General features: G+C 70.8%; 49 protein-coding genes (1 of these 49 running past the window's edge). 24 read left to right on the top strand and 25 right to left on the bottom strand.

Features of this window, described 5'->3' with window-relative positions; all coding sequences use genetic code 11:
• Window positions 1–1479, top strand: the 3' portion of a protein-coding gene (locus tag DEJ21_RS11795; RefSeq protein ID WP_111224689.1) for a mannitol dehydrogenase family protein. 3 nt of this gene lie to the left of the window's left edge; the window shows 1479 of its 1482 coding nt (coding positions 4–1482); the start codon falls outside the window, past its left edge; its stop codon occupies window positions 1477–1479.
• A 160-nt stretch (window positions 1480–1639) separates the two neighbouring features.
• On the opposite strand, the gene DEJ21_RS11790 is transcribed toward DEJ21_RS11795, so the two are convergent.
• Window positions 1640–2197: a GNAT family N-acetyltransferase gene (locus tag DEJ21_RS11790; protein WP_111224688.1), complete on the bottom strand. Its 558-nt coding sequence runs from the start codon at window positions 2195–2197 to the stop codon at window positions 1640–1642.
• 117 nt (window positions 2198–2314) lie between these two features.
• On the opposite strand from DEJ21_RS11790, the gene bla reads away from it, so the two are divergent.
• A complete protein-coding gene (bla, locus tag DEJ21_RS11785; RefSeq protein WP_375342401.1) occupies window positions 2315–3202 on the top strand; it encodes a class A beta-lactamase in 888 nt (295 codons plus the stop codon).
• A 32-nt stretch (window positions 3203–3234) separates the two neighbouring features.
• On the opposite strand, the gene DEJ21_RS11780 is transcribed toward bla, so the two are convergent.
• From DEJ21_RS11780 to DEJ21_RS11765, 4 genes are all read right to left on the bottom strand, one after another.
• A complete protein-coding gene (locus tag DEJ21_RS11780) occupies window positions 3235–4224 on the bottom strand; it encodes an alpha/beta hydrolase (RefSeq protein ID WP_111224686.1) in 990 nt (329 codons plus the stop codon).
• A 91-nt stretch (window positions 4225–4315) separates the two neighbouring features.
• The gene (locus DEJ21_RS11775) at window positions 4316–4507 is read right to left on the bottom strand and encodes a hypothetical protein (protein ID WP_111023553.1); all 192 of its coding nucleotides are present in this window, start codon (window positions 4505–4507) and stop codon (window positions 4316–4318) included.
• A gap of 55 nt (window positions 4508–4562) precedes the next feature.
• The gene (locus tag DEJ21_RS11770; protein ID WP_209131409.1) at window positions 4563–5132 is read right to left on the bottom strand and encodes a GNAT family N-acetyltransferase; all 570 of its coding nucleotides are present in this window, start codon (window positions 5130–5132) and stop codon (window positions 4563–4565) included.
• Window positions 5133–5208: 76 nt separating this feature from the next.
• Window positions 5209–5445: a hypothetical protein gene (locus tag DEJ21_RS11765; RefSeq protein WP_071414700.1), complete on the bottom strand. Its 237-nt coding sequence runs from the start codon at window positions 5443–5445 to the stop codon at window positions 5209–5211.
• 158 nt (window positions 5446–5603) lie between these two features.
• On the opposite strand from DEJ21_RS11765, the gene DEJ21_RS11760 reads away from it, so the two are divergent.
• Window positions 5604–7658 carry a transglycosylase domain-containing protein gene (locus DEJ21_RS11760; protein ID WP_258375029.1) on the top strand — a complete coding sequence of 685 codons (2055 nt, stop codon included), beginning with the start codon at window positions 5604–5606 and terminating at the stop codon, window positions 7656–7658.
• 81 nt (window positions 7659–7739) lie between these two features.
• Here DEJ21_RS11760 and DEJ21_RS11755 read toward each other — a convergent pair whose 3' ends face one another.
• From DEJ21_RS11755 to DEJ21_RS11740, 4 genes are read right to left on the bottom strand one after another with little or no spacing between them, the layout of a single operon-like run.
• Complete coding sequence (locus tag DEJ21_RS11755; protein ID WP_111032867.1) at window positions 7740–8759, bottom strand: ABC transporter substrate-binding protein; 1020 nt, start codon at window positions 8757–8759, stop codon at window positions 7740–7742.
• Between the two features lie 11 nt (window positions 8760–8770).
• Window positions 8771–9700, bottom strand: a complete 930-nt coding sequence (locus tag DEJ21_RS11750; RefSeq protein ID WP_111224685.1) for an ABC transporter ATP-binding protein — start codon at window positions 9698–9700, stop codon at window positions 8771–8773.
• Window positions 9697–10854 (bottom strand): iron ABC transporter permease, encoded by a 1158-nt coding sequence (locus DEJ21_RS11745; protein WP_258375028.1) that lies wholly within the window; start codon window positions 10852–10854, stop codon window positions 9697–9699. Before DEJ21_RS11745 ends, DEJ21_RS11750 begins: the two co-directional genes overlap by 4 nt.
• A complete protein-coding gene (locus DEJ21_RS11740) occupies window positions 10851–11954 on the bottom strand; it encodes an iron ABC transporter permease (protein ID WP_258375027.1) in 1104 nt (367 codons plus the stop codon). The genes DEJ21_RS11745 and DEJ21_RS11740 overlap by 4 nt, the downstream gene beginning before the upstream one ends.
• Window positions 11955–11982: 28 nt before the next feature.
• On the opposite strand from DEJ21_RS11740, the gene DEJ21_RS11735 reads away from it, so the two are divergent.
• Window positions 11983–12813 (top strand): siderophore-interacting protein, encoded by an 831-nt coding sequence (locus DEJ21_RS11735; protein WP_111224683.1) that lies wholly within the window; start codon window positions 11983–11985, stop codon window positions 12811–12813.
• Window positions 12814–13442: 629 nt separating this feature from the next.
• Here the strand turns inward: DEJ21_RS11735 and DEJ21_RS11730 are convergent.
• From DEJ21_RS11730 to DEJ21_RS11720, 3 genes are all read right to left on the bottom strand, one after another.
• Complete coding sequence (locus tag DEJ21_RS11730) at window positions 13443–14354, bottom strand: carbohydrate ABC transporter permease (protein ID WP_027466145.1); 912 nt, start codon at window positions 14352–14354, stop codon at window positions 13443–13445.
• A 1-nt stretch (window position 14355) separates the two neighbouring features.
• Window positions 14356–15327, bottom strand: coding sequence for a carbohydrate ABC transporter permease (locus DEJ21_RS11725; RefSeq protein ID WP_111023538.1), 972 nt, complete (start codon window positions 15325–15327; stop codon window positions 14356–14358).
• An 84-nt stretch (window positions 15328–15411) separates the two neighbouring features.
• Window positions 15412–16767: an extracellular solute-binding protein gene (locus tag DEJ21_RS11720; RefSeq protein WP_111023535.1), complete on the bottom strand. Its 1356-nt coding sequence runs from the start codon at window positions 16765–16767 to the stop codon at window positions 15412–15414.
• A gap of 295 nt (window positions 16768–17062) precedes the next feature.
• On the opposite strand from DEJ21_RS11720, the gene DEJ21_RS11715 reads away from it, so the two are divergent.
• Window positions 17063–18568, top strand: coding sequence for an alpha-N-arabinofuranosidase (locus DEJ21_RS11715; RefSeq protein WP_111224682.1), 1506 nt, complete (start codon window positions 17063–17065; stop codon window positions 18566–18568).
• Window positions 18569–18878: 310 nt separating this feature from the next.
• Here the strand turns inward: DEJ21_RS11715 and DEJ21_RS11710 are convergent, their stop codons facing one another.
• Complete coding sequence (locus tag DEJ21_RS11710) at window positions 18879–19904, bottom strand: LacI family DNA-binding transcriptional regulator (RefSeq protein ID WP_035808788.1); 1026 nt, start codon at window positions 19902–19904, stop codon at window positions 18879–18881.
• 195 nt (window positions 19905–20099) lie between these two features.
• On the opposite strand from DEJ21_RS11710, the gene DEJ21_RS11705 reads away from it, so the two are divergent.
• The 4 genes from DEJ21_RS11705 to DEJ21_RS11690 all read left to right on the top strand — a co-directional run bounded on the left by DEJ21_RS11705 (window position 20100) and on the right by DEJ21_RS11690 (window position 25378).
• Window positions 20100–21044 carry a carbohydrate ABC transporter permease gene (locus tag DEJ21_RS11705; RefSeq protein ID WP_027466150.1) on the top strand — a complete coding sequence of 315 codons (945 nt, stop codon included), beginning with the start codon at window positions 20100–20102 and terminating at the stop codon, window positions 21042–21044.
• Window positions 21041–22012 carry a carbohydrate ABC transporter permease gene (locus tag DEJ21_RS11700; RefSeq protein WP_220036573.1) on the top strand — a complete coding sequence of 324 codons (972 nt, stop codon included), beginning with the start codon at window positions 21041–21043 and terminating at the stop codon, window positions 22010–22012. The genes DEJ21_RS11705 and DEJ21_RS11700 overlap by 4 nt, the downstream gene beginning before the upstream one ends.
• A gap of 97 nt (window positions 22013–22109) precedes the next feature.
• Window positions 22110–23444 carry a sugar ABC transporter substrate-binding protein gene (locus DEJ21_RS11695; protein WP_181242986.1) on the top strand — a complete coding sequence of 445 codons (1335 nt, stop codon included), beginning with the start codon at window positions 22110–22112 and terminating at the stop codon, window positions 23442–23444.
• A gap of 104 nt (window positions 23445–23548) precedes the next feature.
• Window positions 23549–25378 (top strand): beta-galactosidase family protein, encoded by a 1830-nt coding sequence (locus DEJ21_RS11690; RefSeq protein ID WP_111224681.1) that lies wholly within the window; start codon window positions 23549–23551, stop codon window positions 25376–25378.
• Window positions 25379–25477: 99 nt separating this feature from the next.
• On the opposite strand, the gene DEJ21_RS11685 is transcribed toward DEJ21_RS11690, so the two are convergent.
• Together DEJ21_RS11685 and DEJ21_RS11680 are read right to left on the bottom strand one after the other, a co-directional pair.
• Window positions 25478–25942, bottom strand: coding sequence for a hypothetical protein (locus tag DEJ21_RS11685; RefSeq protein WP_111224680.1), 465 nt, complete (start codon window positions 25940–25942; stop codon window positions 25478–25480).
• Window positions 25939–26238, bottom strand: coding sequence for a biopolymer transporter Tol (locus tag DEJ21_RS11680; RefSeq protein ID WP_111224679.1), 300 nt, complete (start codon window positions 26236–26238; stop codon window positions 25939–25941). The genes DEJ21_RS11685 and DEJ21_RS11680 overlap by 4 nt, the downstream gene beginning before the upstream one ends.
• Window positions 26239–26282: 44 nt before the next feature.
• Between DEJ21_RS11680 and DEJ21_RS11675 the strand changes: the two genes are divergently transcribed.
• A complete protein-coding gene (locus DEJ21_RS11675) occupies window positions 26283–27356 on the top strand; it encodes a spore photoproduct lyase family protein (RefSeq protein ID WP_111224678.1) in 1074 nt (357 codons plus the stop codon).
• A gap of 15 nt (window positions 27357–27371) precedes the next feature.
• On the opposite strand, the gene DEJ21_RS11670 is transcribed toward DEJ21_RS11675, so the two are convergent.
• On the bottom strand, window positions 27372–28472 hold the full coding sequence (locus DEJ21_RS11670) for an SDR family oxidoreductase (RefSeq protein ID WP_111224677.1): 1101 nt from the start codon (window positions 28470–28472) through the stop codon (window positions 27372–27374).
• Window positions 28473–28594: 122 nt separating this feature from the next.
• Between DEJ21_RS11670 and DEJ21_RS11665 the strand changes: the two genes are divergently transcribed.
• The gene (locus DEJ21_RS11665; RefSeq protein WP_111092967.1) at window positions 28595–29188 is read left to right on the top strand and encodes a nucleotidyltransferase domain-containing protein; all 594 of its coding nucleotides are present in this window, start codon (window positions 28595–28597) and stop codon (window positions 29186–29188) included.
• A gap of 41 nt (window positions 29189–29229) precedes the next feature.
• Window positions 29230–29586 carry a hypothetical protein gene (locus DEJ21_RS11660; RefSeq protein ID WP_181435857.1) on the top strand — a complete coding sequence of 119 codons (357 nt, stop codon included), beginning with the start codon at window positions 29230–29232 and terminating at the stop codon, window positions 29584–29586.
• A gap of 23 nt (window positions 29587–29609) precedes the next feature.
• On the opposite strand, the gene DEJ21_RS11655 is transcribed toward DEJ21_RS11660, so the two are convergent.
• The gene (locus DEJ21_RS11655) at window positions 29610–30008 is read right to left on the bottom strand and encodes a DUF3253 domain-containing protein (protein WP_017888385.1); all 399 of its coding nucleotides are present in this window, start codon (window positions 30006–30008) and stop codon (window positions 29610–29612) included.
• Window positions 30009–30089: 81 nt separating this feature from the next.
• On the opposite strand from DEJ21_RS11655, the gene DEJ21_RS11650 reads away from it, so the two are divergent.
• Complete coding sequence (locus tag DEJ21_RS11650; RefSeq protein ID WP_258375026.1) at window positions 30090–31430, top strand: alpha-amylase family protein; 1341 nt, start codon at window positions 30090–30092, stop codon at window positions 31428–31430.
• Between the two features lie 103 nt (window positions 31431–31533).
• Here the strand turns inward: DEJ21_RS11650 and mmsB are convergent, their stop codons facing one another.
• From mmsB to chvE, 3 genes are all read right to left on the bottom strand, one after another.
• Window positions 31534–32715, bottom strand: coding sequence for a multiple monosaccharide ABC transporter permease (mmsB, locus tag DEJ21_RS11645; protein WP_027466160.1), 1182 nt, complete (start codon window positions 32713–32715; stop codon window positions 31534–31536).
• On the bottom strand, window positions 32702–34255 hold the full coding sequence (gene mmsA / locus DEJ21_RS11640; protein WP_027466161.1) for a multiple monosaccharide ABC transporter ATP-binding protein: 1554 nt from the start codon (window positions 34253–34255) through the stop codon (window positions 32702–32704). The genes mmsB and mmsA overlap by 14 nt, the downstream gene beginning before the upstream one ends.
• Before the next feature lie 102 nt (window positions 34256–34357).
• Window positions 34358–35485, bottom strand: coding sequence for a multiple monosaccharide ABC transporter substrate-binding protein (chvE, locus tag DEJ21_RS11635; protein ID WP_111224675.1), 1128 nt, complete (start codon window positions 35483–35485; stop codon window positions 34358–34360).
• Window positions 35486–35664: 179 nt separating this feature from the next.
• Here chvE and DEJ21_RS11630 point away from each other — a divergent pair, with 179 nt between their 5' ends.
• Window positions 35665–36714 carry a substrate-binding domain-containing protein gene (locus DEJ21_RS11630; RefSeq protein ID WP_071404246.1) on the top strand — a complete coding sequence of 350 codons (1050 nt, stop codon included), beginning with the start codon at window positions 35665–35667 and terminating at the stop codon, window positions 36712–36714.
• A gap of 199 nt (window positions 36715–36913) precedes the next feature.
• On the opposite strand, the gene DEJ21_RS11625 is transcribed toward DEJ21_RS11630, so the two are convergent.
• From DEJ21_RS11625 to DEJ21_RS11610, 4 genes are all read right to left on the bottom strand, one after another.
• Window positions 36914–37867 (bottom strand): carbohydrate ABC transporter permease, encoded by a 954-nt coding sequence (locus tag DEJ21_RS11625; RefSeq protein WP_027466164.1) that lies wholly within the window; start codon window positions 37865–37867, stop codon window positions 36914–36916.
• A gap of 4 nt (window positions 37868–37871) precedes the next feature.
• Entirely contained in the window at window positions 37872–38840 is a 969-nt protein-coding gene (locus DEJ21_RS11620) for a carbohydrate ABC transporter permease (RefSeq protein ID WP_071247863.1), read from the bottom strand.
• Window positions 38841–38918: 78 nt separating this feature from the next.
• Complete coding sequence (locus tag DEJ21_RS11615) at window positions 38919–40235, bottom strand: sugar ABC transporter substrate-binding protein (protein ID WP_258373745.1); 1317 nt, start codon at window positions 40233–40235, stop codon at window positions 38919–38921.
• Complete coding sequence (locus DEJ21_RS11610) at window positions 40232–42232, bottom strand: glycoside hydrolase family 127 protein (protein WP_111224674.1); 2001 nt, start codon at window positions 42230–42232, stop codon at window positions 40232–40234. Before DEJ21_RS11610 ends, DEJ21_RS11615 begins: the two co-directional genes overlap by 4 nt.
• A gap of 164 nt (window positions 42233–42396) precedes the next feature.
• Here DEJ21_RS11610 and DEJ21_RS11605 point away from each other — a divergent pair, with 164 nt between their 5' ends.
• The 10 genes from DEJ21_RS11605 to DEJ21_RS11560 all read left to right on the top strand — a co-directional run bounded on the left by DEJ21_RS11605 (window position 42397) and on the right by DEJ21_RS11560 (window position 55962).
• Entirely contained in the window at window positions 42397–43395 is a 999-nt protein-coding gene (locus tag DEJ21_RS11605) for a LacI family DNA-binding transcriptional regulator (protein ID WP_111224673.1), read from the top strand.
• Window positions 43396–44078: 683 nt separating this feature from the next.
• The gene (locus tag DEJ21_RS11600; RefSeq protein WP_111224672.1) at window positions 44079–45782 is read left to right on the top strand and encodes a xylulokinase; all 1704 of its coding nucleotides are present in this window, start codon (window positions 44079–44081) and stop codon (window positions 45780–45782) included.
• A complete protein-coding gene (locus DEJ21_RS11595) occupies window positions 45779–46489 on the top strand; it encodes an L-ribulose-5-phosphate 4-epimerase (protein ID WP_071247850.1) in 711 nt (236 codons plus the stop codon). The genes DEJ21_RS11600 and DEJ21_RS11595 overlap by 4 nt, the downstream gene beginning before the upstream one ends.
• The gene (araA, locus tag DEJ21_RS11590; RefSeq protein ID WP_111224671.1) at window positions 46486–48021 is read left to right on the top strand and encodes an L-arabinose isomerase; all 1536 of its coding nucleotides are present in this window, start codon (window positions 46486–46488) and stop codon (window positions 48019–48021) included. Before DEJ21_RS11595 ends, araA begins: the two co-directional genes overlap by 4 nt.
• A 17-nt stretch (window positions 48022–48038) precedes the next feature.
• Entirely contained in the window at window positions 48039–49313 is a 1275-nt protein-coding gene (locus DEJ21_RS11585; RefSeq protein WP_111224670.1) for a D-arabinono-1,4-lactone oxidase, read from the top strand.
• Window positions 49314–49407: 94 nt separating this feature from the next.
• Entirely contained in the window at window positions 49408–50340 is a 933-nt protein-coding gene (locus tag DEJ21_RS11580) for a cation-transporting ATPase (RefSeq protein WP_111224669.1), read from the top strand.
• A gap of 204 nt (window positions 50341–50544) precedes the next feature.
• Window positions 50545–52212, top strand: coding sequence for an ABC transporter substrate-binding protein (locus DEJ21_RS11575; protein ID WP_111224668.1), 1668 nt, complete (start codon window positions 50545–50547; stop codon window positions 52210–52212).
• Window positions 52209–54029, top strand: a complete 1821-nt coding sequence (locus tag DEJ21_RS11570; protein ID WP_111224667.1) for an ABC transporter ATP-binding protein — start codon at window positions 52209–52211, stop codon at window positions 54027–54029. Before DEJ21_RS11575 ends, DEJ21_RS11570 begins: the two co-directional genes overlap by 4 nt.
• The gene (locus DEJ21_RS11565) at window positions 54026–54961 is read left to right on the top strand and encodes an ABC transporter permease (protein ID WP_111224666.1); all 936 of its coding nucleotides are present in this window, start codon (window positions 54026–54028) and stop codon (window positions 54959–54961) included. Before DEJ21_RS11570 ends, DEJ21_RS11565 begins: the two co-directional genes overlap by 4 nt.
• Window positions 54958–55962, top strand: coding sequence for an ABC transporter permease (locus DEJ21_RS11560; protein WP_027466175.1), 1005 nt, complete (start codon window positions 54958–54960; stop codon window positions 55960–55962). The genes DEJ21_RS11565 and DEJ21_RS11560 overlap by 4 nt, the downstream gene beginning before the upstream one ends.
• Before the next feature lie 130 nt (window positions 55963–56092).
• Here the strand turns inward: DEJ21_RS11560 and DEJ21_RS11555 are convergent, their stop codons facing one another.
• On the bottom strand, window positions 56093–57412 hold the full coding sequence (locus DEJ21_RS11555) for a GNAT family N-acetyltransferase (RefSeq protein WP_111224665.1): 1320 nt from the start codon (window positions 57410–57412) through the stop codon (window positions 56093–56095).
• Window positions 57413–57671: the final 259 nt, after the last annotated feature.

The raw sequence follows: 57671 nt of genomic DNA, 5'->3' as shown, positions 1-57671 counted from the left end.
CCCGTCCGCCTGTCCCCGGAGACCCTCGACGAGATCGCCGCGAGCGGTGTCACCGTGCCCACCTACGACCGCGACGGCATCACCGCCGGCATCGTCCACTTCGGCGTCGGCGGGTTCCACCGCGCGCACCAGGCGATGGTGATCGACCGGCTCCTGCAGCGAGGCGAGGCCCGCGAGTACGGCATCTGCGGCGTCGGCGTGCTCGAGCAGGACCGTCGGATGGCGACCGCGATGGCCGAGCAGGGCGGCCTGTACACGCTCGTCCTCAAGCACCCGGACGGCACCCGTGAGTCACGCGTCGTCGGCAGCATCGTCGAGTACCTGCTCGCCGTCGACGATCCGGACGCGGTCGTCGAGAAGATGGCGCACCCGGACACCAGGATCGTCAGCCTGACCATCACCGAGGGCGGCTACAACTTCGACCACGTCACCGGCGAGTTCGTCGCCGACGAGCCCGGCGTCGCGGCCGACCTGCGCGGCGACGGCCCGCCCCGCACGGTGTTCGGCCTGGTGGTCGAGGCACTGCGCCGCCGACGGGACCGCGGCCTCGACCCGTTCACCGTGATGTCCTGCGACAACATCCAGGGCAACGGGCACGTCGCACGGTCGATGTTCACCGCCTACGCCCGGCTGCAGGACCCGGCCTTCGCGGACTGGATGGACGAGCACGTGGCGTTCCCGAACTCGATGGTCGACCGCATCACCCCGGTCACCGCCGACGAGGACCGCGCCTGGGTCCGCGACGAGCTCGGCATCGACGACGCCTGGCCCGTCGTCGCCGAACCATTCTTCCAGTGGGTGCTCGAGGACGCCCACCCCGCCGGCCGCCCGCCCTACGAGGACGCCGACGTCCAGCTCGTCGACGACGTCGAGCCGTACGAACTCATGAAGCTCCGACTCCTCAACGCCAGCCACCAGGGACTCTGCTACTTCGGCTACCTGTCCGGGTACCGCTACGCGCACGAGGCAACGCAGGACCCGGCGATCGCGACCTTCCTGCGCCGCTACATGGACGAAGAGGGCACGCCGACGCTGCACCCGGTGCCCGGCATCGACCTCGATGAGTACAAGTCGACCCTGATCGAGCGCTTCCAGAACCCCGAGGTGCGCGACACCCTCGCCCGGCTCTGCGCCGAGTCGAGCGACCGGATCCCGAAGTGGCTGCTCCCCGTCGTGCGCGAGAACCTGGCCGCCGGCCGACCCGTCACGCTGTCCGCCGGCATCGTCGCGTCCTGGGCCCGCTACGACGAGGGCACCGACGAGTCCGGTGAACCCATCGAGATCGTCGACCGGCTCGCCGAACCCCTGCACCGCATCGCCCTGACCCAGCGCGAGGACCGCCTCGCCTTCATCGCGAACCGCCAGGTCTTCGGCGACCTGGTCGACGACGAACGGTTCGTCGCCGCGTACCGCGACGCCCTGGACGGGCTCATCGCGGACGGCGCGCACGCCACCGTGGAGCGCCTGTCACGGTCCTGAGACGCGACCGACCGAGGGACGGGAGGCCCGTGGCGGCGCCGCCACGGGCCTCCCGTCCGCCTGCTGCCCACGTGACGGGCGCGGGACGGCGGTTCGTGTCCGCGCGATGACGGTTCCGGTTCGCGAACCCCGAGGATCGTGAACCAGAACCGTCAGCCGCTCACCGCGCGACGTCGTCCCACGGCACCGGGGTGGTCTCGCCCGTCTCCCAGTCGCGGCGCAGCACGCCGTAACCGACCGACCCGACGGCCGGTCCGCCGTCGACGGGCCACGCCTCGCGGTAGTGGGCCTCCTGCACCCACCCGGCGCGGACGAAGACCCGGCGCATGGCGGTGTTGTCCTCGCGGGTCTGGCCCTCGAAGCGCGTGATCGCCGGCATCGTCGCGAACACGTGGTCGGTCACCGCACGCAGGGCGGGGACCCCGAGTCCCCGACCCCGGAAGCGACCGGCCAGGCGCAGGTCGAACAGGGGGACGGGGTCCGCCAGGTCCTCGAGGCGGACCAGTCCGATCCGCCCGAGGTCGTCGTGGTCGAGCCAGGATGTGTCGTGCTCGTCGTCGCGGTAGGTGCCGGAGTCGACGGCGCTCGCCGCGTCGGCCGCGCTGATGCGCCGTCGGACGTGGAACGGGAACTCCTCGGACGTCAGGAACGCGAGCAACTCCTGGCGGTCGGCGCCGGTGGGGTCCAGGCGGGTGAGGCGGACGGCGGGGGCTGGCATGCCGCTCAGGGTAGTTGCACGGTCGTCGGGCAGGCTCGGGGCGTGCGAGGTGGGACGAGGACGACGGCCGCGGCCCTGACGGCGCTGGTGCTGGTCGGGCTGGTGGGGTGCTCCGGTGTGCCGGGTGGTGACACGACCGGGCCGACGTCGTCTGCTCCTGCTGCTGCGTCTGGGGCGGCTTCGGGTGCAGCGGCGCCGTCGACCGACCCGGCGACCGACCCCGCCACCGCGCGGGCCTTCGCGGCGCTGGAGCGGCGGTACGACGCACGGCTCGGGATTGCCGCCGTCGACACCGGGAGCGGTCGGACGATCGTGCACCGTGCGGGGGAGCGGTTCGCCTTCGCGTCGACGGTCAAGGTGTTCATCGCGGCGGCGGTCCTCGACGCCTCGTCCGACGCCGACCTGGCGACCGTCGTGCACTACGACCGCGGCGACCTGCTCGAGTACGCGCCCGTGACGAGCGAGCACGTCGACACCGGGATGACGGTGTGCGAGCTCGTCGACGCGGCGCTCCGCTCCAGCGACAACACCGCGGCGAACCTGCTGGTGGAGCGGCTCGGCGGGCCGGACGCCGTCGAGCGGTGGCTGCGCGGCATCGGGGACCGGACGACGCGTGTCGACCGGGTCGAACCCGACCTGAACGAGGCGACCCCGGGCGACCCACGGGACACGACGACGCCGGAGCGGTTCGCGGCGGACCTCCGGACCGTGCTGCTCGGGGACGCCCTCGACGCCGCCGACCGGCGGGTGCTCCGTGAGGCGATGCTCGGCAACACGACCGGGGACGCGACGATCCGTGCCGGGGTGGACCCGTCGTGGCGGGTCGCCGACAAGACCGGCACGGCGTCCTACGGGGTGCGGAACGACATCGCGGTCGTGACGCCGCCGGGGCGCGACCCCGTCGTGCTCGTGGTGATGACGAGCCGCGCTGATCCCGGTGCGGAGCCGTCGGACGCGCTCGTCGCCGCGGCGACCCGCACCGCGGTGGCCGGGCTGTCCGACTGAGTCGCCAGCGTCACGGGACTGTCGCCGCGGGACTAGCGGAGGGTGGTCGCCCAGCGCCCGATGGCGTCGTACGCCCGTTCCCGCACCTCCGGCGCGGACAGCACGACGTCGTGCAGGGCGCCTTCGAGTCGGCGGACCGTGACCTCCTCGCCGAGGGAGAGCGAGCGGTGCGCCACCGTGTCGACGTTCAGGGCGACGTCGGCCCGCGCCATGCCCGGGTCCCACCGCGGCTGGAGCATGCTCTTGTCGCTCAGCATCACCAGGGTCGGGACCCCGATCCCGAGGCCCTTCTCGACCTGTGCCTGGCCGTCGAACACCGCGGCGAGCCACCCGGGGTGCAGGGGGAAGCCACGCTCCGGCCGCCACTTCTGCTCGTAGGTCCACGACCCCTCGCCCTCGGCCGAGACGGTGCGGGTGTAGAAGCCGGGGTCGACGGCGGGCATCGGCGCGAGGGGGTTCCGGCGGGCACCGAGCTTGATGACCGGTGCGACGATGGCCCGGCCGACCGCCGTGGCCTGGAACTCGAGCCACGGGCTGTTCAGCACGAGGCCGTGCACGAGCTCCGGGTGCCGGGCTGCCCAGAGCGACAGGGTCAGGCCGCCGGTGGAGTGGCCCATCGGGACGAGTCGGCGGCGGTCCGAGCCGGGGTGCTCGGCCGAAATCGCGTCGAGCGCCGCGGCGATGTCCTCGTCGTACACCGCCAGGTCGTCGACCATGCCCGGGGTCTGGTACGGGCGCAGGCTCCGACCGTACTTCCGCAGGTCCAGCGCGTGGAACCGGGCACCGAGCCGCTCGAGGCGTTCGGCGAGCTCCACCTGGAAGAAGTAGTCCGACCAGCCGTGCACGTAGAGCACGTCGACCCCGTGCAGGGGCCCGCGACCGTGCAGCAGCAGGTCCGTCGGGGTGTGCCGGCGGCGGACCAGGGTGGCGACGACGGGTCCCTCGGAGTCGGTGCCGAGCGGCATTTCGAGCCGCTCGTACGGTGCTCCGAGCACGTCCTCGTGCCACCCCTGGTCCGTCATGCGCCGAGCGTATCCGGCGCTGCTGCGGGTGGTGCTGGTGCGGGGGTGTCGCGCGGCACGCCAGATCGTCGCGCTGGCCGTGGCTCGCGGCCTAGCTGCGGGGCGCCCGCACCAGGAACAGCGTGATGGCGCCGAGGACGACAGCGGCGACGATGAGCGCCCAGGCGAGCACGATGACCGGCCCGTCCCAGGGGGTGAAGAGCAGGCCGACCCCGATCACCAGGGCCACGGCGGCGCCGATGAGGGCGAGGCGGTGCGGTCGTACCGGAGCGGTGCGTGTCACGGTTCCCACGGTACGCGCGACGGGCTGGAAGTGCGGCGTCGAGCGGGTACGCCGGTCACACCGTCGTGCGCATCACCCACCGCCACTTGGCGATGCGGCGGTCGCGCACGAACCCGAACTGCGTGAACAGTTCTTCCGGCCCGGTGTGCAGGTAGGCACCGCGCTGCGGTTTCCGCTCGACCGTCTGCTCCGGGTAGGCCTCGACGGTCCCGCCGCCGGCCCGCCGGATCTGGTCGAGTGCGGTCGTGACCGCGGCGCGTGCGACCCCCTGACCCCGGTGCCGGGACTCCACGAACACGCAGCCGATCCGCCAGTCCGGCGGCGTCGAGGCGTCGCGGGCGTACGCGCCGGGGTTCAGGATCGTCGGCAGCTCGACCGGCCGCCCGAACTGGCACCAGCCGACCGCCGTGCCGTCGGCGTAGACGAGGACCTGGTGGTTCGTGCCGTTCCGCACGTGGCGGTGCTTCGCCTCCTGGTGGGACGTCGTCGGGTCGGGCGTCCCGCGTGGGCCGTCCGGGTGGAAACCGATGCACCAGCACCCGCCCCACACACCGTTGCTGCGGGTCACGAGCGCGGCGAAGTCGGGCCACGTCTCCTCGGTGAGCATCGCCGTCGAGTACTCCATGGGCCGATGATCCTCCGGTCCTGGCGATCCCGCCACCACCGCGACCGTGGTGCTCCGAACGGCGCGCGACCGGTGGTCAGGCCGCGCTGCGCCGGGCGGCGACGAGGCCGGAGACGAGCGCCGCGACGCCGAGCCCGATGCCGACCACGCCGGCGAGTGCCCCGAAGAACATCAGCGCCCCGGCACCGATGTTCGCGCCGCCCTCGCCGGAGTCGTTCGCGTTCGCGTACCCACCGACGAACGATGCCAGGAACGCCACGACGAGGAACGCCGTGCAGAGGATGTGCAGCACACGTGGCGCGATCGGGGTCATGCCCGGATCGTAGCGCGGCGGCGGGGAGCGGATCGCACCGGCACTTTCCCAGCGGACACGACGGTGTTCCGCGGGGAAGTCACGGCGACCGCCCGAGCAGGACTGCGAGCCTCTCCGGACCGCGCCGATGACGGTGCGACCGAGGGGGAACGGACGACATGACGATGCGACGTGCAGGGGGAGCCGCGCTCGGCTTCGTGGGTGGCAGTGTGCTCGCCGGGTTGCTGGTGAGCGTCGGGGTGACGCCGGTGATCGCGGTCGCCGGCGTCGGCACGACCTCGGCGATCGGGGTGTTCGAGTCGTTGCCGGAGGACATCGAGATCGGGCAGCTGCCGCAGCGGAACCAGATCTGGGCGTACCGCGGCGGCGAGCCGGTGCACCTGGCGAACGTGTGGGACCAGGACCGGCAGGAGCTCACGCTCGAGCAGATCAGCGACCACCTGGAGCACGCAGCGGTGGACGGCGAGGACAAGCGGTTCTACGAGACCGGCGGTGTCGACGCGACGTCCGTCGTCCGGTCACTCGTGAGCGTCGCCACGTCCGGAACCGAGGGCGGGTCGGGTGGTTCGACCCTGACGATGCAGCTCGTGCGGAACATCAAGATCCAGCAGGCGAGCGAACTGCCCACCGCCGAGGAGCGCGAGGCCGCGTACGAGGACGCGACCCGGCGGACACCGCAGCGCAAGCTCGCCGAGATGAAGCTCGCGATCAGCCTGGCGAAGCAGTACACGAAGCAGCAGATCCTGGCGGCGTACCTGAACATCGCCTACTTCGGTGACCAGACCTACGGGGTGCAGTCGGCGGCGCAGCACTACTACGGCAAGTCGGCGACCGACCTGACCCCGGCCGAGGCGGCGTCCCTCATCGCGATCGTGCAGTGGCCGGAGCGACGGGACCTGTCGACGCCGGACCACCACCGCGACAACGCCGCGCGGCGGAACGTGATCCTGCGGTCGATGCACGAGCAGGGGCACCTGTCGACCGAGGAGTACCGCACGGCTCGGCTGTCCCGTGTCGCCGACTCCGTGCACCTGACGGCACCGCAGCAGGGGTGCGAGGCGGTCGAGGTGGGCGCGGAGTTCTTCTGCGACCACGCGGAGACCATCGCCCAGCGGCTCCCGCAGCTCGGCGCGACGAAGCAGCAGCGGGCGGACGCCTGGCGCACCGGCGGGTACCGGATCCAGACCACGCTCGACCTCGACCTGAACGCGGAACAGAAGCGGCTGCTCGACCAGTACGACCCGAAGACCGAGACCCGGCTGGCGCTGGGGGCCACGTTCAACACGGTCGAGGCCGGGACGGGCCGTGTGCTGACGATGGCGCAGAACACCGACCACGACCGGTCGTCCGACGCGCCCCGCACCGCGACCTCGCTGAACTACGCCACCGACCAGGCGGACGGCAGCTCGACGGGCTTCCAGACCGGTTCGACCTACAAGATGTTCACCCTGCTGGCGTGGATCGAGGCCGGCCGCAGCCCGGACACCGTCGTCGACGGCACACCGCACCCGCACAGCGAGTGGACCGCGTGCGGTGGACCCGCCTCGGCGTTCTGGCAGCCGAAGAACGACTCACCCGGGCAGCGTGGTCCGTACTCGGTCCGGTCGGCGACGGCGCAGTCCGTGAACGCGGCGTACCAGTCGATGGCCGAACAGCTCGACCTGTGCGACATCCGCGACGTGGCCGAGCGGCTGGGGGTGCACCTGGCGACCGGTGGCGAGCTGCCCTGGAACCCGGGGTCCCTGCTCGGTACCGAGAGCATCGCCCCGCTGACGATGGCGTCGGCCTACGCGGGCATCGCGAACGGCGGGCGGTTCTGCGCACCCGTGGTGATCGACCAGGTCGTCGCACCCGACGGCGAGGAACTCGGCGGACAACCCCGCACGTGCAGGCAGGCGGTGTCGCCGCAGACCGCGGCCACCGCGTTCGACGTCATGCAGGGCGCGTTCCGCGGCGGCACGGCGAGCGGTGGGCAGACCCCCGACGGCGCGACCCTGTTCGGCAAGACCGGCACCACGGACGCGGCCGACCAGGTGTGGCTGGTGGGCGGGACCTCGCGTGCCGTCACCGCCTACTGGCAGGGCAACACGGACGGCGCGAAGCACAACCTGCGGTCGTTCTCCAACGGTCAGGGCGGCACCTACGCGGGATCGCGCGCGGCCGTCTGGCGCGACGCGCAGACCGCGGTGAACGCGGCGCTGCCGGCCGGCTGACGGCCCGGAACGCAACCACGAACGGACTGGAGGCGCGGTGCCAGCTGGCACCACGCCTCCAGGCCGGTTCTCGGTTGCGTCCTACGACAGCTTCTTGCTGTCCTCGAGCCAGCCCGCGAGCTTGGTCATGTAGTCGGCCTGCGACGCGTAGTCGAGGGCCGGGAACGTCCAGCTGTGGACCTGGCCCGCCTCGAGCGCGGCGTTGTCGGCGAAGGTCGGCTGCTTTTCGAGGTCGGCGACCTGGTAGCCCTGCTGCGACAGCAGCAGCACGTCACCGGTGATCTGGCCGGCGTTCTCCCACGAGTAGATGCCCCAGTAGAAGCCCTCGGGCTTCGGGTTGACGAAGTCGACCCCGTACGACGCGTACATCTGCAGCGACGGCTCGTCGGTCGGGCGGGTGACGTACGCGCCGTCACCGTCGGCGTACATCGAGACGACCGACAGGTCCTTCTCCTTCGAGACCTTCTCGAGCTCGTCGGCCGCGGTGTCGAAGCGCTCCTCGGCGGCGTCGACCGTCGACTCCTTCGCACCGAGGGACTCGGACAGTTCGGCGATCTTCTCGATGACGTCCTCGCCCTTGCCGCCCCACTTCACCTGGACGACCGGCGCGATGGCCTCGATCTGCTTCTCCTGCGCCTTGTCCTTGAAGCCGTAGCCGGGCTGCTTCGTGTCGAGCGTGCCCTTGGCGTCGGTCGGGTAGACCGAGGTGACGACGAGGTCGGGCTTGAGCGCGGCGAGCTGCTCGAGGTCGATGTCGCCGTAGGCGGTGCCGAGCTGCGTGATGCCGTCGGTGTCGAGCCCCTTGAACCGGGCGTCCTTCGCCATCGTCAGCTGCCCGAAGGTGCCGACGGGCTTCAGGCCGTACTCGATGAACGACAGGGCGATGTCGTTCAGCACGACGACGCGCTTCGGCGTGTGGTCGACCTTCACGGTGGCGCCCGTGGCGTCCTCGTACGACCATGCCTTCGACGCGGCGGTGCCGCCGTCGGAGTCGGAGTCGTTCGAGTTGCCGGTGCTCGAGCAGCCGGTCAGGAGGAGTGCCGAGACGGTCACGGAGGTCAGGAGGGCGGCGCGCAGGTGGCCACGTCGGGAGGTCTTCACGTTAGGAGAGGCTAACCTAAGTTCGCGGTACTCGCCAGTACGTCTTCGGTTTTCGTCGGGACCGTGCGCTCGGTCGGGGCACTCGGGACCGTGTGCCCCGTCGTGGCACTCGGGACGGGGTCGTGCTCGTCCGCCTCGGGCACGATCATCGGTGCACCGGTCACCGGGTCGGGGAACACCCGGGCGTGCAGGCCGAACGCGTGCTCGAGCAGTGCCGGGGTGAGGACGTCGTGGGGGGTGCCGTCGGCCACGACCCCGCCGTCGTGCAGCACCACGAGCCGGTCGGAGTACCGCGCCGCGAGCGACAGGTCGTGCAGCACCATGACGATCGTCGACCCCTGCTCACGGTTCAGCCGCCGGACGAGCCGCAGGACCTCGAGCTGGTGCGCGAGGTCGAGGTAGGTGGTCGGCTCGTCGAGCAGGAGCGTCTGGGCCTGCTGCGCGACGACCATGGCGATCCAGGCACGCTGGCGCTGCCCGCCGGACAGGCTCGTGACGTCGCGGTGCGCGACCTCGGTCAGGCCGGTGGCGGCGATGGCCTCTTCGGCGACGGCGGCGTCCTCGGCGGTCCACGGCTTCGCCCACGACTGGTGCGGGTTCCGGCCGCGCATCACCAGGTCGAGCACGCTGGTGCCCGCGGGGGCGACGGGGGACTGCGGCAGGATCGCGAGCTTGCGGGCGACCTGGCGGTTCGGCTCCCTGCGGATCGGGGTGCCGTCGAGCAGAACCTCGCCGGCCTGTGGCTTGAGCACGCGGCCGAACGCCTTGAGCAGGGTCGACTTGCCGCAGCCGTTCGCGCCGAGGAACGTCGTGACGGTGCCGCGTTCGATCCGCAGGTCCAGGTCGCGCAGCACGGGCTGGCGGTCGTAGCCGACGGACAGGGCCGTGGCTTCGAGCACGGGGGTGTCGTGCTCGTGCTCGTGTTGGTGCGATGTTGTCATCGGGACATCTCCTTGCGGTGACGGACGAGGAGCCAGATCAGGTACGGCGCCCCGATCACGGTGGTGATGATGCCGACCGGCACCTGCCACGGGAACGCGGAACGGGAAAGCAGGTCGGCGGCGAGCACGAGCACGGCGCCGAGGGCACCGGCGAGCAGCAGCGGCGGCCGGTTCGTGCCGGCGAGCCGGAGCCCGACCTGCGGGACGACGAACGCGACGAAGCCGACCGGCCCCGCTGCGGCCACGGCGGCGGCGGTGAGCACGACCGCGAGCGCGATGACGAGCAGCCGGTGCCGCTGGACGCCGAGTCCGACGCCCGTCGCGACCTCGTCGCCGAGCTGCCCGATGCCGAGGGCAGCACTCGTCGCGAGCGCGATCGGCACCGCGACGACCGCCACCACGAGCAGCGGCCAGACGCTCTCCCACGAGGTGCTCGACAGGCTGCCGACGAGCCACTGCGACGCCGCGGTGGCGACGGTGATCTTCGCGCGGACGAGCAGGTAGCTCGTCACCGCGTCGAGGGTCGCGCTCACGCCGATGCCGACCAGCACGAGCCGGTAGCTCTGCACGCCGCCGCGCCAGCCCAGGCCGTACACCAGGACCGCAGCGACCAGGGCGCCGATCGTGGCGGCAACCGGGATCCCGCCACCGAGCACCAGGGACGAGACCGAGTACGTCCCGCCGCCGAGCACGATGGCCGCGACCGCACCGACGCTCGCGCCCGCGGTGACACCGATGATGTCCGGGGTGCCGAGGGGGTTGCGGGTGAAGGTCTGGGTGAGTGCGCCGGCCACCCCGAGTGTCAGGCCGACGAGTGCGCCGGTGAGCACGCGGGGCAGGCGCAGGGTGGTGATGATGAAGGCGTCCGGCCCGGACTCCAGGCCGAGCAGGGACCGGATGACGACCCCGGGTGCGATCCACGTCGAGCCGACCGCCGTGCCGAGGACGATGAGCACCAGGACGGTGGCGATCGATCCGACCGTGTACCAGAACACCCGGGGGCGCCAGGCGAGGCCGACGGGGCCGATGCGGATGCCGGTGCGGCCGGGGGTTCGTGCAGCGGGGGCGGGCGTGCCCGGCGTGGTGGTCTCGGGCGTGCTGCTGGGCGCGCTGCCGGGCGTGCTGCCGGTGCTGCGCACCGCTGCCCCGCTCACAGCGACACCAGCGATCGGCGACGGGCGACGGCGACGAACACCGGGCCACCGATGACGGCGAGCACGATGCCGACCTCGACCTCGGAGAACCCGCCGATCAGGCGACCGATGACGTCGGCGAGCAGCACGAGGGCTGCGCCGACCAGACCGGAGACCGGCAGGGTCCAGCGGTGTCCGGTGCCGACGAGCGCGCGGGCGACGTGGGGCACGGTCAGGCCGACGAAGCCGATCGGGCCGGCCGCAGCGGTCGCCCCGGCGGCGAGCAGCGTGATCCCGCCCAGGCCGACGAGCCGGGCGATGAGCACGTTCTCGCCGAGCCCCTTCGCCAGCTCGGACCCGAGCCCGAGGGCGTCGAGGGCGCGGACGTTCAGCACCGCGAGCACGAGCCCGGCGGCCAGGAACGGCCACACCGCCCCGAGGATGTCGAGCTGTCGTGCGGCGAGGGACCCGACGACCCAGAGCCGGTACGCGTCGAGCGAGGCCTGGTCGGTCAGCACGACGAAGGAGGTCAGGGCGGCGAGCAGCGCTGAGACCGCGGCCCCGGCGAGGGCGAGTGGCACCGGACTGGCGGTGCCGCTGCCGGCGATGGTCACCGAGAAGACGACGACGCTCGCGACCAGGGGCCCGACCAGGGCGAACCACACGGTCGCGCTCGTGCTCGTCACCCCGAACACGTAGACGCCGAGCACCACCGCGAGCCCCGCACCCGACGAGACCCCGAACAGGCCGGGGTCGGCGAGCGGGTTGCGGGTGTGTCCCTGCATGAGCAGCCCGGCGATGCCGAGGGCCGCCCCGACCGCAGCACCGATGAGCGTGCGCGGGATGCGGGAGCCCCACACGATCGCCTCGTCGGTGCTCGACCCGGAGCGGGTGAGCCCCGCCCACACCTCGGCGACACCGATGCGGTTGCTGCCGAGCAGCATGCTCGCCACGGCGACGAGCACCAGGGCGACGACGAGCCCGACGATCACCGCGGTCCGCCGCCGCATCGCGGTCCGGTGGACGCCGAGGGCACGGGACGCGTCGCCGTCTCGGGCGCTGGACGCGACGGGTTCGGGGGCCTCCGGACCGGAAGCCAGAACGGGATTGGGGGCTGGCACGGAAGTCATCTTAGGTTAGCCTTGCCTCATGGCGAAGACCCCGCGGCTCCTGCCGACGAACCCCCGGCTCTTCCGCGCCCGTGTCCTCCGGACCCAGCGGGTGACCCCCTCGATGCAGCGCGTCACCGTCACCGGCGACGACCTGCACGAGTTCGGCTACCTCGGTTTCGACCACTGGTTCCGCCTGTTCGTCCGACGCCCCGACCAGGACGCCTTCCGGATGCCCGACCTGGACGGCAAGAAGTGGTGGCCGACGTTCCTCGGCATCCCCGAGGACATCCGCCCGCACTGCGCGAACTACACCGTCGCCGCCTACCGCCTGCTCGCCGACGGCACCGCCGAGCTCGACATCGACTTCGTCGTGCACCTGGACCACCGCGGTCAGCTCGAGGGCCGCGCCGCGATCTGGGCCTGCGCCGCAAGCCCCGGCGAGGAACTCGCGATGCTCGACCAGGGCTGCATCTTCGACGTCCCGGCCGGCACCAGCGAGATCATCGTCGCGGCGGAGGAGACCGGCCTGCCCGGCATCGTCGGCATCGCTGCCTCGTTGCCGCGCGACACCGTCGGCCGCATCATCCAAGAGGTCCCGACCCCCGCCGACATCCGCGACCTCGACGCCCCCACCGGCGTGCAGGTGACCTGGATCGTCCGGCAGCCGGGCGCCGTCCCCGGCAGTGGCGCCCTCGCCGAACTGCAGCGGCACGTGCCGTCCGACGACCAGGGCTACGCGTTCGTCGTCGGGGAGTCGAAGCTCGCCACCGAGGGCCGCCGCCACCTGCACCGTGCGGGCCTGCCGAAGTCGCGCATCACGTTCTCCGGGTTCTGGAAGCACGAGACGAAGGTCTCCGTCCCCGCCTGACCCGCGCGTGCCCGGCAGGCATGCCCGTTCCCGCCAGGTACGCCCGTTCCCGCCAGGTACGCCCGGTTCTTCCCCTGGCGTGCGCGATGCCTGGTCCTTTCGGGCGTACCACCACGGAACTTCCGACCAGGTATGCCCGGTTCCGCCAGGCGCGCCCGTTCCCCCTAGGTACGCCCGGTTCTGCCAGGTACGCCCGATTCTTCCCCTGGCGTGCGCGATGCCTGGTGCTTTCGGGCGTACCGCCACAGAACTTCCGACCGGGTACGCCCGTTCTGACCAGGTGCGCCCGGTTCCGCCAGGCGCGCCCGATTCCCTCTAGCTACGCCCGTTCCCGCCAGGTACGCCCGGTCCTTCCCCTGGCGTGCGCGATGCCTGGTGCTTTCGGGCGTACCGCCACAGAACTTCCGACCAGGTACGCCCGGTTCCGCCAGGTGCGCTCGTCCTGAACAGGTACGCCCGATTCTTCCCCTGGCGCACGCGATGCCTGGTCCTTTCGGGCATACCACCAAGGAACTTCCGACCGGGTACGCCCGGTTCCGCCAGCCGCGCCGCGCACGCGACGCGACCAACGGACGGACGGGAGGCCCGGTGCCAGCTGGCACCGGGCCTCCCGTCCGTGGTGGGTCGCGTCAGCCCTTGAGGCCCGAGCCCGTCACGCCCTCCACGATCTGCCGCTGGAAGATCAGGTAGAGGATGATCAGCGGCAGCGCCGCGAGGATCGCACCGGCCTGGATGTCGGCGTAGCGCTGCCCGAAGCTGCCCTGGACCGTGGCGAGCCCGACCGGGATCGTCATGAGGTCCGGGTTGGACAGCACGAACAGCGGCAGCAGCAGGTTGTTCCACACCCCGACGAAGGTCAGGATCGTCACGGCCGCGATCACGGGACGCGACAGCGGCAGGATGACCGACCAGTAGACCTTCCAGATGCCGGCACCGTCGATGCGCGCGGCCTCTTCGAGCTCCTTCGGGATGCCGTCGAAGAACTGCTTGAAGATGAACACCGCGATCACGGCGGGCACCTGCGGGAAGATCACCGACCAGTAGGTGTTGAGCAGGCCGACCGCGTTGAGCTCCTGGAAGATCGGGATGATCAGCACCTGCGTCGGGATCATGATCCCGAGGATGATGAGCAGGAACGCGATGTTGCGGCCGCGGAACACCAGCCGCGACAGCGCGAACGCCGCCATCGACGCGAACAGCACGGTGAGTGCCGCCGTGACGACGCTCGTGATGGCGCTGGCGAGGTACCAATTCCAGATGTCGCCAGCTTGGAACAGCGACGAGTACGAGTGCAGCGTCGGGTTCCAGTTCGACAGGATCGCGTTCGCGCCGAGGGCGGCGACGCCATTGTCGGACAGCGACGTCTTCAGGGCGAACACGCTCGGGATGAGCCAGATGATCGCGAAGATCGTCAGGACGATCCCCGACGCGATCGTGAAGCCGCGACCGCTGACGCCGATCTTCGCGGCGCTCGTCGGAGCGGCGGACGAGACGCCGGTGCGGAGCTTGCGGCCGGTGGTGATGCTCTCGGTGGCGGTCATGTCAGGCCCCGATCTCTCGCTTGGCGGCAGCGCGCTCGACGAGCTGCCGGATGACCGCGATCGCCACGATCACGATGAACAGGAGGACCGACGCGGCCGATGCGGCACCGAGCCGGTTGTCGGTGAAGCCGACGCCGGTGATGAGCTGCAGGGAGACCTGGGTCGAGATGCCCGGCCCGCCGTTCGTCATCAGGTAGACCTGGTCGAAGATCTTCAGGCTGGCGATGATCTGCAGCAGGACGACCAGCGTCGTCGTGCGGCCGAGCAGGGGGAGCGTGATCGACTTGATCTGCTGCCAGTTCGACGCACCATCGACGGCGGCTGCTTCGTACAGTTCGCGCGGGATCTCCTGCAGACCGGCCAGGTAGAGCACGAAGTTGAAGCCGAGGGTCCACCACACGGTGGCGATCGCGACACCGATCATGGCCGTGTTCGGGCTCGACAGCATGCCGGAGCCGGGCGTCATGCCGATCGCCGACTGCAGGCTCGCCCACAGACCGGTGCTCGGCGTGAAGATGAACACCCAGATCAGCGAGATCGTCGCCGACGGCAGGATGAACGGCAGGAAGAACGCCAGACGGAAGAACCACTGCCCGCGGTTCATCCGGTTCGTCAGCACGGCGAACACGAACGCCAGGATGACGAGCGGCGGGGTCGTGTACAGCGTGAACTGCAGCGTGTGCCAGAGCGACGACCAGAAGTCGCTGCGCCCGAGCATCTCGGCGTAGTTCGCGAACCCGGCGAAGCTGCCGAGCCCGGTGCGGACGGTCGAGGTGTTGAAGAAGCTCGTGACGATCATCCAGACCGTCGGGCCGAGCAGGAAGGCCACGTAGAACAGGCCGAACGGGGCGAGGAACAGCCAGCCGCTGCGGCCCTGGCCGCGGTTCACGCTGGAGCCGTAGGTGCGGTTCCGGCGGAGACGCGGCGCGGTGGCTGCGTCGGTCGGCCGGTCGAGGACAGGTGCTGTGGTCACGTCATCGTGCCTTTCGCGCGGTGTTCACGGCGATCGCGGGGGTCGTCTGCCCGGCGTGGTCCGGCCGGGCTGTTGCGTACCGGGTCACAGGGGGCTCGGGGTGTTGAGGTACGTCGCGAGCTGCGACTTGATGGCGCTGAGGGCTTGCGCGGGGGACGAGCTGCCCTGCTGGACGAGGGCGAGCTGGGCGCCCACCGTGCCCTCGAACGTCGAACCCGAACCGCCGTACCAGGCGGCGTCGTCGAACACGGCGGTCTCGGCTGCGGCCGCGTAGTTCGACTGCGGCGTGAGCTTCTTGTACGCGGCGCTGTCGAACGTCGGGATGTAGGCCGGCACGTGCCCGCCCTCGGCCCACGTCAGGCTCTGCTCGAGCATCTGCTTGATGAAGAGCATGTGCTGCTTGCGCTGCTCCGGCGTCCGGTCCTTCTTGGGCAGGACGAACGTGTGCGAGTCCGCCTGGGTCGCCGGCTTGTCGTAGAGCTGGGGGATCGGCGCCATGCCGAAGTTCAGGCCCTTGATCGACTGCGCGGTGCTGATCTCCCACTCGCCCTGCATGAAGAAGCCGGCCTTGCCGTCGAACATGAGCGACTGCGCGGTGGCGTAGTCGAGGGCCTTGTTCAGCCAGCCCTCCTTCACCCACTTCTGGGTGCGGCTCGTGACCTCGTTGTAGGCGTCCTCGTTGACGGTGAGCTTCGATCCGCCGTCGCTGATGAACGGGGTGGCGTCCTTCAGCTGGTTGTACATGGTCCAGAAGAAGCGCCACGGGGTGGCCGTCTCCGGCACCACGTTCGCGACGTTGAGCGCCGTGCCGCCGGTGACCTTGGCGACCGCGGCGAGGGCCTTCTCGAAGTTGTCCATGCCGTTGAGGTCGACGAGGTTGCCATCGCCGTCGATCAGGCCGGCCTTCTTGCAGACGTCGACGTTGTAGAAGAGGACGAAGGGGTGGGTGTCGAGCGGGACCGCGATGTTGTTGCCGTCGGTCTTCTGCGCCGCCCAGGCCTTCTGGTTGAAGTCGGCGGCGCTCAGGCCGACGCTCGCCAGGTCGTCGGACGTGATCGGGTCGAGCAGGTCACCGTCCCAGAGCGGCTTCGCGCGGGTCAGGTGCGCGACCGCGACGTCCGGCGGCTTGTTGCCGACGGTCGCCAGTGTCAGCTTCGAGTAGTACGGGTTGCCCCACGCGAACGTGGTGCCCTGCAGCGCGCTCGAGCCGCCGTGCTGCTTCGCGTAGCCGTCCTCCATGGCCTGCATGCGGACGCCGTCGCCACCGCCGAACAGGTTCCAGAAGACGAGGGTCTCGGGGTTGAGTGCGCTGCCGGCGAGGCCGGCGGCGAGGGGGCTCGAGCAGGCGGCGAGCGGCAGGACCGTCGCGGCCGCTGCACCGGCGGCGAGGAAGCCCCGGCGCGAGAGGCGCGACGCGGGTGTTGCGGGTGGGATCGGCATGGCATCACTCCATCGGGATGGGCCGGGCTCGGGAACAGGGTCGGTGCTCCCGCCGGAGCATCGCTGCTCCGGACCCGGAGCACTGCTGCTCCGGACACGGAGCGACCTTCCGGTGCTCCGTGAGCGCTCACATTAGCGCTCGCTCCCGGCATCCGCCACCCCTTTCGCGACGGCGTGGAACCCGGTAGCGTTTCCGTCAGGTGAGCGCTCACTTTCGTGACGGCCCGCTTCGGTTCCCGTCCGTGGCCCCACCCGCTCCCCGCACGAACCGCACTGCCACGATCGAAGGAGATCCATGCCCCGCACACACCTCGTCCTCGACGCCGCGTTCACCGTGGGGCCGGTGCGACGTCGCCTGTTCGGCGGGTTCGTCGAGCACCTCGGCCGCCACGTCTACGACGGCATCCACGAGCCCACCCACGAGACCGCCGACGAGCACGGCTTCCGCAAGGACGTCGTCGAACTCGTCAAGGAACTCGGCGTCTCCGCCATCCGCTACCCCGGTGGCAACTTCGTCTCCGGGTACAAGTGGGAGGACGGCGTCGGCCCCGTCGAGCAGCGCCCCCGCCGCCTCGACCTGGCCTGGCACTCGACCGAGACGAACGAGGTCGGACTGCACGAGTTCCAGCACTGGCTCGACCAGGTCGGCTCGGAGCTCATGCTCGCCGTGAACCTCGGCACCCGCGGCACGCAGGAAGCGATCGAGCTCCTCGAGTACGCGAACATCGACGCCGGGACCGCACTGTCCGAATACCGTCGTTCTAACGGTCGCCAGGAACCCTTCGCCATCAAGATGTGGTGCCTCGGCAACGAGATGGACGGCCCGTGGCAGCTCGGCCACAAGAACGCCGACGACTACGGCAAGCTCGCCGCCATGACCGCCAAGGCCATGCGGCAGATCCAGCCCGACCTCGAGCTCGTCGCCTGCGGTTCCTCCGGGGCGTCGATGCCGACGTTCGGCGAGTGGGAGCGCACCGTCCTCGAGCACACCTACGACGACGTCGACTACATCTCCGCGCACGCCTACTACGAGGAAGACGACGACCTGCCGTCGTTCCTCGCCTCGGGCGCCAACATGGACCACTTCATCAAGACGGTCACCACGGCCGCCGACCACGTCCAGGCGCAGAAGAAGTCCGACAAGCGCATCGACATCTCGTTCGACGAGTGGAACGTCTGGTCGATCAAGAAGTGGGAAGCGAAGGCCAAGACCTTCACGCTCGACGAGTGGCCCGTCGCCCCGCGTCTGCTCGAGGACATCTACACCGTCGCCGACGCCGTCGTCGTGGGTGGCCTGCTCATCTCGCTGCTCCGGCACGCCGACCGCGTCGCCTCGGCCTCGCTCGCCCAGCTCGTCAACGTGATCGGCCCGATCATGACCGAGCCCGGTGGCCCGGCCTGGCGCCAGACGACGTTCTTCCCGTTCTCGGTCACCTCGCGCCTGGCGCAGGGCACCTCGCTGCAGGTCAAGGCCTCGGGCGACACGGTCGACGGTGGCAAGCACGGTGAGGTCCCGGTCGTGGACTCCGCCGCCACCGTGTCCGAGGACGGCAAGGCAGCGGTCTTCCTGATCAACCGCCACCCGTCCGAGCCGACCACGGTGACGATCGACCTGGCCGGCATCGGTGCGACGGGTGACGTCCACGCCGAGGGTGTCTGGGACGACGACCTGCACGCCGTGAACGACCTGGAGAACACCTCCCGCGTGGGGCTGCGCACGAACGAGTCGGTCCGCCGCGAGGGCGACACCGTCACGATCGAGCTCCCGCCGGTCTCCTGGACCGCCGTCTCGATCGGCTGACAAGGCGCCTCGGCGCACGCCACGGCGGGCGTCGAGTGAGCACAGAGGACGTCGGGCGCTCGCGCCCGACGTCCTCTGCTCGTTGTGGGGGCGCGGCGGGCGGCGCGAGTTCACGTGCTGGGCGACAGTTCACGGGGTGACGGGCGCGTGGACTGTCGCTGGGCCCGTGACGTGGCCCGCGCGGCGGCCGGGAGGCCCGTGGCGGCCTGGCGCTGGGCCTCCCGTCCGGCGCGTGCGCGATTTCACGGGCTGGGCGACACTTCACGGGAACGCGCGCGCGTGATGTGTCGGTGAGGGCGAAACGCCCGCGTCAGCGCGCCGGCGGCGCCGCCGTGCTCGCCCGCTCGACGAGCCGCACCGGCACCAGGTCGGCCGCGACGCTGACCCGCTCGCCGTCGATCTGGGCGAGCAGGTTCGCGACCGCTCGGCGGCCGACCTCGTCGAAGGACTGGTGCACGGTGGTGAGCGGCGGCCAGAACGAGTCGGACTCGGGGGAGTCGTCGAACCCCACCACGCTGAGCGACGACGGCACCGGGCGTCCGGACTCGTGTGCGGCGCGCAGGACACCGAGGGCGGTCTGGTCGTTCGCGGCGAACACCGCGGTGATCTCCGGGCGTGCGGCGATCTCGAGCCCGGCCTCGTAGCCGTGCTCGGTCGTCCAGCCGCCGCGGAACACCGGTGGGACCGGTCGACCGGCGCGCGTCAGGGTGTCCTGCCACGCGGCGAGGCGACGGGCTGCTGAGTACGACGACTCCGGACCGGCGACGTGCCAGACGGTCTCGTGCCCGAGGTCGAGCAGGTGCTGCGTGGCCTGTCGGGCGCCGTCGGCCTGGTCGGTGTCGATCGCGGGGTGGTCGGTGCTGCCCGTGGAGTCGATGATGACCATCGGCACGCCGTCGGGCAGCACGACCTCGGCGGTGTCGATGATGTGCGACTCGATGATGATCACGACGCCGTCGACGGCCTGTTCGTGCAGGCGCGAGAACGCGGAACGGACGCCCGCTTCGGTGCGCGAGGCCATGGGCAGCAGGGTGATCGTGAAGTCGGCGACCCCCGCGGCGTCGGCGATCGCCTCGAGCGTGCGCATGTTGCCGAAGGACGCGAGCGTGAACATGATCACGCCGATCGTGCGGAAGCGGCCGGAGCGCAGGGCACGGGCGGCACGGTTGGGCCGGTAGCCGAGGGACTCCATCGCGCGCTGGACGCGGTCGCGGGTCTCCGGGCTGACGTTGTCGAAGCCCCGGGCGACGCGCGAGACCGTCTGCATCGACACTCCGGCAGCGTCGGCCACGGCAGCCATCGAGGGGGCGCGGCGGGTGCCGGCGGGGGACTCCATCGTCACGCTGGCGCTCCTTCCGGATCGAGGGGCCGAGCGGTCGGCCTCCCCGGACGCTAGCGCATGTTGACGTTGCCATGCTATCGTCGCGTCGTTCGATGTTGACGTCAACATCGGTGACCGCCCGGACACCCTGATCCGGCCGGGCCGAGCCGCCGACATCGACCACCCGAACGCAGCAGACGAAGGAGTCACATGAGCACGCTCGCAGCGCGCCCCGGTGAGGCAGCACCGCGCCCCACCGCCGAGCGCCCGGCCGGCCGCCGCCCCAAGCCGCGGGGACGGTTCACCGGATGGCTGTTCGTCGGCCCGTTCGTCGTCGTCCTGGTCCTGATGCTCATCGTGCCGATCGGCTACGCGCTCTGGCTCAGCCTGTTCCGCGACCAGCTCATCGGCGGCAACCAGTTCGTCTGGTTCGCCAACTACGTGCAGCTCTTCCAGGACGCCAAGTTCTGGTCCGGGTTCGGCCGGGTCGCGATCTTCCTGGTCGTCCAGGTGCCGATCATGCTCGGGCTCGCGCTCGTCGCCGCCCTCGCTCTGGACAGCGCCCGACTGTGGGGGACGAGCTTCTTCCGCATCGCGGTGTTCCTGCCCTACGCCGTCCCCGGGGTCGTCGCAGCCCTGATCTGGGGCTTCATCTACGGCAACCAGTTCGGTCTGACGGGCGCCGCGAACGACGCGCTCGGCATCGACCTGCTGCAGCCGTTCAGCCCGAGCTGGGTCCTGACGTCGATCGGCAACGTGGTCACGTGGGAGTTCCTGGGCTACAACATGCTGATCTTCTACGCCGCACTCCGCACCGTCCCCGGTGAGCTGTACGAGGCGGCCGAGCTCGACGGTGCCGGCCCGATGCGCACGGTCTTCTCGATCAAGCTCCCGGCGCTGCGCGGCCCGATGGTCATCGCCACGATCTTCTCGATCATCGGCAGCTTCCAGCTCTTCAACGAGCCGAACCTGCTCAAGACGCTCGCCCCGAACGTCATCGGCAGCGCCTTCACCCCGAACATGTACGCCTACTCGCTGTCCTTCAGCGGTCAGCAGTTCAACTACTCCGCCACGGTCGCGATCGTGATGGGCGTGATCACCGCGGTGATCGCCTACGTCGTCCAGGTCCGCGGCACCCGCGAGGAGAACCGATGAGCACCATCCAGCACCCCGCCGGGCCCGCAGCGGCCACGGTGACCGAGGCGACCACGACGCAACGTGCGCCGCGCACCCGCTCGATCCGCGCCTCCAGGCGGCTCCGCTCCGCGGAAGGCGGACGCAAGCCGAAGCGTTCCGGCCTGCTGACCGCGGTCATGGTGGTCTTCGTCGTGTACTCGTTCGCGCCGCTGTTCTACCTGCTCGTGAACAGCACGAAGACGCAGGCGTCGCTGCTCTCCACGTTCGGTCTGTGGTTCGGCGGGGACTTCAACCTCTGGCAGAACATCGTCGACACGGTGACGTACAACGACGGCATCTTCCTGCAGTGGTTCGGCAACACGCTGCTCTACGTGGTCGTCGGCGCCGGCGGGGCCACCCTGCTCGCCACCGTCGCGGGCTACGGCATGGCGAAGTTCCAGTTCCCCGGTCGCCGCGCGGTCTTCGCCGTCGTCCTCGGGGCCATCGCGGTCCCCGGTACGGCCCTGGCGGTCCCGACGTTCCTGCTGTTCTCGCAGGTCGGCCTGACCAACACCCCGTGGGCGATCATCCTGCCCTCGCTGATCAGCCCGTTCGGCATGTACCTGATCTGGACCTACGCGGTCGACGCGATCCCGGCCGAACTGCTCGAGGCCGCCCGCATGGACGGCGCCGGTGAGTTCCGGATCTTCTTCACCATCGCGCTCCGCCTGCTCGCGCCCGGTGTCGTCACCGTCCTGCTGTTCGCGGTCGTCGCCACCTGGAACAACTACTTCCTGCCGCTCATCATGCTGAGCGACCCGAAGTGGTACCCGCTGACGGTCGGCCTGAACCAGTGGAACGCGCAGGCCACCGGGTCGGGCGCGCAGCCGATCTACAACCTCGTCGTCACGGGATCGCTCCTCACGATCATCCCGATCGTGGTCGCGTTCCTCTTCCTCCAGCGCTTCTGGCAGTCCGGCCTCGCGGCCGGGTCGGTCAAGGCCTGACCCCTCGGACACCAGGCGCACGGCGACCCCGCCACGCGCCGCCCGGTCCGGCACACAGCAGCACCACCCCCTCCACGAAGAAGTGAAAGGCACTCCCATGAACAAGCGTCTCCGGCGCGGGCTCAGCGCCCTCGCCATCGGCGTCACCGCCGCGATCGCCCTCGCCGCGTGCGCCTCCGGCGGCTCCGGCTCCGGCGGATCGGCCGACGACATCGACAAGGCCCTGCAGGACGGTGGCACCCTGACCTACTGGTCGTGGACCCCGTCGGCGAAGGCCCAGGTCGCCGCATTCGAGAAGCAGTACCCCAAGGTGAAGGTCAAGCTCGTCAACGCCGGCACCGGTGCCGACCAGTACACGAAGCTGCAGAACACGATCAAGGCCGGCTCGGGCGCCCCCGACGTCGCCCAGGTCGAGTACTACGCCCTGCCGCAGTTCGCCCTGTCCGAGTCGCTGCTCGACCTGTCGAGCTACGGGTTCGACTCGCTCGAGAAGGACTTCGCGAAGAGCACCTGGAGCTCGGTGTCGATCGACGGCAAGGTCTACGGCCTGCCGCAGGACTCCGGCCCCATGGCGCTGTTCTACAACAAGAAGGTCTTCGACAAGCACGACATCGCCGTGCCGAAGACGTGGGACGAGTACGTCACCGCGGCCAAGAAGCTGCACGAGGCGGACCCGAAGGCCTACATCGCGGCGGACTCCGGCGACGCCGGCTTCACCACGAGCATGATCGCGCAGGCCGGTGGCACCCCCTTCACCACCGACGGTGACAAGGTGACCATCAACCTGCAGGACGAGGGCACCAAGAAGTGGACGAGCACCTGGAACGAGCTCGTCGAGCAGGGCCTGCTGTCGAAGACGGTCGGCTGGACCGACGACTGGTACAAGCAGCTCGGCAACGGTGAGATCGCCACGATGATCACCGGCGCCTGGATGCCCGGCAACCTGGAGTCCGGCGTCGCCCAGGCCTCGGGCGACTGGCGCGTCGCCCCGATGCCGACCTACGACGGTGGCACCGCCCAGACCGCGAACAACGGCGGCAGCGCCCAGGTCGTCATGAAGCAGTCGAAGAACCCGGCCCTCGCCGCGGGCTTCCTCAAGTGGCTGAACTCCTCGAAGGAGTCCACGAAGGTCTTCATGGAGTCCGGCGGCTTCCCGTCGACCACCGCTGACCTCGACTCGTCGGCGTTCCTCGACGAGAAGCCGGAGTACTTCGGCGGCCAGCAGATCAACAAGGTGCTCGTCGACGCGTCGAAGTCCTCGGACAACGACTTCACCTACCTGCCGTACCAGGTGTACGCGAACAGCGTCTACGCCGACACCGTCGGCCAGGCGTACGAGAACGGCACCTCGCTCGACGCCGGCCTCGAGGCCTGGCAGAAGGCCCTCGCCAAGTACGGCAAGGACCAGGGCTTCACGGTCTCGTCGAAGTAGTTCGACAGCATCCCCGCGGGGCCGTGCGGACACGTCCGCACGGCCCCGCTCCACGCCCGGCCGGGCTCCACGCCCGGCCCGGCCGGCAACGAGAGAATGACACCATGCGCTTCGCCATCGGCGACACCGACTTCCTGCTCGACGGCGAGCCGCACCGGGTCCTGTCCGGCGCGATCCACTACTTCCGCGTGCACCCCGACCTGTGGGCGGACCGGATCCGCAAGGCGAAGCTGATGGGCCTCAACACCATCGAGACCTACGTCGCCTGGAACGCGCACGCGCCGTCGCCCGGGGTGTTCGACCTGTCGGGTGGCCTGGACCTCGGCCGCTTCCTCGACCTCGTCGCCGCCGAGGGCATGCACGCCATCGTCCGCCCCGGCCCCTACATCTGTGCCGAGTGGACGAACGGCGGCCTGCCGTACTGGTTGTTCGCCGACGGCTCCGTGGGCGTCCGGCGCAACGAGCCCGGGTTCCTCGCAGCGGTCGAGACGTACCTGCAGCAGCTGGCCCCCGTGCTGGTCCCGCGGCAGATCGACCAGGGCGGGCCCATCGTCCTGGTGCAGGTCGAGAACGAGTACGGCGCCTACGGCTCCGACCCCGAGTACCTGCGCGCACTCGAGCAGATGCACCGCGACATCGGGCTGACCGTCCCCTTCACGAGCGTCGACCAGCCGATGGGCACGATGCTCGAGGACGGCTCCCTGCCCTCGCTGCACAAGACCGGTTCGTTCGGCTCACGCTCCGCCGCCCGCCTCGAGCGCCTGCGGCAGGCACAGCCCACCGGGCCCCTGATGTGCTCGGAGTTCTGGGACGGCTGGTTCGACAGCTGGGGCGAGCACCACCACACCACGCCGGCGTCCGCCAGCGCGGAGGACCTGGACGTCCTGCTCGCCGCCGGCGGCTCGGTGAACATCTACATGTTCCACGGCGGCACGAACTTCGGCTTCACGAACGGCGCGAACGACAAGGGCGTCTACCGCCCGATCGCGACGTCGTACGACTACGACGCCCCGCTCGACGAGGCCGGTCGGCCGACGGAGAAGTTCCACGCCTTCCGCGCGGTCATCGCGCGCTACGCGCCCGTCCCGCCGCTGCCCGCAGCGATGGAGCCGGGTGGATCGGGTCGCCTCGGTCCCGTGGTCGCGTCCGGCGACGGCCTGGAGGCCCGGATCACCCCCGCCACGGACCTCGCCGTCCGTCTGGACCGCGTCGCGTCGCTCCGTTCCCTGCTGCCCACGCTCACGACGTGGTCCGCGCACGACGAGCCGCCGACCTTCGACGCCCTCGGAGCCGCGAGCGGCTTCGTCGCCTACCGCGCCGAGGTCGACCTGCCCGCCGGAGGGGTGCTGACCGTCGGCACCGAGGTGCGAGACCGAGCGATCGTGTCGGCCGACGGCGTCGTCGTCGGGGTCCTGGAGCGTGAGCACCACGACCGTGCCATCACCCTGCCGCCGGTGACCGGCACGCTCGAGCTCCTCGTCGAGGACCAGGGCCGCGTCGACTACGGCGTCCGCATCGGCGAGCCGAAGGGCCTGATCGGGGGCGTCTCGATCGACGGCGTCCCGGTGGCCCGGTGGACGGCGTCGCCGCTCGCCCTCGACCCCATCGCACAGGCCGCCGTGACCGCGCTGTCCGAGGTCGCTCCGACCGGCGGCGACGTGCTCGCCGGGCCGACGTTCGCAGCTGGCTCGTTCGACCTGGACACCGTGGACGACCGGTACCTGTCGCTCGACGGGTTCCGGAAGGGTGTCGCCTGGGTCAACGGGTTCTGCCTCGGTCGGTACTGGTCGCGAGGCCCGCAGCAGACCCTGGCGATCCCGGGGCCGGTGCTCCGCCACGGTCGCAACGAGCTCGTCGTGCTCGAGCTGCACGCCGCCGCGTCCCGCACCGCGTGCCTGCTCGTCGAGCCTGATCTGGGTCACACCGAGGCCTAGTCGGGCGGCCTGGTCGAACCGGGCGTCCCTGGTCGAATCGGGCGTACCTGGTCGAAAGTTTCGACCAGGGACGCCCGATTCTGCTTTCCATCGCGAGCGTCATGGGACGTTTCGGACCTCGCGAGCCGCCGCCCACGCTCGAACTTCGAGGAGTGCCTCGCGTCGCCACCGCCAGAGCGGAGCGAACTTCGTGCCGTCGTCCTCCTGTGCCCGGGTCAGCAGCCAGATCTGCCGTCGGTGTTCGGCCCCGTGATCGTCGCGCCACTCGACGAACGCGTCGTCGAGCACCGCGGTGATCCCCGCACGCGGTGCGGTCCACGACACGAAGAAGCCGGAGTACCGGAGGGTGTCGTCGCACAGGTGCACGGCGACGCGTCGGAGCCTGGCCGTGGCCCAGGTCCCGCCGGCGATGAAGGCGACACCGAGGATGAAGACGAACACCCGCGCCGATGCTCCCGGTACGAAGGCCGCGCCCGCGAGTGCGACTCCGGTCCCGATCATCACCGGGCCGAACACGATGCGGTTCAGGATGCGATCCAGGCGCGGTGGACGGATCGTCGTCACGGCAGAGCGTCCAGGTCGGCGAGGGCGCGCTCGGCATCGGCGATCCGGTCGGCCTCGGGGCGGGACCACCACTCGGGGCCGCGTTCGCCCAGGCCGTGCTTGGCCAGGCCGTTCCGGTGTCGCGCCGCCGCCAGGGCCTCGTCGTCGCCCGCGCGCTTCGCGGTCTTCACGGCGTTGCGCCCGCGCCCCAGGTGGGAGCGGAGTGCGGCGGCGAGCTCCTCGGGCAGGGCGGGGTCGGTGCGGCGCCAGCGTCGGCCGTCCACGACGAAGAAGTGGTCGTCGGGTTCGGCGGTCATGGTCCGAGTCTGCACCGTCGGTGGTGCCGGGTAGACAGGAGCCGATGAGCCACGAACGCGTCCGCCCGATGCTCGACGTCCGACGCATCTACGCCGAGCCGGCCGCGCTCGAACTCCAGCGCGGGCAGGAGGTCGTCGGGCGCTGGCCTGACGCCGAGATCGTCCCGGTCGAGTCGCACTGGAACATCCCCGAGGTGCACGGCGACGAACGGAACGTCCAGCGCTGGGTGCGGATCAAGACCGAGGCGCTCGTGCTCGGTGTGAAGAAGTCGCTGGTGACCCGGCCGAACGGTCGCTCCGCCGACTTCATCGCACCGTCCACCGCGAACGGCTGCGCGATGGCGTGCGCCTACTGCTACGTACCGCGGCGCAAGGGCTACAGCAACCCGGTGACGGTGTTCGCGAACATCGATCAGATCACCAAGCACGTGGCTCGGAACATCGCCAAGCAGGGGCCGAAGACCGAACCGAACCAGTGCGACCCGGAGTCCTGGGTCTACGACATCGGCGAGAACAGTGACTGCTCGGTCGACGCGATGATCAGCGACAACGTCCGCGACCTCTGCGACCTGTTCCGGATGACCCCGACGGCCAAGGCCTCGTTCGCCACGAAGTACGTCAACCGCGACCTGCTCGACTGGGACCCGATGGGTCGGACCCGGATCCGTTTCTCGCTGATGCCGCACGAGACCGCGAAGGTCACCGACATCCGTACGAGCCCGATCGCCGAGCGCATCGCCGCGGTGAACGACTTCGTCGACGCCGGGTACGAGGTCCACCTGAACTTCTCGCCGGTCATCCTCACGCCGACGTGGGAGTCGGACTGGGCCGAGCTGTTCCGGCAGGTCGACGACGTGCTGTCCCTGGCCGCCAAGGCGCAGCTCGCGGCCGAGGTGATCTTCCTGACCCACAACCAGCCCCTGCACGAGGTCAACCTCGGGTGGCACCCCAAGGCCGAGGACCTGCTGTGGCGTCCGGACCTGCAGGAGCAGAAGGTGTCCCAGAACGGTGCCGTGAACGTGCGCTACCGGTCCGGCATGAAGGGGCAGCTCGTCGAGCGCTTCCGCGAACTCGTGGCCGAGCACCTGCCGTCCTGCCGGATCCGGTACGCCTTCTGACCGGCCCCCGACGGATCAGGGGATGAGGCGGTCGGCCCGGTACCGGGCGAACAGGTCCGCGAAGGCCTGCTCGGTCCGGCGGAACGCCGTGAACCCGGCGTCGCGGCTCTTCCCCATGTCGGTGACGACCTCCATCGCACGACCGAGGTCGGCGTCGGTGTGCCACCACGAGGCGAGCCGGGTGATGTCTGCCTCGGCGAGACCGTGGCGCTCGGCGATGCCGGCCCACTCGGACTCGTACGGCGCCATCTGCTCCTCGAGCGGTCGCGGAGCGTCCTCGTAGCCCACGACGCGCGCGGGGTCGACACCGAGGTGCGCGGCCAGGCGCGGCCACATCCAGCGCCACCGGAAGACGTCACCGTTGACGATGTTGAACGGCTCGTCCGCACCCTCGGGTGACGTCGAGGCCCACACCATGTGCTCGGCGAGGATGCCGGCGTCGGTCATGTCGGTCAGGCCGTTCCACTGTGCCTCGCTGCCCGGGAACACGAAGTCCAGGTCGAGTTCCTTCGCCAGCGTGGCCTGCACGGCGAGTGTGAGACCCATGTTCATGGCGTTGCCGACCGCGTGCCCGATCACGGTGTGCGAGCGGTGCACGGACCAGGTGAACCCCTGGCGCTCGGCTGCGGCGAAGAGCTCGTCCTCTTGCGCGTAGTAGAAGTTCGGGGTGTCGAGGCGCGGTTCCTCCTCGTGGAAGGGGGTGTCGGGCATCTCGCCCGCGGCGTACGCCTCGAACGGGCCGAGGTAGTGCTTCAGGCCGGTGACCAGGGCGACGTGCTCGAGCGGAGCGTGCGACAGCGCCGCGAGCAGGTCGCGGACCATGCCGCCGTTGACGCGGATGTTCTCCGCCTCGGTGTCCTGCCGCTGCCAGGCGGTGAAGAAGACGTGGGTCGGGTGCTCGTCGCCGAGTGCGGCCGCCAGGCTCTCGGGGTCGCGCAGGTCGGCCGCGACGGTCCGGACGCCCTGTTCAGCGAGCGGTCGGCGGGAGAGCGCCGTCACGTCCCAGCCCAGGTCGAGCAGGTGGCGCACCAGGGCGGAACCGGTGATGCCACTGGCTCCGACGACCAGGGCTTCGCGGCGGGCAGAGGTCTGTTCGGTCGATCCGGTTGCAGTCATCCTTCGGTGCAACCGACGTTGGACGACACGTGTTCCCTCACCGCGTCCCGTCGCGCGCTGAGTGTGCACAAAAACGCACCACATGTACCGCTGATCGGTACACTTCTTGCGGAGGCATCAACATGCAACTCGTGAAACCACTCGCCACACTGCTGGGGGCCACGCAGGCCGACGCGCTCCGCGTCCTCGCCCGGACCGATTCCGGCTTGACCGGACGCCAGGTGGCGCGGGTCGCGGGCGCTGCGCAGCACACCGGCATCAAACGCGCGCTCGACAAGCTCGAGGCAGCAGGGCTCGTGCAGGTCGAGCGTGGTCTCCAGCACTCCGCCTACCGGGTCAACCGGGAACACCTGCTCTGGCCAGCGGTGGAACTCGGCCTCGAAGCAGGCGACGAACTCGAACGTCGGATCGGCGCCTACGTCGAGTCGGCGGAGGCCGGGGTCCTCTCGGTCTCGATCTTCGGGTCAGTCGCCCGGGGCACCGCGACGCCGGCGTCCGACCTGGACCTCCTCGTCGTCTTCGAGCAGACCGTCGACACCGACGTCGTCGTCCGCCTCGGTGACCTCGTCCGGCGGTGGACCGGCAACGAGTGCCAGGTGTTCGACGTGACCCGCGCTGATCTCCGTCGGTTCGTGGCCGAGGGAGACCCGCTCGTCGGGTCGTGGCGAGAAGAAGCCCGAACAGTCTTCGGCGAGGAGATCAGGACGTACATCTGATGGGCACCCGCGTGCGCGCCGTCGACAGGGCCGCAGTCGCGATGTGCCGAGACGAAGCGCAGGCCTACCTCGAGGTCGCGCTCCTCTCCGTCGAGTCCACGAGTCACGCGGACTGGAAGGCCGCCGGTGCGAACGCTGTGCTCGGCGGGATCGCGGCGTCGGACGCGATCTGCGGTGCGATCCTCGGCCACCACCACCTCGGCGACGACCACGCCGCCGCTCGTCGGCTGCTCGACACGGCCTGCGCACCGGACACCCGACCCGGCCTGCACTTCAAGCGCCTGACCGATGAGAAGACGAACTTCCAGTACTCGACGTCGCGTGTGACCCAGGAGAAGACACGGGCGCTGGTGACCGCGCTCGAACGGCTCATCCGCACGGTTCACGAGCGCACCTGAAACAGGCGCGCCGCGACCCGGGATCACCGCGGACGGCGGATGCGGATCGGGCCCTTGGCGGTCGACGGGTCGACGACGGACCCGCCCTGGGTGATCTCGACCTCGCCGCGCGCGACCATGCGCCGGGCGGCTCGACGCGCGGGCTCCATCAGCGGCCGCCAGTCGTCCGGGTCGAGTGATCGTGCAACCTCGGACGGGCAGATGCTCGAGGTCCGTGCCCGTGCCGCGAGCAGTTCGTCGATGCGCTGCTCGAGGGCCCGGTCGGTGTCGTCGAGGCCGTGTCGACGGCAGGCTCCGGAGCACCACTTCGCCTCCGGTGCCGCCGAGGACGGCATCCGTCGCCCGCACGAGGCACAGGTCCGTTCGGCGTGTGCCGACTCCGATGCCGACGCATCGGCTTCCGTCCTGATCGCCCGTCCCATGGCCCCATCCTCGTCCTGACAGGCAGGGCGGTCCACAGCGACCACGCACATGGTCCAGGTGCGCCTGGCAGCATCGGAGCGGTGAACCCCGACACCGTCCCCGCCCCTCCGTCCGAGCCGGCCTGGGTCCAGCACGTGATGTGGTGGCACGTCTACCCGCTCGGCTTCGTCGGCGCCGAGGTCCGCCCCGCGTCACCGGTGGGGGAGCGTCCGCTCGAACACCGCCTCGACCGCCTGATCGGCTGGCTCGACCACGTCGTCGACCTCGGTCTGAACGGCCTGTTGCTCGGCCCGGTGTTCGCGAGCTCGACCCACGGGTACGACACGGTCGACCACTTCCGCATCGACCCGCGCCTGGGCGACGATGCCGACTTCGACGCCCTGGTCGCCGCGGCGCACGAGCGGGGCGTGCGGGTGCTGCTGGACGGGGTGTTCAACCACGTCGGCCGTGAGCACCCGGCGTTCCGTGCGTTGTCGGACCAGGGCCCGGAGGCGCCCACCGCCGACCTGTTCGCCATCGACTGGTCCGGGTGGCAGCCGGGGCAGTCCGTGCCCGTCGGACTGTTCGAGGGCCACGACATCCTCGTCGCGCTCGACCACGACAGCCGTGCCACCGAGGACCTCGTGGTGGAGGTGATGACGCACTGGCTGGCCCGCGGCGTCGACGGTTGGCGGCTCGACGCGGCGTACGCGGTGCCGCCGGCGTTCTGGGCGCGGGTGCTGCCGCGGGTGCGGGAGCGGTTCCCGGACGCCTGGTTCAGCGGCGAGGTGATCCACGGCGACGCGGCGGCGATCGCACGCGACTCGACGATGGACTCGCTGACCCAGTACGAGCTGTGGCAGGGGATCTGGCACGGCATCGAGGACCGCAACGGCCACGAGCTCGCGCACGCCATCGAGCGGCACGACGCGCTGCTGGCCACCTTCGCCCCGACCACGTTCGTCGGCAACCACGACGTCACCCGGATCGCGAGCGCGGTGGGGGAGCGGTTCGCCGGGCACGCCGCCGCGGTGCTGTTCACGGTGGCGGGGACCCCGGTGGTCTACGCCGGCGACGAGTACGGCTGGACCGGGGTGAAGGAGGAACGTGAGGGCGGCGACGACGCGGTCCGCCCGGAGTTCCCGGCCGAGGTGCCGGAGCCGACGGACCTGACCCACGCGCACGAGGCGCTCATCGCCCTGCGCCGCCGGAACCCGTGGCTGCACCGCGCACACACCGACGTCGTGCACCTGACCAACACCGCCGTGGTGCTGCGGACCGCGACGGCGGACGCCGCCGTGGTGACCGCCCTGAACCTGTCGGACGACCCCGTCGAGGTGCCCGTGGCCGACGCGACGCAGGTCGAGGCGGGCGGGGCCGATCTCGGGGACGGGACCCTGCGCCTCCCGGCCGGGGGTTGGGCCGTCCTGTCGCGTTCGTGAGCAGAAACGGTCGGGTCCCCATCGAGGACCCGACCGTTTCTGCTCACCAAGCGAACACGCGCACGCACACGCGCGCACGCGCGCACGCGCACGCACGCGAGCGCTACTTGCGCGCGGACGCCGCCCGGCGCTTGTTGAACACGTCGAACGCGACGGCGGCGAGCAGCACCAGGCCCTTGATCAGGGACTGGAACTCGGTGCCGACACCGAGGATCGACATGCCGTTGTTCAGCAGGCCGATGATCAGACCGCCGACGATGGCTCCCGGCACGGTGCCGATGCCACCGGTGACGGCCGCGCCACCGATGAACACGGCGGCGATCGCGTCGAGCTCGAAGCCGTTGCCCGCGCCCGGCGCCGCCAGGTTGAGCTGGCCGGTGAAGACCACACCCGCCAGGGCCGAGATGACACCCATGTTGACGAAGAGCAGGAACGTGACGCGCTTCGTCTTCACACCCGACAGCTGCGCGGCCAGGGCGTTGCCACCGATCGCGTAGATGTGGCGGCCGAACACCGCGCTCCGCATGACGACCGAGTAGATCACCACGAGGGCGCCGAGCACGACGAGCACGATCGGGGTGCCGTTGTAGCTGGCGAGCAGCAGCGCCACGTAGATCACGAGCACGGCGCCGAAGGCCGTCTTCACGATGAACCAGGCGAACGGCTCGCTCTCGAGCTGGTACTTGCGACGCGTGATGCGACCGCGGAACGCGGCGATCACCATGACGGCCGCGGCGGCGAAGCCGAGGATCATCGTGAGCGGCTCGTACCCGGTGGTGCCGAAGGAGGGCAGGAAGCCGGAGCCGAGCGAGCGGAAGCCGGCGGGGAACGGCGAGATCTGCTGGTTCTGCAGGACGATCTGCGCTGCGCCGCGGAAGGCGAGCATCCCCGCCAGCGTCACGATGAACGCCGGGATCCCGAAGTACGCGATCCAGAAGCCCTGCCAGGCGCCGACGAGCGCACCGACCACCAGGCAGAGCACGACCGCGATCGGCCACGGGATGTTCCACTGCGTGATCATCACGCCGGCCATGGCACCGGTGAAGGCGACCACCGAGCCGACCGACAGGTCGATGTGTCCGGCGATGATGACCATCACCATGCCGATGGCCAGGATGAGGATGTAGCTGTTCTGGACGATCAGGTTCGAGACGTTGATCGGGGCCAGCGTGATGCCGTTCGTGGTCACCTGGAAGAAGATGACGATGACGATCAGCGCGATGAACAGGCCGATCTGTCGGAGCTGCCCGGTGAGGTAGCCGACGGCGGACTTAAGCGCGTTCATTGACAGGGGTCTCCCGTTCCTGGGTCATGTACTGCATGAGGACCTCGGGCGTCGCCTCGGCGCGCGGGACGTCGGCCGTGATGGTGCCCTCGGAGAGGGTGTAGATGCGGTCGCAGATGCCGAGCAGTTCGGGGAGCTCGGAGGAGATCACGATGACCGCCTTCCCCTGGTCGGCGAGCTGGTTGATGATCGTGTAGATCTCGTACTTCGCGCCGACGTCGATGCCGCGGGTGGGCTCGTCGAGGATGAGCACGTCGGGGTCGGCGTACATCCACTTCGACAGGACGACCTTCTGCTGGTTCCCGCCGGAGAGCTTCCCGGTCACGACGTCCACGTTCGGCGCCTTGATGTTGAGGCTCTTGAGGAACTGGGTCGCGACGGTGGTCTCCTCCGAGGAGTTCACGAAGCCCCAGTTGGCGAGCTTGCCGAGGGCCGACCCGGAGATGTTCCGCTTGATGTCGTCGATCAGGTTCAGGCCGTAGCGCTTGCGGTCCTCGGTGACGTAGGCGATGCCGTTGTCGATCGCCTGCGAGACGGTGTGGGTCTTGATCGGGGTGCCGCGCTTGTAGACGGTGCCGCTGATGCCGGTGCCGTAGGACTGGCCGAAGACGCTCATCGCGAGCTCCGTGCGGCCGGCGCCCATCAGCCCGGCGATGCCGACGACCTCGCCGGCGCGGACGTTGAGGTTGGCCTGGTGGATGATCTCGCGCGACGAGTCGAGCTGGTGGTGGACGGTCCAGTCCTCGATCCGCAGCAGTTCCTCGCCGATGACGGGGTTCTCGCGCTCGGGGTACCGGTTCGACAGGTCACGGCCGACCATCCCGCGGATGATCCGGTCCTCGGACACGTCGTCGGCCCGCATGTCGAGCGTCTCGATGGTCTTGCCGTCGCGGATGATCGTGACCTTGTCCGCGATCGCCTTGATCTCGTTGAGCTTGTGGCTGATGATGATCGCCGTCATGCCCTCGGCCTGCAGCGAGCGGATGAGCTCGAGCAGGTGCGCGGAGTCGTCGTCGTTCAGCGCGGCGGTGGGCTCGTCGAGGATGAGGAGCTTCACCTCCTTCGAGAGCGCCTTCGCGATCTCGACGAGCTGCTGCTTGCCGACACCGAGGTCGACGACCTTGGTGACGGGGTTGTCCTTCAGCCCGACGCGCTTGAGCAGCTCGGCGGCCGTCAGGTTCGTCTTGTTCCAGTCGATGAAGCCGCCCTTGGACTGCTCGTTGCCGAGGAAGATGTTCTCGGCGATCGACAGGAAGGGGCTGAGCGCCAGCTCCTGGTGGATGATGACGACGCCCGCAGCCTCGGAGTCGTTGATGTTCGCGAACCGCACGGGTTCGCCGTCGAGCAGGATCTCGCCGTCGAAGGAGCCGGCCGGGTAGACACCCGACAGCACCTTCATGAGCGTCGACTTGCCCGCGCCGTTCTCGCCGCAGATCGCATGGACCTGGCCGCGCTCGACCTCGATCGAGACGCCCTGCAGGGCCTTGACGCCGGGGAACGTCTTGGTGATGTCCCGCATCTCGAGGATGGTGTCCGCCATGTGGACGCCTTTCCGTCGTGCGCGCGTGCGCGCGCTGGTGGAGACGGACTGGAGGCGCGGTGCGGGCTGGCACCGCGCCTCCGGTCCGTGAGATGGGCCTGACTACTTCAGGTCGGCTTCGGTGTAGTACCCGGAGTCCACGAGGACTTCCTTGTAGTTGTCCTTCGTGACGACCGTCGGCTGGAACAGGAAGGTCGGGACGACCTTGACCTTGTTGTCGTAGCTCTTCGTGTCGTTGACCTCGGGGTCCTTGCCGGTGAGCAGGTCCTCGGCCATGGTGACGGACTGCTTGGCGAGCTTGCGCGTGTCCTTGTAGATCGTCGAGTACTGCTGGCCGGTGATGATCGACTTGACCGAGGCGGCCTCGGCGTCCTGGCCCGTGACCGTCGGGAGCGGACGGTCGCTCGTGCCGTACCCGGCGCCCTGGAGCGCCGAGATGATGCCGATCGAGATGCCGTCGTACGGCGAGAGCACGCCGTCGAGCGTGGTGCCGCCGGAGTAGGACTTGGCGATCAGGTTCTGCATGCGGGCCTTGGCCGTGGCCGGGTCCCACTGCTGCGTCGCGGCCTGGGACAGCTCGTCCTGGCCGGACTGGATCTTCAGCGTGCCGTCCTCGAGGTACGGCTTGAGCGTCTTCATGGCGCCGTTGAAGAAGAACCCGGCGTTGTTGTCGTCGAGCGAGCCGGCGAAGACCTCGATGTTGAAGGGGCCCTTCTCGCCGGTCTTCTTGCCGTCCGCGTCGAGCACGCCCAGGCCGGTGAGCAGGCTGTTCGCCTGGTCGACGCCGACCTTCTCGTTGTCGAAGGACACGTAGTAGTCGACGTTCTTGTTGCCCGTCAGCAGGCGGTCGTACGAGATCACCTTGATGCCGGCCTTGGCGGCGGCGTCGAGCTGGTCGGAGAGCGCGCCACCGTCGATCGACGCGATGATCAGGACCTTCGCGCCCTTGGTGATCATGTTGCTGACCTGCTGGGCCTGCTGCTGGACCTTGTTGTCGCCGTACTCGAGGTCGACCTTGTAGCCGGCCTTCTCGAGGTCGCTCTTGACGGCGTTGCCGTCCTTGATCCACCGCTCGGAGACCTTGGTGGGCATGGCGACGCCGACGAGGGCGCCCTTGTTGTCGCCGCTGCCGCCACCATCGGTGGACGCACGGCCGCCGGCCGAGCAAGCGGCCAGCGAGATCGCGATGCCGACGGCTGCGACGCCCGCGATGATCCTGCGCTTCATCATCGAAGTACCTCTGTTCCTTCGCGTCGTCCTCGACGCGGTCGGGTGCCGGGGCTGCTGTGCCCCGTGGGATGCGCTCGTGTGAGCGCTCACATCTTGTGGGTTCCGTGACGGGGTGTCAACTCAACACCGCCGTTTCGTGATCTTGCCGCGGCGACCGGACCGAGCGGTACGGTTGGCGCGTGAGCACCACGACCGCCCCCGAGGGCAGGGGCGGCAAGCGCCGGAAGGCCCCGACGATCTTCGACGTCGCCGAACGCGCCGGCGTGTCCCACCAGACCGTCTCCCGCGTGATCAACGGCGACCCAACCGTCCGCGAGCAGTTCCGGACGCAGGTCACCGACGCCGTCACCGAGCTCGGGTACCGGCCCCGCGCCGCCGCCCGGGCGCTCGCCGGTGGGCGGAGCAAGGCGCTCGGCATCATCACCGCCGGCGACGCGCTGTACGGCCCGTCGAGCACCTCGATCGGCTTCGAACGGGCTGCCCGCTCCGCCGGGTACCACGTGCTGCTGTCGACCCTGCCCGAGGAACCGCGGCCGTCCGACCTGTCCGGGGCGCTCACCACGCTGCTCGCGCAGGACGTCGCCGCGATCGTGCTCGTCGCCGCCGACAACCGGGTGCTCGACGCCCTCGCGTCGCTCACCGTGCCGGTCACGGTGCCCGTCGTGGTGTCGAACGCCGTGCAGCGCGACGCCGTCCGGACCCCGGTCGCGCCGAGCGTCGCCGCCGTCGCCATCGACCAGGCGGCCGGCACCTCGCTCGTCATGCAGCACCTGTTCGACCGCGGACACCGCCGGATCGTGCACATCGCCGGACCGCACGTGTCGCAGGAGTCCGAGGTGCGCCGCGCCACCTACGTGCGGATCATGCAGGACGCCGGGCTCGAACCCGTCGTGCTCGAGGGCGACTGGACCCCGGCGAGCGGCTTCGCGGCCGCCCGGCACATCGACGTGGGGACGGTCGACGCCGTCTTCGCGGGCAACGACCAGATGGCGCTCGGGGTGCTGCACGCCTTCGCCGACGAGGGGCTGCGGGTCCCCGACGACATCGCGGTCGTGGGGTTCGACGACGTCCCCGAGGCCGCGCACTTCACGCCGCCGCTGACCACCGTGCGGCAGGACTTCCGGGCGATGGGGGAGCGGGTGCTCGACACCGTGCGGGCCCTGGTCGAGGGAGAGCCCCGCGATGAGACGCTGCTCGCGCCCGAGCTGGTGGTGCGGCGCAGCACGTAGCGCCCCCTCGCACCGTGCGAGCCCCGGTGCCGCGCGCTCCCTCGCACCGTGCGAGGTCTGGCACCGCGCGATCAGTGTGGTGCGAGGTTCCGTACTCGGTGCGAGCCCCTGCGCCCCGCACGGAGTACGCAACCTCGCACCACACCGGCGGCACCCCTCGCACGGTGCGAGGGGCGCCGCCGGCGAGCTGACCCGACCGTCAGCCCTTCAACGCCCCGGACGACAGCCCGGCGACGTAGAACCTCTGCAACCCGACGTACAGCGCGATGCACGGGATCATCGCCACCACCGACCCGGCGACGAGGTTGCCGTACGACACCTGCCCGTACGCCCCGGTCTGCAGGTTGAGCAGCGCGACCGGCAGCGTGTACAGCGAGTCCTTCGTCAGGAACGTCAGGGCTCCGAGGAACTCCGTCCACGACGCCAGGAACGCGTAGAGCGCCGCGGTCGCCGCCCCGGGCAGGAGCAGCGGGCGGAGCACCGACACGACGACCCGGAAGCGCGAGGCCCCGTCGACGAAGGCCGAGTCCTCGAGCTCGGTGGGGATCGACTCGAACGCGTTGCGCATCACGAACACCCCGAACGGCAGGTTCACCGTCGTGTAGAACAGCACGAGCCCGAGCAGCGAGTTCGTCAGCCCCATGGCGTTCATCTCGAGGTACAGCGGCGTGAGGATGGCCTGGAACGGCACCATCATCGTCAGCAGCACCAGGCCGAACACGAGCCCGGCGCCCCGGAACCGGAAGCGCGCGAACCCGTAGCCCGCCATGGTCGCGATCACCGCGGTCAGCACCGCCGTGGCGATCGACACGATGAGCGAGTTCACGACGCCGGTGAGCAGGTGCGACGACGAGGCGAACACGGCGGCGAAGTTCTGCCACCCGAGCTGGAAGAACGTCGCCGGGTCGGGGGCCTGCGTGATGACGGCCTCGGACTGGAACGCCCGCAGGATCGACCAGATGAGCGGGACGCCGAACACGAGCGCGGAACCGATGCCAGCGATGGCGTACAGGGTGCGCTTCACGGTGGTGTCACGGGGATGCTGGACGCTGCCCTGCTGGTGGCGCCGACGTCGGCCGTCACCCGTGGTGGTCAGGGTCCTGGTGGACAGGTCCGGCGCCGCGAGGGCCGCACGGGAGGTCGTGGTGCTCATGGCGTCAGTCCTTCTCTCGCAGTGCCCAGAACTGGAACACCGTCACGGCGGCGATCACCACGACGAGGGCGATCGACTGGGCGGTCGCGGCCCCGAGCTGCAGGTTCACGAACCCGCGGTTGTAGATCGCGTTCACGATGGTGGTGGTCTCGGTGCCCGGCCCGCCCTGGGTCAGGATGTAGAACTGGTTGAAGGCCAGCAGCGACCCGATCACCGAGATGATGACGCTCAGCGCGACGGTCGAGCGGATCATCGGGAACGTGATGAGGCGTTCGGTCTGCCACCAGGACGCCCCTTCGAGCTGCGCGGACTCGTAGACCTCGTCGGGGACGCCCTGCATCGCCGACATGAGCAGCACCATCGTCAAGCCCGACACCGCCCAGACCACGAGCACGCAGATGAGCAGCGTCGCCAGCGGGCCGTTCACGAGCCACGCGGTGCTGCCGTCCGTGATCCCGAGCCAGCGGAGCACCATGTTGACGGCCCCGGAGTTCGGCTGCGCCTCGAGCACGAGCATGAACGAGAGCGTCGTCAGCCCGACCACGTACGGCAGGAAGAACACCGTCCGCAGGATCGTGCTGCCACGGCGACGTGCGCGGACGAGCACGGCGAGGAAGTACCCGAGCGCCAGGATCGGCAGGGTCACGATCGCCGTGTACAGCAGCGTGTAGCCGATCGCGTGCACGAACGTCGGGTCCTGGAACAGCGTCAGGTAGTTCTGCAGCCCGATGAACCGGTACGGGCCGATCAGGGGCCAGTTCGTGAACGAGATGTAGAGCGCGAACACGAGCGGGACGAGCACGAAGACGGCGACGAACAGGATCGCCGGGGCGACGAGGACGGCACCGGTGCGCGGCGGGTGGGTGAGCGAGTTGCGGGTCCGGACGGAGCCGCCGCGCCCCGGGCCGCGGCCCACGGTGGGGCGACCGGGGCCGGTCCGGCCGGCGGGGCGCCGGGTGGAGATGGTCGACATGCGTGCACCTCTCTGTGCATCAACAAGAGCGAGACGAGCGAGACGAGCGAGACGAGCGGAGAAGACAGGCAGGCCGGCTCAGGCCTGCACCTGGTCGAGGATCCGCTGGTAGTCGGACTGCGCCGTCCGCATGGCGGCAGCGCTCCCCGACCCGAACACGGCCTCGCGGAACATCGCGAAGTACGGCGACGACGGCTGGTTGTTGAGCAGGTTGTACGCCAGCGTCTGCGGTGCGTAGCCCTTGTCGATGGCGTCGAGCGGCCCGTACGCCAGCGGGAACCGCTTGCGGTACTCCGGGGTGGCGGCGTCGGACCGCGTCGGGAAGTACCCGCCGTCCGGCAGCGCCTGCTGCTGCTGGAGGCCGTTCGCGTACTGCATGAACGCCCACCCACCGGACGGGTTCGCCGCCCCGTTCGGGATGCACATGTTGTCGCCGCCGTCGAAGAACGACCGCTGGCCGTCCCACGACGGGATGAGCACCGTCTGCATCTTCGCCCGCATCGCCTTGGTGGCCGCGGGCACGGTCGCTCCGTACGAGGTCGGGAAGATCCCCACCTTGCCGGCCCGGAAGTCGGCACCCCACGTGGTGCCGGCGTCGGAGTACGTCGCCTTCGACAGCACGCCGTCCTTCCACAGCTGCCGGTAGAACTCGAGCATGCGTTCGAGGGCCTCGTTGCCGGTGATGTTCGCCCGCTGGGAGCCCACCTCGCCGGTCATCATGTCGACCCCGGTCGCCCAGACGTGCGGCTGCGTGACGAAGCCGATGATGCCGGCGGCGTTGCCGGAGATCGACCAGCCGTACACGTCGTCGTCGAGCTTCCGGATGGCCTTCGCCGCGTCGAGCAGCGTGGACAGGTCCTTCGTCGACTCCTCGACGTCGAGGCCCGCTCGCTCGAACAGCTCGGTGTTCACGAACAGCTGCGAGTTGTCGGCCAGGTAGGGCAGGCCGTAGTAGCGGTCGCGGTACTCGAGCAGGCGCAGGTGGCCCGGCGAGATCGCGTCGAAGTAGTCCAGGCTCTTGACGACGTCGGTCAGGTCGGCGAACGCCTCGCGGAAGATGAACAGCTGCGAGTTGATGTCGTCGATGTCGACGACGTCCGGCGGCTCACCCCCGCGGATCGCGGTTGCGAGCTTGGTCACGTACTGCGCGTCCGGCACGGGCGTCAGCTGGACCTGCAGCGCCGGGTTCGCCTTGTTGAACCCGGCGACGGCCGACGTCAGGCCGGCCTGGGTCGCCGACCGGCACCACACCTGCACGGTGCCGGTCGCGTTCTTCCCGAAGCTCGCGGGCTTCGCGACGACCTTCGGCAGGGTGCCGGAGCACCCGGCCAGGGCGAGGGCTGCCCCGCCGGCGACGCCGCCGACGAGGAACGCTCGGCGGTCCACGCCGGTCACCGCGCCAGCGGGAGCCAGACGCGCATCGGCGCGGCTCCCCGGTTGGCCCACGCGTAGTACGGGACGGCGATCGCGGTGACGTCGCGACCGGCTTGGAGGCCCGTGGTGGCGCCCTGCGGACCGGCCACGTCGTCGACGCTGGTCGCGTCGCGGGCCGTGGTCGCGCCTCCCGGCCCGTCCAGCCGCTGGTACGGCCAGGCCGGCTGCACGTGCTCGGCCGGGGCGTGCCCCGGGATCCGCAGCGTGACGACGCCGTCGAGCAGGTCGTCGCGGCGCTCCTCGGTGATCGGCGCGTCCGCGTCGACCGTCAGGTCGTCGACCGTGAAGCCCTGCTGGTCCGCCTGCTCGACCGCGTACACCAGCGGGCCGCGCTCGATCGCGACCTGCCCGCGGGCGGCGTCGATGCGGGCGTCCGCGACGTAGGGGTGCGGCGTCGTGTCGAAGACGAGCTCGACCGTGTCGCCCGCCGACCACTCGCGGTCGACGACGTGCAGCGTCCCCGCCGTGGGGTTCGCGGACCCGTCCGGACCCGTGACCGTCGTGGTGTCCGACCAGGCCGGGATCCGCAGGCCCAGGGCGAGCGGGCCGTCCTCGGTGACCGTGACGCGGACGCGGCCCTCGTGCGGGTAGTCGGTCTCGACCCGCACCGGACCGAGGTCGGCGGTGGCGTACTGGTGGACCTGCAGGCCGCCGTCGGTCGCGGTCGCCAGGTAGCCGTCGAGGCTCGCGAAGGTGCGCATGATGTTCGGCGGGCAGCAGGCGCAGTCGAACCATCCGCGGCGCCCGTGGGCGGGGGAGCGGTTCTCGTCCTGGTGGGCGTGGTCGCGCTGCTGCAGCGGGTTCACGTAGAAGTACTCGGTGCCGGCCAGGCTCACCCCGGCGAGGAACGCGTTGTACAGCAGACGCTCGATCGCGTCGGCGTAGACCGGCTTGCCGGTGGCGAGCAGCAGCCGCCAGGCCCACTGCACCCCGCCGATGGCCGCGCAGGTCTCGGCGTAGCCGCGGTCGGTCGGCAGCTCGTACGGGTCGCCGAACGCCTCCCAGTCCCAGCGCGCCCCGAGGCCGCCGGTGATGAAGGCCTTCGTCGCCATCATGTCCGCGAACTGCGTCTCGCTCGCGGCGAGGAGCTCGGTGTCCCCGGTCTCGATCGCGACGTCCACGGCACCCGCAGCCAGGTACACGGCGCGGACGGCGTGCCCCTCGACGGTCGTGGCCTTCCGGCTCGGCACCCGGTCGGAGAAGTACGTCGGCTCGCCGCCGGCGCGCTCGATGATCCCGTGCCCGCGGGCGTCGACGAACCAGTGCGCCAGGTCGAGGTAGGCACGGTTGCCGGTCTCGCGGTACAGCTCGACCAGACCCATCTCGACGACGGGGTGGCCGTCGACGTCGCGCGTCTTCGGCGTGCCGTCCGGCGCGGTGCCGTCGCCGAACGTGCGGACCAGGTGGTCGGCGTTCTTGATCGCGACGTCGAGCAGACCGGTGTCGCCCGTCGCACGGTGCTGGGCCACGGCCGCCTGGTACAGGTGCCCGGCGCAATACATCTCGTGGCTCCACTTGAGGTCCGTGTACCGCTCACCCTTCCCACGGACCTGCTGCACGGAGTCCAGGTACCCGTCGTCGGCCTGTGCCCGGGCGTACAGGGTGGTGACCTCGCGCTGCAGGTCGAGCAGGTCCTCGGCGGGGGCGCGGCCGTACTCCCACGCCACGGCCTCGAGCCACTTCGTCACGTCCGAGTCCATGAAGATCGGGCCGACGGCCTCGCCCTCCTCGAGTCCCGCGGCGATGCGGAGGTTGCGGAAGTTGCCGGCCGTCTCCAGCTGCTGGTAGCCGCTGCGGACGGCGTCGCGGCCGTTGCGCTCCTGGCGGAGCGCCCAGAAGCCGCCGGTGATCCGGGCGTCGCCGGTCGGCAGCGGCCGGAGCGTCAGGCGGGCGTCGGCGGTCGGGAGGACCGGGGTCGCGGTGTGCGCGCCGCGATCGGTCGCGAGCGTGGTGGTCATGTCGCCTCCTTGCGATGTGACTGGCACCGTCCGCATGGAGTTGGCCATCCGGAAAACGGTTTCTGCGGTGGACGCTACGACACGGGGCGCACGTCGCGCAAGAGCATTCCGGCGGTTTTGTGTAAGGTCATCGGCACGCCCTGATCGTCGGAAAGGTGGTTGCCGTGACGCTCGAACGCACCGGACAGCCGATCCGGATCACCGACGTGGCGGCGCTCGCCGGGGTGTCGATCGGCACCGCCTCGAAGGCGCTGAACGGCACCGGCCAGCTGCGGGACGCCACCCGGCTGCGGGTGAAGGAAGCCGCCGAGAAGCTCGGGTTCGTCGGCGATGCCCGGGCCCGTGCGCTGTCCTCGGGGCGGACCTACACCGTCGGCATGATCACCACCGACTCGTTCGGCCGGTTCTCGATCCCGGTGCTGCTCGGTGCCGAGGACGCCCTGTCCGCCGGGCGGATGGCCGTCCTGCTGTGCGACACCCGCGACGACCACGTGCGTGAGGCCCACTACCTGCGCTCCCTGGCGGCCCGCGGCGTCGACGGCATCATCGTGACCGGTCGTTCCGCCGACGCCCGACCCCCGATCGACGTGTCGATCCCGGTCGTCTACGCCTTCACGCCCTCGACCGACGACGCCGACGTGTCGATCACCCTCGACGACGCCGCCGGGTCGGCACTCGTCGCCTCGCACGTGCGCTCGCTCGGGCGGCAGCGGGTCGCGATCGTGACAGGGCCGGCGCGACACCGGTCCGCGGCACGACGGGTTGCCGGTGCCGCGTCGGTCCTCGGCTCGCACCTGGTCACCGACCCGCTGTACGGCGAGTGGTCGGAGCGCTGGGGGCGGCAGGCCGTGGACGTGCTCGCGCGTGAGTCGCCCGACGTCGATGCGATCGTCTGCGGCAGCGACCAGATCGCCCGGGGCGTGTGCGACCGGCTGCGGGAGCTCGGGCGCTCGGTGCCCGGAGACGTCGCGGTCACGGGGTTCGACGACTGGGACGTGATGGCGCTCGCCTCGAGGCCGCCGCTGACCACCGTGGACCTGCGGCTCGAGGAGCTCGGACGCGTCGCGGGGCAGGCGCTCCTCGCCCTGATCGACGGCGGGACAGCGTCGTCGGCGGCCGTGACCCCGTCGCTCGTCATCCGCGAGAGCACCGTCGGCGCGTAGGGCGCGGTCGGGGCTCGGGCTCGGGGCTCGGGGCTCGCGAGGTCGCGCGAACTGCCGCGCGTCGTGCTGTCCGGCGGCAGTTCGCGCGACCTCGGCGGACGGGTCGCGGCGTGGCGTGCGATCTCGGCGGCGCTGGTGCTGGTGCTGGTGCTCGTGGTCGAGCGGTCACAACACCCCGTCTGCCGTGGTCGAGCGGTCACGACTCGTCGCTCGGCGCGCCTCCAGCCGACAGTTCGTGACCGCGCGGTGGGGAGGCAGCGGGGTGTCGTGATCGTCCCGAGCGCCGCCGTTCGGGGTGTCACGGGTCCGGGGTGTCGCGGTTCGGAGGATCGGCGATCGCGGGTGTGGGGTGATCGGTGGTCAGGACTTGCGCGGGTGCGGGGTGGTCGGTGGTCGGGACGTGCGCGGGTGTGGGGCGTCCGGTGGTCGGGACTTGCGCGGGTGCGGGGCGGCGAGTGGTCGGGGCTTGCGCGGGTGTGGGGTGGCCGGTGGTCGGGACTTGCGCGGGAGCGGTGTTGCGGTGGTCGCACGTCGTCGTCGCCGTCGTTCGGGGGAACTGAGCGGGGTGTCTCGACCGCTGGCGGGACGGGCGCACCGGCGGCGCGCCGCGGCGTTGCACGAGTGAGCGCTCACGTGCCAGGATGTGAGCGCTCACTGAGGACGACGAGGTTCTGGAGGAACACATGGGTGACGACCGCCGACAGCGGATCGTGGACGGCCGCACCACACTCGGGATCGAGCTCGGCTCCACCCGCATCAAGGCCTGCCTGGTGGACGAGGACCTCGTGCCCATCGCGGCCGGTTCCCACGAGTGGGAGAACGAGTACGTCGACGGCCGCTGGACCTACTCGCTCGAGGCCGTCGAGACCGGACTCCGTGCCGCGTACGCCGCCCTGGTGGCCGACGTCGAGGCGCAGTACGGCGTCGCCCCGAGCACCTACCGCGCGGTGGGCGTGAGCGCGATGATGCACGGCTACCTGGCGTTCGACGCCGCGGGCGAGCTGCTCGTGCCGTTCCGCACCTGGCGCAACACCTCGACCGGCCCCGCGGCCGAACGGCTCAGCGAGGCCCTCGGGTTCAACATCCCCCTGCGGTGGTCGATCGCGCACCTGTACCAGGCGATCCTCGACGACGAGCCGCACGTGGCCGAGATCGCCGGCGTCACAACCCTGGCCGGCTACGTGCACCGTCGCCTGACCGGCCGGAATGTCCTGGGCGTCGGCGACGCGAGCGGCATGTTCCCGATCGAGGGCGGCCCCGTCGACAGCGGCCCCGGCGACCCGGGCGCGAAGGACTTCGACCACGCCATGCTCGCCACCGCGCAGGACCTGATCGGCGTGCCGGACCTGCGGTCCCTGCTGCCCGAGGTCCTCGTCGCCGGTGCCGAAGCCGGCGAGCTGACCCCCGAGGGTGCGGCCTGGCTCGACCCGACCAGCACGCTCGAACCCGGCGCACCGCTCTGCCCGCCGGAGGGCGACGCCGGAACCGGCATGGTCGCGACGAACGCCGTCGCCCCGCGCACCGGCAACGTCAGCGTCGGCACGAGCATCTTCGCGATGGTCGTGCTCGAGCAGCCGCTGACCACCGCGCACGAGGAACTCGACGTCGTCACCACCCCGGCCGGGGACGCCGTGGCGATGGTGCACTGCAACAACGGCGCGAGCGAGATCGCGAGCTGGGCCCGGGTGTTCGGGCGCTTCGCCGAGGCCTCGAGCGAGCGGACCAGCGCGACCCCGATCGGCATCGACGACGTCTACGCCACGCTCCTCGCCGAGGCCGTCGCCGACGACACCGACCCGGATGCCGGCGGCCTGCTCTCCTTCAACTACCTGGCTGGCGAACCCGTCACCCACGTCGAGGACGGCCGGCCCCTGCTGCTCCGCACCCCCGGCGCACGCTTCACGCTCGGCAACCTGGTGCGCTCCGAGGTGCACGGCGCCTTCGCGACGCTGGCCATCGGCATGGACGTCCTGCACGGCGAACAGGTGCAGGTGGACCGGATGACCGCGCACGGCGGGCTCTTCCGCACACCCGGCAGCCCGCAGCGGCTCCTCGCGGCGGCCCTGCGGGTGCCGATCGCGCTCGAGGAGACCGCGGGCGAAGGCGGCGCGTGGGGGATCGCGGTGCTGGCCGCTTACCTCGAGCACACCGACCAGCAGCTCGCCGACTACCTGTCCGACACCGTGTTCGGCGGGGACGCCGTGCACGTGGCCGAACCCGTGCCGGCGGACGTCGCCGGGTTCCAGACGTACCTGGAGCGCTACCGGGCCGCACTGCCCGTGCAGGACGTCGCCGCGGCGGCGACCCGCCCCAGCGCGACCACAGGACCGAGGGAAGAGACCGACGGCGCCGACCCGCGCCTCCAGACAGAGGAAGTGACCCGATGACGGACGCGATCGACGAGACCACACGACAGGCGGTGGCGACGACGCGGGAGCGCGTCGCGCGCCTGCACGGCGAACTCGTCCGCTACGGCCTCGTGATCTGGACCGGCGGCAACGTCTCCGAGCGCGTGCCCGGCACGGACCTGTTCGTCATCAAGCCGAGCGGGGTGTCGAGCGACGACCTGACGCCGGAGAACCAGGTCGTCTGCACGCTCGACGGCGTGCCGGCCGAGGGCTGGGGCAACGAGCACGGCCCGTCCAGCGACACCGCCGCGCATGCCTACGTGTACCGGAACATGCCCGAGGTCGGCGGTGTCGTGCACACCCACTCGACGTACGCGACCGCCTGGGCCGCCCGCGCCGAGGCGATCCCGTGCGTCATCACGGCGATGGCGGACGAGTTCGGCGGACCCATCCCGGTCGGCCCGTTCGCGATCATCGGCGACGACTCGATCGGTCACGGCATCGTCGACACGCTGAGCGGCCACCGCAGCCGTGCGGTCCTGATGCAGAACCACGGCGTCTTCACGATCGGCAAGGACGCGAAGGACGCCGTCAAGGCGGCCGTGATGTGCGAGGACGTCGCACGGACCGTCCACATCGCGAAGCAGGGCGGCGAGGTCGTCCCGATCCCCGAAGCAGACATCGATCGACTCTTCGATCGCTACCAGAACGTCTACGGACAGAACCCCGAAGGAGCCATGCGATGACGCAGGACACCACCGTCGACCCCCAGGCCACGCTCGACAGCTACGAGGTCTGGTTCCTCACCGGCTCCCAGGGGCTGTACGGCGAGGAGACCCTGCGCCAGGTCGAGGAGCAGAGCAAGGCCGTCCACGCGGAGCTCGCCGGACACCTGCCGGTGAAGCTCGTCTGGAAGCCCGTGCTCAAGGACGCCGACGGCATCCGCCGGGCGCTCATCGAGGCGAGCGCCGACGACAAGGTCATCGGTGTCACCACCTGGATGCACACGTTCAGCCCGGCCAAGATGTGGATCGGCGGCCTGCAGGCCCTGACCAAGCCGCTGCTGCACCTGCACACGCAGGCGAACGTCACGCTGCCCTGGGCGGACATCGACTTCGACTTCATGAACCTCAACCAGGCCGCGCACGGCGACCGTGAGTTCGGCTACGCCCTGGCCCGACTCGGCGTCCGGCACGCCACGGCCGTCGGCCACGTCTCGGACCCCCGCGTCCAGCAGCGTGTCGCGAACTGGACCCGTGCCGCCGCCGGCGCCGCGGCCGTCCGCGAGCTGAAGCTGACCCGCTTCGGCGACAACATGCGCTACGTCGCCGTCACCGAGGGCGACAAGACCGAGGCCGAGATCGAGCTCGGCGTGCAGGTCAACACGTGGGCCGTCAACGAGCTCGCGGCAGCGGTGGACGCCGCCGCAGCGGACACGGCAGCGGTCGACGCGCTCGTGACGACGTACGAGCGCGACTACGACGTGGACCCGTCACTCCGCAGCGCCGGCGGCGAACGGCACGCCGCGCTCCGCGACGGTGCCGCCATCGAGATCGGCCTCCGCACCCTGCTCGCGCAGAACGGCAGCGCCGCGTTCACCACGAACTTCGAGGACCTCGGCTCGCTCAAGCAGCTGCCGGGTCTGGCCGTGCAGCGCCTGATGGCCGACGGCTACGGCTTCGGCGCCGAGGGCGACTGGAAGACGGCGGTCCTGGTCCGCGCGATGAACGTCGCCGGTGCCGGCCTGCCCGGTGGTGCCTCCCTGATGGAGGACTACACCTACGACCTCACCCCGGGCGCCGAGAAGATCCTCGGGGCGCACATGCTCGAGGTCTCGCCGACGCTCACCACCACGAAGCCGACGCTCGAGATCCACCCGCTCGGCATCGGTGGCAAGGACGACCCGGTCCGCCTGGTCTTCACCGCCGACTCCGGCGAGGCCGTCGTCGTCGCGCTGTCCGACACCCGCGACGGCTTCCGCCTCACCGCCAACGTCGTCGACGTCGTGCCCCCGACCGAGGCCCTGCCGAAGCTGCCCGTCGGCCGCGCGGTCTGGGAGCCCCGGCCGTCGTTCCCCGTCGCCGCCGAGGCCTGGCTCACCGCCGGCGCCGCCCACCACACCGTGATGACGACCGCCGTCGGCCTGCAGGTCGTCGAGGACTTCGCCACCATGGTCGGCACCGAGTTCCTGGTCATCGACGAGCACACCACCGCCCGCGGGTTCCGCGACGAGCTGCGTCTCCAGCAGACGTGGCACCGTCTCGACCGCGGCTTCTAGAGGAGTCAGGACCCACGATGGACGACGTGATCGCGGCCGAGCGCACCCGCACCAACTGGGCGGGCAACGTCACCTACCGCGCCTCGGCGCTGGCCCGGCCGACGTCGGTGGACGAGCTCCAGCAGCTCGTCGCCTCGACGCCGCGCCTGACGGCGCTCGGCTCGCGACACTCGTTCAACACCATCGCCGACACCGATGCCGTCCAGGTCTCGTTGTCGGACCTGCCGCCCGTGCTCGACATCGACACGTCGCGTCGCGTCGTGCGGGTCGCCGCAGGCATGACGCACAGCCAGGTCGCGGCCGGTCTGGAGGCCCGTGGCTGGGCACTCGGGAACCTCGCGTCCCTGCCGCACATCTCCACGGCCGGGGCCGTCGCCACGGGGACGCACGGCTCCGGTGTGCGGAACCCGTCGCTCGCGCAGGCGGTGGTCGGCCTCGACGTCGTCCGCGCCTCTGGTGAGATCGCCCACGTCGACGCCTCGTCGCCGGACGGGCTGCTCGACGCCCACCGGGTCGGGATCGGCGCGCTCGGTGTCGTCACCGCGGTGGAGCTCGCGATCGAGCCGACGTTCCAGGTCGCCACGACGGTGCACCTCGACCTGCCGTGGGACGCCGTCGCAGCGCAGTTCGACCAGGTGATGTCCGACGCGTACTCGGTGTCGATGTTCACCTCGTTCGACGACCGCGGTGCCCGGCAGGTCTGGGTCAAGCACCGCGTCGACGAGGCCGCACCGAGCGTCGACCTCGTGGCCCTCGGAGCCCGTTCGGCCTCGGGGCCGGTGCACCCGGGGGAGAACGACCCTGCCGGGGTCACCGAGCAGGGCGGCGTGCCGGGGCCGTGGTCGGAGCGACTGCCGCACTTCCGGTCCTCGTTCACCCCGTCGACCGGGGCTGAGATCCAGGCGGAGTACCTGATTCCCGCTGCCTCGGCGGTGGCGGCGCTCGAGGCGCTCCGACCGCTGGCGTCGCTGTTCGCCCCGATCCTCATCGCCGCCGAGGTCCGCACCGTCGCGGCCGACACCGCGTGGCTCGCGCCGTCGTCCGGTCGGCAGTCGGTCGGCCTGCACTTCACGTTCCGCCGGGACGCCGCCGCCGTGGCCGCGGCGGTCGCCCGGATCGAGGACGTCCTGGCACCGTTCGACCCGCGGCCGCACTGGGGCAAGGTCTCCGCCGCGAGCGCCGAGCGGCTGCACGAGGCGTACCCGCGGCTGTCCGACTTCGCCGCACTCGCCCGGAACCTCGACCCCACGGGGCGGTTCCGCAACGCGTTCCTGGCGCGCATCCTGTCCTGAGCCGCGCCGGTTCCCAGCTGATCGGGATGCGTTGTCCGGGTGTCGCACCGGAGCAGCGCCGGGCGTTCACATGTGAGGACGCAAAGGTCGGGACATGGCGAACCTCAACCGCATCATCGGCATGGCCTCGAAGGTCATCGACAAGCAGCTCCAGAAGCGTGGGCAGGGGGGAACCGTGCCCGGCGCCGGATCGCAGCAGGGCGGAACCGACTGGCGCGGCATCGTGCGCAGCGCCGCGGACAAGCTGACCGGCGACGACCGGAACCAGCAGCAGCCGCCGCAGCAGTACGGCCAGCCGCAGCAGTACGGCCAGCAGCCGTCGCAGCAGTACAGCCAGCCGCAGCAGTACGGCCAGCAGCCGCAACCGCAGCAGCACGGTGGCACGCCGCAGCACGGGGCCGACGCCGACAAGGTCGCCCTGGCGAAGTACGACTACCTGCTCCGCACCTCGTCGCCGGAGCAGCTCGAGCAGGTCCACCACGACGCCTTCGCGCGGCTCACCCCCGCGCAGCGCCAGCAGGTCCGTGACCGCCTGAACTCCGAGCTCCCGCCCCACGAGCACCTGCGCGACGACTCGGCGGGCGGCATGGCCCGTGCGATGACCCGCGGTGAGATGTCGCGTCCGGGGCTGGTCCGACGGGTCCTCGGCGGTTCCGGCCGGGGCAACGGCAACGGCCGCGGCCGCGGTGGGGCCTTCGCCGGTGGTGCAGCGGTCGGCGCCGGCGCGATGGCGTTCGGTGGCCTCGCCGCCGCGGTGGCCGGGGGAGCGGTGCTGAGCGCTGCCGCCGGTCCGGTCCTGGCAGGGGCGGCCGACCTCGGCGTCGACTTCGAGGGCATCGCCTCGGGCATGGGCGACCTCGGGCTCGGTGACCTCGGCGGTGGCGTCGAGGGACTCCTCGGCGAGGGCGAGCAGCTCCTCGGCGGGTTCGGTGAGCAGGCCGCGGGGTTCGGTGAGCAGGCGTCCGGGCTCGGCGAGCAGGCGTCGAACCTCGGCAACGACTTCCTCGGTGGGCTCTTCGACCGCTGACGCGCTGCGGTGCGAACGCATCGGGAATAGCGGGACGGCGTCCGGCGCTTGCAATGTTTCGTCGTGCGTCGTCCGACGCACGCGAGATTCGGACGGGCCACCGTCGCGGTGTCAGGATGGACGCCGCCCGGCGGGTGAACCGTTTCGCCGTCGCAGCGACCGCCACCGCGATCGCGACCCCCTTCCCCGAGGAGCAGCACCGTCATGAGACGCCCCCACCGCCTGACGATCACCGCGGCCGTCGCCGCAGCAGCAGCCCTGGTCCTGACCGGCTGCTCGGGTGGGGGTTCGTCCGACGACGGCGCCGAGGGCACGGCGAAGGGCGGCACGCTCAACATCCTGACGCCGCAGACCTCGTTCCACCTCGACCCCGCGACCAGCCAGAGCCTCGGCATCACGTCGATGGGCCTCGTCGCCCGACGGCTCACCACGTGGGACGTCGAGCCGGGCAAGACGGCGAAGGTCGTCCCCGACCTGGCGACCAACACCGGGGTCTCGAGCGACGACGGCAAGACCTGGACCTACACGCTGAAGGACGGCGTCGAGTTCCAGGACGGCACGCCGATCACCACGAAGGACATCAAGTGGGGCATCGAGCGCTCGTTCGCGCCGACCCTGAGCGGTGGCCTGAGCTACCACAAGTCGCTCCTGGTCGGTGGTGACTCCTACAAGGGCCCGTTCGACGGCAAGTCCCTCGACAGCATCGAGACCCCGAACGACAAGACCATCGTCTTCAAGCTGAACGACGCGTACGGTGACTGGCCGTGGCTCGCGTCGATGCCCGCGTTCACCCCGGTGCCCGAGGGCGACGGCAAGGACACCGGCGCCTACGACCTGAAGCCGGTCGCGTCCGGCCCGTACCAGGTGCAGTCGAACACGCAGGGCTCGCAGGTCACGCTCGTCCGCAACAAGAACTGGAGCGCGAAGACCGACGAGGTCCGCACCGCCGGCCCGTCGAAGATCGTCTTCAAGGAGAGCCAGGACCAGTCCACGGTGACGCAGACGCTCATCGCGGACAACGGGGACGCCAAGAACTCGTTCGGCGCCATCTACCTGGGTGCCGCCGAGCTCAACCAGGTCCGCAGCAACCCGGCCGCCCAGGACCGCCTCGCCACCTCGAAGGCAGGCCCGATCAGCTACATGGCGATCAACACGCAGCGCGGTGAGCTCAAGGACCTCAAGGTCCGCCAGGCGCTGCAGTACGCGGTCGACCGCAAGTCCTTCCGGATCGCCGCCGGCGGCGCGATCGCCGGCTCGTACGCCTCGACGCTCATCACCCCGGGCATCGCCGGGCGCCAGGACTACGACCTGTACAAGACGAAGGCCACCGGCGACGTCGACAAGGCGAAGGAGCTGCTCAAGGAGGCCGGCGTCAGCAACCTGAAGCTGACCCTGGTCACCCAGAACGACCCGACGTACCTCGCGCAGGCGCAGGCGCTGCAGTCCGGCCTGAAGCGTGCCGGCATCGCCGTGACGCTCAAGCCGCTCGACTACGACTCCTTCACGCAGGCGACCACCAACGGCACCGACTTCGACCTGTCGCTGTCGAGCTGGCAGCCGGACTTCCCGAGCGCGAACGCCAACCTGCAGCCCCTGTACGACTCGTCGCAGATCGGTGGCGGCGGCTACAACGTCTCGAAGTACAGCAACCCCGAGGTCGACGCCCTCATCGCGAAGGCCAGCTCCACGGTCGACCAGGACGACGCGCAGAAGCTCTGGGCCCAGGCGGACCAGAAGATCATGGCCGACGCCCCGGTCGTGCCGCTGATCTACGCGAAGCAGTCCTTCCTGGCCGGTTCGAACGTGCAGAACTTCCAGATCGCGGACTTCCCGGCGTACCCGAACTACCTCAAGGTCTCGCTCAAGCAGTGACCGAACCGATCCTGCAGGTCGAGGGGCTCCGCGTCGCGTTCGGCGACGCGGAGCCCGTCGTCCGTGACGTCTCCTTCGACCTGACGCCCGGCCGGGTCCTCGCCCTGGTGGGGGAGTCCGGCTCGGGCAAGTCCGTCAGCGCCATGAGCGTGCTCGGGCTCCTGCCGCCGCAGGCCTCGGTGTCGGGCAGCGCCCGGTTCCGTGGCGAGGAACTCATCGGTGCCCCCGTCGAGACGGTCCGCGCCGTCCGGGGTGCGGGCATCGGCGTGGTGTTCCAGGAGCCGATGAACTCGTTCACGCCCGTCCTGTCGATCGGCACGCAGATCGCCGAGGCCGTCCGAGCGCACCCGACCGGGCTCGACCGCGCCGGGGTCCGGGCACGCGTCGACGAACTGCTCCGTGACGCCGGGCTCGCCGACCCGGAGCGCATCCGGAAGGCCTACCCGCACGAACTGTCCGGCGGCCAGCTCCAGCGCGCGATGATCGCGATGGCCCTGGCCGGTGACCCGGTCGCACTCTTCGCCGACGAGCCCACGACCGCCCTCGACGTCACCGTGCAGGCCGGCATCCTCGACCTGCTGCGGCGGCTCGGCCGCGAGCGCTCCCTCGCCGTGCTGCTCATCACCCACGACATGGGCGTGGTCGCGGACGTCGCGGACGACCTGCTGGTGCTGCGCCGCGGCGACCCGGTCGAGCACGGGACCGTCGCCGAGGTCTTCGCCCACCCGACCGCCGACTACACGCGCGAACTCCTCGCGGCCGTCCCCAGCCTGGAGGCGCGCCCCGCGTCCGCAGCGCCGGCTGCGGACCCGGACGCCCGGGCCGGCGATCCCGGCTCACGCGCCCAGCGACAGCTCACGGCTCCGGGCGCGCGTGAGGTGTCGCCCAGCGCGAAGACCGCTGCGGTGACCGACGAGGCGGACGCGAGTCGCGCCTCTCCCCACCGGCACGGCCGGTCCGCCGCTGGCGCGTCGGACCGGAACCGGCGGCGTGGGCCCAGACCGCCCGTGGCGCGCCTGCGCGACGTGGCCGTGCGGTACTCGCGCCGCGGCGGACCGACCGTGTCCGGCATCGACCTCGACCTGCACGCCGGCGAGACCGTCGGCCTGGTGGGCGAATCCGGTTCCGGCAAGTCCACGATCGGGCGCGCGCTCGCGGGCCTGGTGCCCGTCGTCGCCGGCTCGGTCGAGGTGGACGGCAGCGACCTGCGCACCGCTCGCGGACGACGACTGCGCGAGCTGCGCAGTCGGGTCGGCATCGTGTTCCAGGACCCGGCGTCGTCGCTCAACCCGCGGCAGACCATCGGCTGGAGCATCGCGGAACCGCTGCTCGTGCACGGCACCGACTCCGCCGCCGACCGTGCCGAGCGGGTCCGTGAACTGCTGACCGCCGTGCAGCTCGACCCGACGTGGGCCGAGCGGTTCCCGCACCAGCTGTCGGGCGGCCAGCGGCAGCGCGTCGCCGTCGCGCGTGCGCTCGCACTGCGGCCGGCACTCGTCATCGCCGACGAACCGACCTCGGCACTCGACGTGACGGTGCAGGCCGCCGTGCTCGACCTGCTCGCCGGGCTGCAGCGGGAGTTCGGCTTCGGCATGCTGCTCATCAGCCACGACCTCGCCGTCGTCCGCCAGCTCGCCGACCAGGTGATCGTGCTGCGCGACGGCCGGATCGTCGAACGGGGGAGCACCGACGCCGTGCTCGACGACCCGCAACAGGACTACACGCGCATGCTCCTCGCCGCAGCGCCCGTCGCCGATCCCGTGCGACAGGCCGCTCGCCGCGAGGCGTGGCGCGCATGGGAAGGAGTGGCCTCGTGACGGCCAACGTCGTCGACCGACCGGTCGCACCGTCCGGCCGCACGACCGGCTTCCGGGCCGTCGTGCGACGCGTCCGGCAGGACCGCTGGGCGGTGGCTTCAGCCGTCGTCATCGCGGTGTTCCTGGTGGTCGCTGTGGCGGCGCCGCTCATCGCGAAGGCGTCCGGGCAGGACCCGTACGCGTACGACATCGACGCGCTCAACTCGTTCGGCGCTCCGCGCGGTCCGGGCGGCGGCATCAGCGGCGAGCACTGGTTCGGCGTCGAGCCCCTGACCGGGCGCGACCTGTTCTCGATCGTCACGTACGGTGCTCGGACGTCGCTCGGCATCGGACTCGCCGCGACCCTGGTGTCGATCGTCATCGGCGTGCTCGTCGGCGTCACGACCGGGTTCTTCGGTGGCTGGTACGACCGGGTGCTCTCGCGGGTCGTCGACGTGATCTTCGGGTTCCCGTCGCTCGTCTTCATGATCGCCCTCACCGCGATCGTGCCCTCGTCGTTCCCGAAGCCCGTGCTCGTCGTGCTCGTCATCGGGTTCTTCGGCTGGCCGGCCGTGGCCCGTGTCGTGCGGGGGCAGACGCTGTCGCTCGTCAGCCGCAACTACGTCGTCGCCTCCACCGCGATGGGCGCCGGACGGTGGCACGTCATCCGCACGCAGCTGTTGCCGAACCTCGCCGCGACGATCACCGTCTACGCGACCATCTCGATCCCGTCGATGATCGGTGCCGAGGCCGCGCTCTCGTTCCTGGCCGTCGGCGTCAACCCACCAACGCCGTCGTGGGGCCGCAGCATCGGCGACGCCATCGGCTGGGTGCAGACCGATCCCATGTACCTCGTGTTCCCCGGAGCCGCACTGTTCCTCATCACCCTCGCCTTCAACGTGCTCGGTGACGCCCTGCGCGACGCCCTCGACCCACGAGGGGGCACCGCGTGAACGCCGCCACCCTGCGGTTCCTCGCGATCCGCGTGCTCGGGGCCGCCGTCGTGCTGCTCGTCGTCGCGGCCATCACGTACGCGCTCTTCATGCTCCTGCCGACCAACCCGGCGCGGGCGATCTGCGACAAGCCCTGCACCCCCGACCGGCTGCGGGAGGTCCAGGCGTTCCTCGGCACCGACAAGCCCTGGCTCGCACAGTTCGGCGCCTACCTGGCCGGCATCTTCACCGGCCGGACCTTCGGCAGCGGCAACAGCGTCATCGAGTGCGCGGCACCGTGCTTCGGGTACTCGTTCCAGCTGCACGAGAGCGTCACCGAGCTGATCCTGGCGCGCCTGCCCGTCACGGCCTCGATCGCCGTGGGTGCCGCCGTGCTGTGGCTCGTCGCCGGGGTGTTCGGCGGCACCGTCTCGGCACTGCGCCGCGGCACCTTCGTCGACCGAGCCGTGATGACGGTCGCGGTCGCCGGTGTCTCGTCCCCGGCGTACCTGGTCGGGCTGCTCGGCATCCTGCTGTTCGGCTTCGTGCTGGGGATCCTGCCGACGAGCGGGTACGTGGCCTTCGGTGACGACCCGGTCGGCTGGTTCACCCACCTGATCCTGCCGTGGTGCGTGCTGGCCTTCATCAGCGCTGCGATCTACGCCCGGTTGACCCGTGGCGAGATGCTCGAGTCGATGTCGCAGGACTTCGTCCGGACCGCCCGGGCCAAGGGGCTGCGGGAGCGCCAGGTCGTCGTGCGGCACGGGCTCCGGACGGCGATCCTGCCCGTCGTGACGCTGTTCGGGCTCGACCTCGGGTCGCTGCTCGGTGGTGCGGTCATCACCGAGAAGGTGTTCTCGATGCAGGGCCTCGGCGCGCTGCTCATCGACGCGGTGCACACGCTCGACCTGCAGGTGGTCGTCGGCTTCACGCTGTTCTCGGCGCTGCTGATCGTCACGGCGAACGTGATCGTCGACGTGGTCTACGCGTTCGTCGACCCGCGGGTGCGGCGCCGGGCGTAGGGCCGCGGCGCGCTCCGGTCATGTGGTGCGAGGTTCCGTACTCCGTGCGAGCGCGTCCGCCTGCCACGGAATCGGGAACCTCGCACCAGAGCGCATCAGCCCGCGCGCCCCACCACCCGGGCGACGTCCATCAGAAGTACGTGATGCCGTGCGGCGTCCGCGGCGGCAGCAGCATCGCGCGGAGCAGCTCCACCGATGCCGGGTCCGCAGCGCGGACGAGCCCCGCGGCGGCCAGGGTGACGGGGGAGACTGACCCGATCAGCAGCGCACCGAGCTCTGCGACGTCGAGCTGGACGTCAGACCCGGCCACGTCGACGTCGTCGGCGATGCGCGTGACGGTGCCACGGGCCTCCTGGACGTCGAGGCGGTACGTGCCGGTGGTGAAGCCGAGCGCGTCGGTGACCCCGAGTGTCAGCGACCCGTCGACGGCGAACGGCCGCGAGGCCAGCACCGCCGGCACGTCGAGCACGCGCAGCCAGACGTGGTCCTCCTCGTGGTCGACGTCGTACGCACGGTTGTCTCCGAGCGCCGCGACGATGGGGTCGTCGAGGCGGGATCGGTTGTACTTCACGACGTCGTTGAGGTCGACCGAGAGCAGGAACTCCCACAGGGCGGTGTAGGCCTGGTCGTCCGCGTACACCAGGTCGACGATCTCGAGCGCGGTGTCGGAACCGCGGTCCTCCTTGACGCGCCAGGTCACGTAGCCGTCGACCTCGTCGGAGCCCTCGGGACGGTGCACCGCCGCACGGACGTCCTTCGCCTTCTGCCCGTCGTGGCCGAGCAGGCCGAACACGATCGGCCAGGTGCCGGTGTTGCGGACCATCGAGCCCGGGGTGCGGACGTGGAACCGGTCGAAGACCGCCTTACCCGGGCCGTCGGCCAGCCACTGCGGCGTGACGACCGACACCGTGCCGGAGGTCGGGGCGAGCAGGGGCAGCGCGCGCTCGCGGCGCACGTGCACAGCACGCTCGCGGATGGCGCAGCCGAAGCCGAAGCGGCGGTAGATGGTGCCCTCGGACGCGGTCAGCGACGCGACGGCGTAGCCCTCGGCGACCCCGCGCTCGAGCGCGTGCGTCATCATCCGGCGCAGGATGCCGCGGCGACGCTCGGTCGGTCGGACGGTGACCGCGGAGATCGCCTGGGTGTCGACGGAGGAACCGTCACCCCAGCTCAGCGCCTTGCGGAACCACGTGAAGGTGCCGGCCGGCCACGTCTCGTCGACGGACCCCGGGAACGGCTCGCGCACGTAGACCCCGAGGAACGTCTCTTCGTCGGCGATGAAGTGCGACGCCATGCGGGCTGCGCCCTCGGCGTCGGGGTCGGCTTCGTGGAAGCCCATCCCGACGGCCTGCATCCACGCTGCCGTCTCGGCGTTCGGTGCCCCCTTGTCGTCCGTCCCGGGCGCGAACTCGCGCAGCTCGTAGCGGTCGTCGAATGCCTCGTTGCTCACGTTCCGACACTATCGGGACCGGGTGACGTCGCGACAGGCGCGTGGTCGGTCCGGTCGGACTGGAGGCCCGGATCGCGTCCGGCGGACGGGCTGCGGGGTGCGGGTGGCCGGTTCGGGTGCCGGGTTCGGGTGCCGCGGACGCTCGGTGCGGGACGTCGGGTGGCGGGCCGCACGGTGCGGGGTTCGTCAGTGGGGGCGGTGGAGGTGGCTCGGTGTTGAGTTCGTGGGTCGGGGCGGTGGAAGTGGCTCGGTGCGGGGT

The sequence above is a fragment of the Curtobacterium sp. MCSS17_006 genome, assembly GCF_003234215.1.
Classification (GTDB): Bacteria; Actinomycetota; Actinomycetes; order Actinomycetales; family Microbacteriaceae; genus Curtobacterium; species Curtobacterium flaccumfaciens.
The sequence above is the reverse complement of the archived record's forward strand: the minus strand, read 5'-3'. Positions and strand labels throughout refer to the sequence as shown.

Bases quoted from the DNA above. Each gene is read 5' to 3' on its own strand.
- DEJ21_RS11790 (WP_111224688.1), bottom strand. From the start codon at position 2,197: ATGCCAGCCCCCGCCGTCCGCCTCACCCGCCTGGACCCCACCGGCGCC.
- DEJ21_RS11780 (WP_111224686.1), bottom strand. From the start codon at position 4,224: ATGACGGACCAGGGGTGGCACGAGGACGTGCTCGGAGCACCGTACGAG.
- DEJ21_RS11770 (WP_209131409.1), bottom strand. From the start codon at position 5,132: ATGGAGTACTCGACGGCGATGCTCACCGAGGAGACGTGGCCCGACTTC.
- DEJ21_RS11765 (WP_071414700.1), bottom strand. From the start codon at position 5,445: ATGACCCCGATCGCGCCACGTGTGCTGCACATCCTCTGCACGGCGTTC.
- DEJ21_RS11760 (WP_258375029.1), top strand. From the start codon at position 5,604: ATGACGATGCGACGTGCAGGGGGAGCCGCGCTCGGCTTCGTGGGTGGC.
- DEJ21_RS11750 (WP_111224685.1), bottom strand. From the start codon at position 9,700: ATGACAACATCGCACCAACACGAGCACGAGCACGACACCCCCGTGCTC.
- DEJ21_RS11735 (WP_111224683.1), top strand. From the start codon at position 11,983: ATGGCGAAGACCCCGCGGCTCCTGCCGACGAACCCCCGGCTCTTCCGC.
- DEJ21_RS11730 (WP_027466145.1), bottom strand. From the start codon at position 14,354: ATGACCGCCACCGAGAGCATCACCACCGGCCGCAAGCTCCGCACCGGC.
- DEJ21_RS11720 (WP_111023535.1), bottom strand. From the start codon at position 16,767: ATGCCGATCCCACCCGCAACACCCGCGTCGCGCCTCTCGCGCCGGGGC.
- DEJ21_RS11715 (WP_111224682.1), top strand. From the start codon at position 17,063: ATGCCCCGCACACACCTCGTCCTCGACGCCGCGTTCACCGTGGGGCCG.
- DEJ21_RS11710 (WP_035808788.1), bottom strand. From the start codon at position 19,904: ATGGAGTCCCCCGCCGGCACCCGCCGCGCCCCCTCGATGGCTGCCGTG.
- DEJ21_RS11705 (WP_027466150.1), top strand. From the start codon at position 20,100: ATGAGCACGCTCGCAGCGCGCCCCGGTGAGGCAGCACCGCGCCCCACC.
- DEJ21_RS11700 (WP_220036573.1), top strand. From the start codon at position 21,041: ATGAGCACCATCCAGCACCCCGCCGGGCCCGCAGCGGCCACGGTGACC.
- DEJ21_RS11695 (WP_181242986.1), top strand. From the start codon at position 22,110: ATGAACAAGCGTCTCCGGCGCGGGCTCAGCGCCCTCGCCATCGGCGTC.
- DEJ21_RS11690 (WP_111224681.1), top strand. From the start codon at position 23,549: ATGCGCTTCGCCATCGGCGACACCGACTTCCTGCTCGACGGCGAGCCG.
- DEJ21_RS11680 (WP_111224679.1), bottom strand. From the start codon at position 26,238: ATGACCGCCGAACCCGACGACCACTTCTTCGTCGTGGACGGCCGACGC.
- DEJ21_RS11675 (WP_111224678.1), top strand. From the start codon at position 26,283: ATGAGCCACGAACGCGTCCGCCCGATGCTCGACGTCCGACGCATCTAC.
- DEJ21_RS11670 (WP_111224677.1), bottom strand. From the start codon at position 28,472: ATGACTGCAACCGGATCGACCGAACAGACCTCTGCCCGCCGCGAAGCC.
- DEJ21_RS11665 (WP_111092967.1), top strand. From the start codon at position 28,595: ATGCAACTCGTGAAACCACTCGCCACACTGCTGGGGGCCACGCAGGCC.
- DEJ21_RS11660 (WP_181435857.1), top strand. From the start codon at position 29,230: ATGTGCCGAGACGAAGCGCAGGCCTACCTCGAGGTCGCGCTCCTCTCC.
- DEJ21_RS11655 (WP_017888385.1), bottom strand. From the start codon at position 30,008: ATGGGACGGGCGATCAGGACGGAAGCCGATGCGTCGGCATCGGAGTCG.
- mmsB (WP_027466160.1), bottom strand. From the start codon at position 32,715: ATGAACGCGCTTAAGTCCGCCGTCGGCTACCTCACCGGGCAGCTCCGA.
- mmsA (WP_027466161.1), bottom strand. From the start codon at position 34,255: ATGGCGGACACCATCCTCGAGATGCGGGACATCACCAAGACGTTCCCC.
- chvE (WP_111224675.1), bottom strand. From the start codon at position 35,485: ATGATGAAGCGCAGGATCATCGCGGGCGTCGCAGCCGTCGGCATCGCG.
- DEJ21_RS11625 (WP_027466164.1), bottom strand. From the start codon at position 37,867: ATGAGCACCACGACCTCCCGTGCGGCCCTCGCGGCGCCGGACCTGTCC.
- DEJ21_RS11620 (WP_071247863.1), bottom strand. From the start codon at position 38,840: ATGTCGACCATCTCCACCCGGCGCCCCGCCGGCCGGACCGGCCCCGGT.
- DEJ21_RS11610 (WP_111224674.1), bottom strand. From the start codon at position 42,232: ATGACCACCACGCTCGCGACCGATCGCGGCGCGCACACCGCGACCCCG.
- DEJ21_RS11600 (WP_111224672.1), top strand. From the start codon at position 44,079: ATGGGTGACGACCGCCGACAGCGGATCGTGGACGGCCGCACCACACTC.
- DEJ21_RS11595 (WP_071247850.1), top strand. From the start codon at position 45,779: ATGACGGACGCGATCGACGAGACCACACGACAGGCGGTGGCGACGACG.
- araA (WP_111224671.1), top strand. From the start codon at position 46,486: ATGACGCAGGACACCACCGTCGACCCCCAGGCCACGCTCGACAGCTAC.
- DEJ21_RS11585 (WP_111224670.1), top strand. From the start codon at position 48,039: ATGGACGACGTGATCGCGGCCGAGCGCACCCGCACCAACTGGGCGGGC.
- DEJ21_RS11580 (WP_111224669.1), top strand. From the start codon at position 49,408: ATGGCGAACCTCAACCGCATCATCGGCATGGCCTCGAAGGTCATCGAC.
- DEJ21_RS11575 (WP_111224668.1), top strand. From the start codon at position 50,545: ATGAGACGCCCCCACCGCCTGACGATCACCGCGGCCGTCGCCGCAGCA.